Origin of the sequence: Eudoraea sp. (assembly GCF_049665975.1) — a bacterium.
Taxonomy (GTDB): domain Bacteria; phylum Bacteroidota; class Bacteroidia; order Flavobacteriales; family Flavobacteriaceae; genus Eudoraea.
On the sequence record NZ_JBATGR010000207.1, the window covers coordinates 1 to 54,907 of the forward strand.

42 protein-coding genes, 2 pseudogenes and 1 riboswitch are annotated in these 54,907 nt (G+C 37.0%); of the genes and pseudogenes, 13 read left to right on the plus strand and 31 right to left on the minus strand.

Annotation, left to right across the window (positions count from 1 at the left end; all coding sequences use genetic code 11):
* The 3 genes and pseudogenes from WBN20_RS07585 to WBN20_RS07595 all read right to left on the minus strand — a co-directional run.
* Positions 1–677 (minus strand): annotated as a pseudogene (locus WBN20_RS07585) (hypothetical protein); the annotation flags it as partial.
* Between the two features lie 10 nt (positions 678–687).
* Entirely contained in the window at positions 688–2,022 is a 1,335-nt protein-coding gene (locus WBN20_RS07590) for a M28 family peptidase (RefSeq protein WP_424281256.1), read from the minus strand.
* A 260-nt stretch (positions 2,023–2,282) separates the two neighbouring features.
* Entirely contained in the window at positions 2,283–4,487 is a 2,205-nt protein-coding gene (locus tag WBN20_RS07595) for a bifunctional alpha,alpha-trehalose-phosphate synthase (UDP-forming)/trehalose-phosphatase (RefSeq protein WP_424281257.1), read from the minus strand.
* A gap of 102 nt (positions 4,488–4,589) precedes the next feature.
* On the opposite strand from WBN20_RS07595, the gene WBN20_RS07600 reads away from it, so the two are divergent.
* Entirely contained in the window at positions 4,590–6,389 is a 1,800-nt protein-coding gene (locus tag WBN20_RS07600; RefSeq protein WP_424281258.1) for a glycoside hydrolase family 15 protein, read from the plus strand.
* A gap of 46 nt (positions 6,390–6,435) precedes the next feature.
* Here WBN20_RS07600 and WBN20_RS07605 read toward each other — a convergent pair whose 3' ends face one another.
* Positions 6,436–7,872: a pyridoxal phosphate-dependent decarboxylase family protein gene (locus tag WBN20_RS07605; RefSeq protein ID WP_424281259.1), complete on the minus strand. Its 1,437-nt coding sequence runs from the start codon at positions 7,870–7,872 to the stop codon at positions 6,436–6,438.
* A gap of 159 nt (positions 7,873–8,031) precedes the next feature.
* On the opposite strand from WBN20_RS07605, the gene WBN20_RS07610 reads away from it, so the two are divergent.
* Positions 8,032–10,062, plus strand: coding sequence for a dipeptidyl-peptidase 3 family protein (locus WBN20_RS07610; protein ID WP_424281260.1), 2,031 nt, complete (start codon positions 8,032–8,034; stop codon positions 10,060–10,062).
* Positions 10,063–10,144: 82 nt separating this feature from the next.
* Here WBN20_RS07610 and WBN20_RS07615 read toward each other — a convergent pair whose 3' ends face one another.
* The 8 genes from WBN20_RS07615 to WBN20_RS07650 all read right to left on the minus strand — a co-directional run bounded on the left by WBN20_RS07615 (position 10,145) and on the right by WBN20_RS07650 (position 23,538).
* Positions 10,145–11,956, minus strand: coding sequence for an acyl-CoA dehydrogenase family protein (locus tag WBN20_RS07615; protein ID WP_424281261.1), 1,812 nt, complete (start codon positions 11,954–11,956; stop codon positions 10,145–10,147).
* A gap of 21 nt (positions 11,957–11,977) precedes the next feature.
* A complete protein-coding gene (locus tag WBN20_RS07620) occupies positions 11,978–13,168 on the minus strand; it encodes an acetyl-CoA C-acyltransferase (RefSeq protein WP_424281262.1) in 1,191 nt (396 codons plus the stop codon).
* Between the two features lie 4 nt (positions 13,169–13,172).
* Positions 13,173–15,578, minus strand: coding sequence for a 3-hydroxyacyl-CoA dehydrogenase/enoyl-CoA hydratase family protein (locus WBN20_RS07625; protein WP_424281263.1), 2,406 nt, complete (start codon positions 15,576–15,578; stop codon positions 13,173–13,175).
* On the minus strand, positions 15,575–16,039 hold the full coding sequence (locus tag WBN20_RS07630; protein WP_424274165.1) for a MarR family winged helix-turn-helix transcriptional regulator: 465 nt from the start codon (positions 16,037–16,039) through the stop codon (positions 15,575–15,577). The genes WBN20_RS07625 and WBN20_RS07630 overlap by 4 nt, the downstream gene beginning before the upstream one ends.
* A gap of 139 nt (positions 16,040–16,178) precedes the next feature.
* Positions 16,179–17,951, minus strand: a complete 1,773-nt coding sequence (locus WBN20_RS07635) for an AMP-dependent synthetase/ligase (RefSeq protein WP_424281264.1) — start codon at positions 17,949–17,951, stop codon at positions 16,179–16,181.
* 146 nt (positions 17,952–18,097) lie between these two features.
* Positions 18,098–18,580, minus strand: coding sequence for an N-acetyltransferase family protein (locus WBN20_RS07640; protein ID WP_424281265.1), 483 nt, complete (start codon positions 18,578–18,580; stop codon positions 18,098–18,100).
* Positions 18,550–22,227, minus strand: a complete 3,678-nt coding sequence (gene purL, locus WBN20_RS07645; RefSeq protein ID WP_424281266.1) for a phosphoribosylformylglycinamidine synthase — start codon at positions 22,225–22,227, stop codon at positions 18,550–18,552. The genes WBN20_RS07640 and purL overlap by 31 nt, the downstream gene beginning before the upstream one ends.
* A 99-nt stretch (positions 22,228–22,326) precedes the next feature.
* Positions 22,327–23,538 carry an RsmB/NOP family class I SAM-dependent RNA methyltransferase gene (locus WBN20_RS07650; RefSeq protein WP_424272438.1) on the minus strand — a complete coding sequence of 404 codons (1,212 nt, stop codon included), beginning with the start codon at positions 23,536–23,538 and terminating at the stop codon, positions 22,327–22,329.
* A gap of 192 nt (positions 23,539–23,730) precedes the next feature.
* On the opposite strand from WBN20_RS07650, the gene WBN20_RS07655 reads away from it, so the two are divergent.
* A complete protein-coding gene (locus WBN20_RS07655) occupies positions 23,731–24,759 on the plus strand; it encodes a WD40/YVTN/BNR-like repeat-containing protein (RefSeq protein ID WP_424281267.1) in 1,029 nt (342 codons plus the stop codon).
* Positions 24,760–24,840: 81 nt separating this feature from the next.
* Here the strand turns inward: WBN20_RS07655 and WBN20_RS07660 are convergent, their stop codons facing one another.
* From WBN20_RS07660 to WBN20_RS07695, 8 genes are all read right to left on the minus strand, one after another.
* Complete coding sequence (locus tag WBN20_RS07660; protein ID WP_424272435.1) at positions 24,841–25,188, minus strand: DUF6515 family protein; 348 nt, start codon at positions 25,186–25,188, stop codon at positions 24,841–24,843.
* A 176-nt stretch (positions 25,189–25,364) separates the two neighbouring features.
* A complete protein-coding gene (locus tag WBN20_RS07665) occupies positions 25,365–25,817 on the minus strand; it encodes a hypothetical protein (RefSeq protein ID WP_424275167.1) in 453 nt (150 codons plus the stop codon).
* Positions 25,810–26,322, minus strand: a complete 513-nt coding sequence (locus tag WBN20_RS07670) for a hypothetical protein (RefSeq protein ID WP_424281268.1) — start codon at positions 26,320–26,322, stop codon at positions 25,810–25,812. Before WBN20_RS07670 ends, WBN20_RS07665 begins: the two co-directional genes overlap by 8 nt.
* 117 nt (positions 26,323–26,439) lie before the next feature.
* Positions 26,440–26,982 carry an RNA polymerase sigma factor gene (locus WBN20_RS07675; RefSeq protein ID WP_424272432.1) on the minus strand — a complete coding sequence of 181 codons (543 nt, stop codon included), beginning with the start codon at positions 26,980–26,982 and terminating at the stop codon, positions 26,440–26,442.
* A 60-nt stretch (positions 26,983–27,042) separates the two neighbouring features.
* Positions 27,043–28,872 carry an ABC transporter ATP-binding protein gene (locus WBN20_RS07680; RefSeq protein ID WP_424281269.1) on the minus strand — a complete coding sequence of 610 codons (1,830 nt, stop codon included), beginning with the start codon at positions 28,870–28,872 and terminating at the stop codon, positions 27,043–27,045.
* Positions 28,872–30,581, minus strand: coding sequence for a phospho-sugar mutase (locus WBN20_RS07685; protein ID WP_424281270.1), 1,710 nt, complete (start codon positions 30,579–30,581; stop codon positions 28,872–28,874). The genes WBN20_RS07680 and WBN20_RS07685 overlap by 1 nt, the downstream gene beginning before the upstream one ends.
* A gap of 49 nt (positions 30,582–30,630) precedes the next feature.
* Entirely contained in the window at positions 30,631–31,587 is a 957-nt protein-coding gene (locus WBN20_RS07690; RefSeq protein WP_424275163.1) for a glycosyltransferase family 2 protein, read from the minus strand.
* Positions 31,588–31,631: 44 nt separating this feature from the next.
* Positions 31,632–32,150, minus strand: coding sequence for a DUF4199 domain-containing protein (locus WBN20_RS07695; protein WP_424281271.1), 519 nt, complete (start codon positions 32,148–32,150; stop codon positions 31,632–31,634).
* A 168-nt stretch (positions 32,151–32,318) separates the two neighbouring features.
* Here WBN20_RS07695 and WBN20_RS07700 point away from each other — a divergent pair, with 168 nt between their 5' ends.
* The 3 genes from WBN20_RS07700 (at position 32,319) to mtaB (ending at position 35,352) form a co-directional block, all read left to right on the plus strand.
* Entirely contained in the window at positions 32,319–32,627 is a 309-nt protein-coding gene (locus tag WBN20_RS07700; RefSeq protein ID WP_424271483.1) for a type B 50S ribosomal protein L31, read from the plus strand.
* Between the two features lie 82 nt (positions 32,628–32,709).
* Positions 32,710–33,885: a GlmU family protein gene (locus WBN20_RS07705; RefSeq protein WP_424281272.1), complete on the plus strand. Its 1,176-nt coding sequence runs from the start codon at positions 32,710–32,712 to the stop codon at positions 33,883–33,885.
* A 138-nt stretch (positions 33,886–34,023) separates the two neighbouring features.
* On the plus strand, positions 34,024–35,352 hold the full coding sequence (gene mtaB / locus WBN20_RS07710; RefSeq protein WP_424281273.1) for a tRNA (N(6)-L-threonylcarbamoyladenosine(37)-C(2))-methylthiotransferase MtaB: 1,329 nt from the start codon (positions 34,024–34,026) through the stop codon (positions 35,350–35,352).
* 30 nt (positions 35,353–35,382) lie between these two features.
* On the opposite strand, the gene WBN20_RS07715 is transcribed toward mtaB, so the two are convergent.
* A complete protein-coding gene (locus WBN20_RS07715; protein ID WP_348138190.1) occupies positions 35,383–35,676 on the minus strand; it encodes a GNAT family N-acetyltransferase in 294 nt (97 codons plus the stop codon).
* A gap of 175 nt (positions 35,677–35,851) precedes the next feature.
* On the opposite strand from WBN20_RS07715, the gene WBN20_RS07720 reads away from it, so the two are divergent.
* Together WBN20_RS07720 and WBN20_RS07725 are read left to right on the plus strand one after the other, a co-directional pair.
* Entirely contained in the window at positions 35,852–36,514 is a 663-nt protein-coding gene (locus tag WBN20_RS07720) for an alpha/beta fold hydrolase (RefSeq protein ID WP_424273496.1), read from the plus strand.
* 45 nt (positions 36,515–36,559) lie between these two features.
* Positions 36,560–37,516: a lytic transglycosylase domain-containing protein gene (locus WBN20_RS07725; protein WP_424281274.1), complete on the plus strand. Its 957-nt coding sequence runs from the start codon at positions 36,560–36,562 to the stop codon at positions 37,514–37,516.
* A gap of 4 nt (positions 37,517–37,520) precedes the next feature.
* Here the strand turns inward: WBN20_RS07725 and WBN20_RS07730 are convergent, their stop codons facing one another.
* Complete coding sequence (locus WBN20_RS07730; protein ID WP_424273498.1) at positions 37,521–38,036, minus strand: DUF2892 domain-containing protein; 516 nt, start codon at positions 38,034–38,036, stop codon at positions 37,521–37,523.
* A gap of 2 nt (positions 38,037–38,038) precedes the next feature.
* Positions 38,039–38,923, minus strand: a complete 885-nt coding sequence (locus WBN20_RS07735; protein WP_424281275.1) for a DUF6263 family protein — start codon at positions 38,921–38,923, stop codon at positions 38,039–38,041.
* 138 nt (positions 38,924–39,061) lie between these two features.
* Between WBN20_RS07735 and rpmH the strand changes: the two genes are divergently transcribed.
* Entirely contained in the window at positions 39,062–39,220 is a 159-nt protein-coding gene (gene rpmH / locus WBN20_RS07740) for a 50S ribosomal protein L34 (RefSeq protein WP_297702715.1), read from the plus strand.
* Between the two features lie 93 nt (positions 39,221–39,313).
* On the plus strand, positions 39,314–42,166 hold the full coding sequence (gene carB, locus WBN20_RS07745) for a carbamoyl-phosphate synthase large subunit (protein WP_424281276.1): 2,853 nt from the start codon (positions 39,314–39,316) through the stop codon (positions 42,164–42,166).
* Positions 42,167–42,207: 41 nt separating this feature from the next.
* Here carB and WBN20_RS07750 read toward each other — a convergent pair whose 3' ends face one another.
* Together WBN20_RS07750 and gndA are read right to left on the minus strand one after the other, a co-directional pair.
* Positions 42,208–43,242, minus strand: coding sequence for a phosphotriesterase (locus WBN20_RS07750; RefSeq protein ID WP_424281277.1), 1,035 nt, complete (start codon positions 43,240–43,242; stop codon positions 42,208–42,210).
* Between the two features lie 177 nt (positions 43,243–43,419).
* Entirely contained in the window at positions 43,420–44,829 is a 1,410-nt protein-coding gene (gndA, locus tag WBN20_RS07755) for an NADP-dependent phosphogluconate dehydrogenase (protein ID WP_424281278.1), read from the minus strand.
* Between the two features lie 180 nt (positions 44,830–45,009).
* Between gndA and zwf the strand changes: the two genes are divergently transcribed.
* Together zwf and pgl are read left to right on the plus strand one after the other, a co-directional pair.
* Entirely contained in the window at positions 45,010–46,542 is a 1,533-nt protein-coding gene (zwf, locus tag WBN20_RS07760; protein WP_424281279.1) for a glucose-6-phosphate dehydrogenase, read from the plus strand.
* A gap of 6 nt (positions 46,543–46,548) precedes the next feature.
* Positions 46,549–47,265: a 6-phosphogluconolactonase gene (pgl, locus tag WBN20_RS07765; protein ID WP_424281280.1), complete on the plus strand. Its 717-nt coding sequence runs from the start codon at positions 46,549–46,551 to the stop codon at positions 47,263–47,265.
* A gap of 50 nt (positions 47,266–47,315) precedes the next feature.
* On the opposite strand, the gene WBN20_RS07770 is transcribed toward pgl, so the two are convergent.
* From WBN20_RS07770 to WBN20_RS07790, 5 genes are all read right to left on the minus strand, one after another.
* Entirely contained in the window at positions 47,316–47,681 is a 366-nt protein-coding gene (locus WBN20_RS07770; protein ID WP_424274597.1) for a 6-phosphogluconate dehydrogenase, read from the minus strand.
* 5 nt (positions 47,682–47,686) lie between these two features.
* Entirely contained in the window at positions 47,687–49,024 is a 1,338-nt protein-coding gene (gene rmuC / locus WBN20_RS07775; RefSeq protein WP_424272368.1) for a DNA recombination protein RmuC, read from the minus strand.
* Positions 49,025–49,086: 62 nt separating this feature from the next.
* The gene (locus WBN20_RS07780) at positions 49,087–49,839 is read right to left on the minus strand and encodes an ABC transporter ATP-binding protein (protein WP_424272367.1); all 753 of its coding nucleotides are present in this window, start codon (positions 49,837–49,839) and stop codon (positions 49,087–49,089) included.
* A gap of 63 nt (positions 49,840–49,902) precedes the next feature.
* Complete coding sequence (locus tag WBN20_RS07785) at positions 49,903–50,934, minus strand: FecCD family ABC transporter permease (protein WP_424272366.1); 1,032 nt, start codon at positions 50,932–50,934, stop codon at positions 49,903–49,905.
* Positions 50,934–52,094, minus strand: a complete 1,161-nt coding sequence (locus WBN20_RS07790; RefSeq protein WP_424281281.1) for an ABC transporter substrate-binding protein — start codon at positions 52,092–52,094, stop codon at positions 50,934–50,936. Before WBN20_RS07790 ends, WBN20_RS07785 begins: the two co-directional genes overlap by 1 nt.
* Positions 52,095–52,295: 201 nt before the next feature.
* Positions 52,296–52,521: riboswitch (cobalamin riboswitch) on the plus strand.
* Between the two features lie 71 nt (positions 52,522–52,592).
* On the opposite strand from WBN20_RS07790, the gene WBN20_RS07795 reads away from it, so the two are divergent.
* Entirely contained in the window at positions 52,593–54,458 is a 1,866-nt protein-coding gene (locus WBN20_RS07795; protein WP_424281282.1) for a TonB-dependent receptor plug domain-containing protein, read from the plus strand.
* Between the two features lie 7 nt (positions 54,459–54,465).
* On the opposite strand, the pseudogene WBN20_RS07800 reads toward WBN20_RS07795, so the two are convergent.
* A pseudogene (locus tag WBN20_RS07800) lies at positions 54,466–54,907 on the minus strand (S41 family peptidase); the annotation flags it as partial.

Sequence of the window (54,907 nt, forward strand, 5' to 3'; positions counted from 1 at the left end):
GTGTTTATGCTATCCGCATTAAACTGATTTTTTAAGTATTGGAAGTAATCGGGTGAGGCATTAATCATTTGCCCATACATATTGTTCAAATTTATGTATCTAACTACATAAAAATCACGTAACTCTCTTGGTCCTTTAAAGATAAATTCTTTAAAAATATCTTTAGCGTTGGCAGTATCCTTCGTAGCTCTTTCAAAATAATTCCAAAAAAGAGTCATTGAACCTACTTCCATGCTGTAGTGAGAAACATCCTGAAGTTGCAGTTGTATGGAGTCTAATCTTATTTGAAGGTCTTGCCATAGAGGTTTGTCCTTATAAATTTTTACACCTCGCAGCTTGGAGATTATTTTTGGGTTGGCCATGCCATTATCTATAGCTTTATGCAATAAAATAGCTACAGAATCTGATTGCCCGGCCTGAGCATATAACGATGCCGCTTCTACGTATAATTCTGAAGACTTCAGATCTCTATTGGCATTTACCAATTTATATGCAAAAGTATTGTACGCCCCAGTGCTATCTAGTTGCTCATAATCTTCATAGAGCAGGTTTAAATCGGGCAAAAAAAGCCTGTTTATAACTTCCTTGTCTGTTTCTTTCCCTGATTCACAGGAATTCAAGAAAGGTGTAAGCAAAATGATGAAGACAAAGACTCGGGGAAGGTTTCTTCTATTCATGATGTTTTTGTTATTCTCTAAAAACTCGATTTGGAAATACAATTATACTTTCATGTCCATTTGCTCCAACAGCGGCAACACCAAAAAAGGAATTATCAATGACTATTCCGTCTAAAGTGAAGGAATTCATATCTCCAACATAGCGACTGTGGTCCCATGTAGGTGATGTGGTATCACGCCAGTAAATTTTGTATCCGGTAGCTCCTTCAGACTTGCTCCATTTTAATTTTACCGAAGCTTGTACTATACCTCCTATTTGCACTTCCTCCGGAGCAGGGGGTGCTGAGGCAATTGATGCTAAACTTATGGCGTTAACGGCCGTAAGTTTTTTCGCATACTCAAAATTTACATGTTCCAATACATCGCCGTAGGCTATTCCATTTTCCATTCTGATATCCTGATGTTGCTGGGTATAATTTTCATGGGCTTCCATTATCCGGATACCTGCAAAACCAGCATCATTAAATGGTCTGTGGTGTCCTCCTCTACCAAAACGATCCAGTCTGTAAATTAGTATAGGATTCATTTCCGGCATATACATTTTAGTTGTTTTATAAACATATCTTGCTAATTGCCGGGAAATTCCATCTACTTCTCCACCATAGAATCTTCTTGCTTTACGCTGTTGCTCTGTTTCTGTGGGAGGTACGGGTTCTGAAAAAATTCTAAAATCACGATTGCTCACTACCCCATCTACACCACTTATATTTCCAATCATATCATTGTTCAATATTCCCAATATTTCCCATCCTTTTTGTTTGGCATAAGCAGCAAGACCTTTTCCTCCGAAAAGTCCTTGCTCTTCACCCGATAATCCTACATAAATAATACTACTTTCAAAGTTGTATTTGCTTAGTACTCTGGCTGCTTCAATGGTACCGGCCATACCGCTGGCATTGTCATTTGCTCCGGGGGAATCTGAGGTGAAATTGGTAGGATCACTAACCCTGGAATCAATATCCCCACTCATAATAACAAACTTATTAGGGTACTTACTTCCGCGTTGGATTGCCACAACATTTACCACCCAAACGTCGTGGACAATACGTTCATTCTCACCTTCTTTTACTAAATCTTTTTGGTAAAACACTTCCAGACAATTATTACAACCATCAGAGATTTTTTCAAACTCACTTTTTATCCAGCGTCTTGCTGCGCCAATCCCCCTCGTCGCTGAGATTGTATCACTTAGGGTATGTCTAGTGCCAAAGTTCGTTAGCGATGTAACATCATTTTTTATACGCTTGGATGAAACATTATTAATAATGTCATATAAACGGGAATCACTTTGAGAATAAGTGATTGTTGACAATAGTATTAGTAATAGAGTAGAATATTTTTTCATAGACTATAAAATTTATGAGGGATTAGTTTCCAATTAATTCAACAAAAATACAACTAGGATTCTGAACTTGGTCTATATTTTTCCTTTGTGAACCTGTAACTGAGATTCACCTATAAAGGATACACTTCACTTTTGTTCTAAAACTACACGAGGCATGGGAGTAGAAATAGAAGTCAGTATTATCATAGTATTATTTTTCTAATATGTTGGGTTTAAATACTACTTGCTAAGTAATTTTAGATATAAAAGTATGATAACTGCTAGAGAAATTTTTTCAGCATACCGCGTACTCCGGAAACACTTTCAATATAATATTTAGCCTGGGTATTTTGCATCCCTACTTTAACTGTCACGGCTTCTTTAGGAAGTTCCTGAAACATAAATTCATCTGTCCAATCATCTCCAATGGCAAAAATGAAGTCATAATCCTTCTGCCCCAGCACTCGCATTGCTGCTCTGCCTTTGTTAACATTACTACTTTTAATTTCCATTACTTTGTTACCATTTAAAACGCTTATATCATCATTACCAATAAGACTTGTAAGCACGGTATTCAATTCATTAGCCCTGTTAACTCCAAAGTCGGGATCTGTATTTCTATAATGCCAGGCCAGGGAATAATTCTTTTCTTCTATAAAGGAACCAGGGGTTCTGTCTACAAATGATTCCAATACCGGATATATTTTTTCCATCCAGTCTTTTTTAACATTTTCCAGCATTCTAAATTCTTCACCTTGTTCTGAAATCCAAACTCCATGTTCTACTATCATGTTATATTTTTTGGGCAAAAACCAACGCGTAAAAGTTTCTTTATCTCGCCCGCTTATCAAATAGATATCGTTGCCTTCCTTTTTGCTTAGTTCGTCTAGCAAATTATATAACTCTTTATCGGGACTTGCTTTTTGTGGATCAATTTTAAAACCGGCTAGCGTACCATCATAGTCAATAAAAAAGAGCTTCTTTTTAGCGTGGTGGTAATCTTGAAGCACACCTTTTAAAATGGTATCAGTAAGACGTTTTGAAACATTGGCCGTATCCCGGTCTTTTTGGGCCTGCAGTGAATTCATAAAATCATTTGCCCATTTTTCCACATTATAGCGCTCAAGCCGCTTTTGAAGTATCGTATTTCTTCTTTGTTGTTCTAATACAGGCATATTTATAGCCATGAATAAGGCAGCGGCAATCTGTTCAAAATTATTTGGATTAATAAGTAAAGCTTCATTCATTTCATTGGCAGAACCTGCCATTTCACTTAAAATAAGAACCCCGCTTTTATCTGTTCTTGTTGCAATATATTCTTTGGCAACCAAATTCATTCCATCCCGGATAGGTGTCAACCAGGCAATATCACTTGAGGTATATAAATCAATCAAGTTTTCAAAAGGAAGTGATCTGTAAAAATACCAGATAGGGGTCCAGCTAACTGTTGATAATTCTCCATTAATACGTCCTACAAGTTCATCAATCTCCTTTTTCAAAAGTTTATATTGAGGTACGTTGGAACGCGAAGGAACGGCTAAAATTATAAGCCTGATTTTTTCTTTGTATTCAGGGTATTTATCAAGAAAGTATTTAAATGCATGCAGACGTTTGGCTATACCTTTGCTGTAATCCAGACGATCAATAGATAAAATTAACTTCGCATCGGGACTTGATTTTTTATGAAGATCGAGCCTTCTTTGTAAATCAGATTGCTGATTTTCACTATTCTGCTGATGTGTTTTAGCAGCCTCACTAAATTTTTCATAGTCGATTCCCATGGGAAAAGAATCGACCTTAACAAGCCGGTTATCCACAAAAATATCATTAAAACTAACTTCAGCACCCAATAACCTTCTCACGGAACTTAAAAAGTGACGTTCATAATCATAAGTGTGGAAACCTATTAAATCTGAACCTAGCAAACCTTCCAGAACCTCTTCACGCCAAGGTAAGGTCCGGAAAATCTCGTATGAAGGAAAGGGGATATGCAGGAAGAATCCAATTGACAAATTGGGGCGCTTTTCTCTAACCATTTTTGGTACCAGCATCAACTGGTAATCATGTATCCATATTGTATCATCTTCACCCGCCTTTTCCAAAATGGCATCGGCAAATTTTTGATTAACCGACTTATAGGTCAACCAGCTATCCAGTTCAAATTCCGCATATTCTAAAAAATAATGAAATAATGGCCAGATCGTTCGATTACTAAATCCAAAATAAAATCCGTTAACCTCTTCCTCATTGAGGCTAACCTTGGAAGAACCATGTTCTGCAAGTGCTTTATCTATTTTATCGGTCAGTTCTTTTGGAATTTCTTCATCGGTAAGGCCACTCCATCCAATCCAAAGGCTATCTCCCCCCGAATGCACAGATTTCATTCCGGTGGCCAAGCCCCCCACACTTGGTATTGCATTAATGCTTCCATTGCCAATTTCCAATTGAACAGGCAGTCTATTTGAGATTATGATAGTTTTGCTCACGTATTATCTAAAATTAAGGAGTATTGATTTTTATTTTTCTAAATTTCGACAAATTGCAGTGCAATAACAATTAATAAGCAACTTTTAGCGGATAATTCAATTATGGATAATTTAAATTATGGTATTATCGGAAATTGCAGGAGTGCAGCATTAATTTCCAAAACTGGTTCCCTGGAATGGTGTTGTTTACCTGAGTTTGATTCCTCATCGGTTTTTGCAAAGATACTTGATGAAAAAATTGGTGGAAGTTTTGAAATTCTTGTGTCTGAGGAGTACGCTGTAAGCCAGAGATATAAGAAAAGTACGGCTATCCTGATTACCAGATTTTCTGATGGTGAAAATACATTTGAATTGCATGATTTTATGCCAAGGTATTACACTGAAAATGGTAACTATCATGCACCACCTGAAATAGCACGCCATGTAAGACATATTAAAGGGAAACCGAGATTTAAAGTGCTTTATGACCCCAAATTGGAGTATGCCATAGGGGAGACCCGGTCTTATGTAAAAAATAATTTTATTGTCAGTCTTACAAATAACGAAAAATTTGACACCATCTTTCTATATACTTCATTTAACAAAAATGCTGTTCTGGAGGGGCGTGAGCTCGAAGTCACAAAAAACGGATACTTTTTATTGGGTTATAACGAAAAGATATTACAACCCAATTCGAGGAAAATTTATTTAGATCTTGAAAACACAAAAGTCTATTGGCTCAATTGGACCAATAGAACGCCAACATACAATCAATATAATAAAGAAATTACAAGAAGCGCCATAACGCTTAAACTATTGAGCTACGATAAAACCGGCGCAGTGCTGGCTGCTGCCACCACATCATTACCTGAAACCATAGGTGAAGTTAGAAATTGGGATTATCGTTTTTGCTGGATAAGGGATGCATCTATGGTTATAAAGGTAATGGCTCAATTAGGGCATAAAAACGTGGCAAGGAGGTATCTTCAGTTTATTATTGATCTTATTCCGGATAAAGATGAGAAGCTCCAGATTATGTACGGTATAAACAAGGAAAAAAACCTTACCGAAGAAACTCTGGATCACTTAAGCGGGTATAAAGGCTCCAAACCGGTGCGGGTTGGTAATGCTGCATATGCACAAAAGCAAAATGATATATATGGCATTCTAATGGATGTCATTCACGCCCAGTTGGTTAGATTTAGCACCAATATAGAGAATGGCGAAGAATTATGGGGAATAACCAAAGGCATTGTCTGGATCGTGTCTAGACATTGGAAAGAGGCAGATAAGGGAATTTGGGAATTGAGGACAGAAGAAAGGCACTTCACTTTTTCTAAAGTCTTATGTTGGGTGGCTTTAGACAGGGCTATAAAAGTTGCCAGGATACTTAAGAAAACCCGGAAACTTGAAAAATGGGTAAAATTGGAAAAGGAAATAAAAGAAGATATTTATTCAAATTCCTGGAACAAAGAGGTTAATGCATTTACCCAGTCTTATGGGTCTACCCACCTTGATGCTTCCGTTTTATTGATGGAGTCTTATGGATTTATTCATGCCAAGGACCCTAAATTTGTAAGTACAGTTTTGGCGATAGAAAAAGAATTAAGCAATGATGGATTATTGTATAGATATAAGAATGAGGATGATTTTGGATTACCTTCATCATCATTCACAATTTGTACATTCTGGTTTATCAATAGTCTTTTTAAGATTGGAGAAGAAGAAAAGGCACAACAGCTTTTCGATAAGTTATTGAGCTACAGTAATCATTTAGGGCTTTTTAGTGAAGATATTGATTTCAAAACAAAAAGACTACTGGGTAATTTCCCACAGGCCTACTCGCATTTGGCTTTAATAGAATGTGCTGTAAATTTTGCCAATAAAGCCAGTGAAGAGAAAGTTTTGGAGTCTATGCGCTAAGAATTAGCTCGTAATTGAAGTGCTAAGTGCCTTTGAGTTCCATGATTTATAAATTTAATAAAGGAAAAGCTTTTCTTTTTATATTATCGAGCAATTTTTTAAAGTGTTCTTCAGTAGTGAATGGATTCATTATTGTAACCCTTAGGTATACAATATCTTTAATTTTTGTTTGTACAATATAAAACTCACCTTCTTCCAGAAGTTTTTGCCGAACTGTTGAATTGATTTTATTAAGGCTTAGGAGATCCTTGTCTTTATTGATTAGTCTGAAACATATAATATTAGACATTGGTTTTACTGCTATTTCAAATAAAGGGTCATTTTCTAATAGCTCACCAAACTCTTGTCCAAGATCATATAGTGTTGTAACGAACTCATCAAATATACTTTTACCATAAATTTTGAGTAAGGTATACCAATGGAGGCTCATCATGTATTTGGTACATTCAAAAGTTCGCTTTGCTAGATTATACCAATCTTCCTCTTTCGAATCCTGTAGTAAATAGTCTGCTTTTTGCCTAAAGGTATTATGTGAGTCCCGACCTTTTTTAAACAACAAAGCCGTTGTAATTGAAGGCATCATCATCATTTTATGTCCATCAATAACAATAGAATCAGCCTTCTTCATACCTTTTAATAATGATTTGTATTTTGAAGAAAATATGGCCCCGCCACCATGAGCTGCATCAATATGGAACCAAATTCCTTTTTCAAAAGCAAAGTCCCCGATGGTTTCCAGATCGTCGTAAATACCGGTAGCGGTTGAAGGGGCACTTCCCACAATAGCAATAACTTCATATCCTTCATGAATAGTCTTCTTGTAGGATTGCTCTAAGAGCTCTGTTTTTAGAGCAAAACCTTCATCAACAGCTATTTTTATAATGCCTTTCTCACCTAACCCCATGATTCGCGCAGCTCTGTCTATGCAGTAATGTGCTTCCTCGGAGACCATTATTGCCAACTTATTGGAAGTGCCATTTTCCCATACGTCATTTCCGGTTCTGTTCTTACGGGCACTTAGAAGGGCTGTGAGATTTGCCAATGTCCCACCTGAGGTTAAAAATCCATCAGACTTTTTGCCATAACCAATTTCCTTGCATAATTGTTCAACTACAACGCGCTCCATTGCAGTTGGGGCCATTCCCATTTCATAGATCCCCATGCCATTGTTGAGAATCGCATTTAATAGGCTGGTTAGGCCCGTAATTGGTGCAACCGGACTTATCTGATGACCCATATAATGTGGATGATGCAGGTGTATGCTCCGCTTTATGATTTCGTTGTTCAGATCGGATGGTTTTCCATTGAAAAGAAAGTTGTTCCAGAATTTGTATTCTTCCGAAGGGTTCTCCCAATTGAGAACTTTTGATGAAGATTTATTCAATGATTTATCAAGATGTTCGGCTAGAAGATCAATTAATTGATGCCCGTTTTGTCTAAAATCCTCCGGGGAATAAGCTGTCTGTAAAAGTTGTTTGTCCATGTTTTAAAATTAGAAAGCTAGCTTGTTTTAAGCAAGACATACTTTTTTATTCACAAGTTAAGAAAATGGATACCAGACATTGAAACTTGTATCTAACAAGTATAACAAATCAGCAATCTTTCGCTAAATTTGTAGGATTAAATTAAAAGGTATAAAATCATGAAATTGAAACATGTTGTAAGTAGCTTTCTTGTAATATTAGTATTGTGGTCTTGTAAGGAAAAAGTAATGCCTGAAGAGACTGTGTTGGTCGCGGAAAAAGATTTTGAATATGTTGTAGATCAGTTTGCAGACCTAAGAGTACTTCGTTATCAGGTTCCGGGTTTTGAGGAACTCACCTTAAAAGAAAAAAAATTAGTTTATTATTTAACTCAAGCTGGTTTAGCTGGTCGGGACATAATATGGGATCAGAATTACCGGCATAACCTTAAAATAAGGGCAGGGCTGGAAAACATATACACCAAATTTACGGGTGATAAAACGACCTATGACTGGAACTCATTTGAAGTATATATAAAACGACTATGGTTCTCCAACGGAATTCATCATCATTATTCAAATGATAAAATAAAACCTGATTTTTCTAAAGAATATTTAAATTATTTACTTGCAGAAACAGATACGGAACTGGAAGGAGAAGCTTTTGAAGTTATTTTTAATGAGGTGGATAGTAAAAAAGTAAACAAGAAAAAAGGCGTGGATAATGTGGCTTCTTCGGCTGTTAATTTTTATTCTCCAGAGATCACTGATGCAGATGTGGATGCTTTTTATAGGACTGCATATAAAGGCCCGGAGGGTCGCCCAATAGAAACTGGTTTAAATTCTACTCTTGTAAAGGAGAATGGTAAAGTGGTGGAGAAGGTTTGGAAATCTGGCGGTTTGTATGGAACTGCTATAGACGAAGTAATAAAATGGCTTGAAAAAGCACAGACAGTAGCCGAAAACGAAAAACAAGCTAATACTTTAGAATTACTAGTAGATTATTACGAAACTGGAAGTCTCGACGCATGGGATGCGTACTCTGTTGAATGGGCGACTTCCACTCAGGGTAATATAGATTGGATAAATGGCTTTATAGAGGTTTATAATGATCCTAAGGGGTATAGAGGATCTTATGAGAGCATTATTGAAATAAACGATTTTGATATGTCAAGAAAAATGGCTGTACTCTCAGAAAATGCGCAATGGTTTGAAGATAATGCCACCTTGATGGAAGAGCATAAGAAGGACAGTGTAGTTGGTGTTTCTTATAAGACCGTGAATGTTGCCGGAGAGGCGGGTGATGCCTCCCCAAGTACGCCTATTGGGGTAAATCTCCCTAATAACAATTGGATCCGCCAGCAACATGGAAGTAAGTCTGTGTCATTGGGAAACATAGTTGATGCGTATAGCAATGCAGGAGGTAGTGGCAGATTAAAAGAGTTTGCCAATGATGAAGAGGAGATCAAGCTTGAAGAAAAATACGGTAAACTGGTAGATAAATTACATACTGCATTGCACGAAGTAATAGGTCATGCTTCAGGACAAATAAATCCGGGTGTTGGGCAACCAAAAGAAACCTTAAAGAATTATAGATCAACCATTGAAGAGGGTAGAGCAGACCTTGTAGGACTGTATTTTGTTATGGATCCGAAGTTAGATGAATTGGGTCTGGTAGATAATTGGGAAGAAACAGCTAAAGCCTCATACGATGGGTATATAAGAAATGGCCTGATTACCCAATTGATAAGAATAGAATTAGGGGATGATGTGGAAGAGGATCATATGGTAAACAGACAATGGGTATCTGCCTGGGTATTTGAAAAGGGTAGCCCTGACAATGTCATAGAAAAACTCACCAGGGACGGTAAAACATATTACAATATCAATGACTATGAGGCATTACGTGAATTATTTGGTGAATTATTACGTGAAACGCAAAGGATAAAATCTGAAGGTGATTTTAAAGCTGCTCAAGAATTGGTAGAAGGTTATGGAGTTAAAGTAGATCAGGCATTACACGCGGAAGTACTGGATAGAAATGCCCAATTTAAGACTGCACCCTATAGTGGATTTGTTAACCCGGTATTGGTCCCAACTACTAATGAAGCAGGTGAGATTATTGAAGTTGAAGTGGTACAACCTGTAAGTTTCGAAGAGCAGATGTTAAACTATTCGGCAAATTATGGATTTCTAAGTTCTAAGAACTAAATAAATAGCTGTTCAGGGGATTCTAAAAACAAAAACCGCTCAATTGAGCGGTTTTTCTATTCCAAAATAAAATTGATTACACTTAATCAAAAGTATACGCATTATCTGAAGCCACCTTTTCCGCTATTTGCATTCTGAGTTCAGCAACATTAGGCTGATTGGTGTACTTTGTAAAACGTTTTAATCCCATAAGCATCATGCGTTGTTCATCACCCTCTGTAAAAGAAACTATTGCTTCTTTGCCTTTTTGAATCACTATATCCACAGCATTGTATAAATACAGTCTGGACATTGCAATTTGTGTAGTTAGGTTCTCTTCCCCAAATCTTAGGGCGTTTTTCTCTGTTCTAAGGATAGTAGATTCGGCCATATATATTTCTATCAATATGTCTGACGCAGCCAATAACACCTGCTGATGTTCTTCCAGATCAGCACCAAACTTTTGTACTGCACTACCGGCAACCATCAGAAATACCTTCTTCAGACGCGCTATCATATCGTTTTCTTCTGAAAAGAGTTTAGAATAATCAGGAGTATCAAAAGATGGTATTCCCATTAGTTCATCGGCCACCTTAGTTGCCGGGCCCAATAAATCTACATGACCTTTCATTGCTTTTTTTACCAGCATACCAACCGCTAACATCCTGTTTATTTCATTGGTTCCTTCATATATGCGTGCAATTCGGGCATCTCTCCATGCTGATTCCATTGGTGTATCTGCGCTAAAACCCATTCCGCCAAAGATCTGGATACCTTCATCTGTGGTTTGTTGAACATCTTCAGATACAGACACCTTAAGTATAGAACATTCTATGGCATACTCCTCAACGCCTTTTAGTTCGGCTTCCTGGTGTGAATTGCCTTCAGCAACACGAATCGCTATCCTGTCCTCAATATTCTTAGCAGCCCTGTAACAGGCAGATTCTCCAGCATAGGCATTCGTTGCCATTTGTGCAATCTTTGCTTTAATAGCACCAAAATTTATAATTGGAGTTTTAAATTGAATCCTTTCGTTGGCGTAATTAACTGCCTCACCAAGCACTCTCCTTTGGGCTTCCAGACAAGCTGCAGCCAACTTAATTCTTCCAATATTCAAAGCGTTCATTGCAATCTTAAATCCATTTCCCCGCTCGGATAACATATTTTCAACAGGAACCTTGGTATCGCTAAAAAATACCTGGCGTGTGGAGGAGGAGTGAATCCCTAATTTTTTTTCTTCATCTCCCATAGTGATACCATTTGAGGGATCATTTTCAACGATGAAACCTGTAATATTTTTATCGTCTTCTATTCTGGCAAAAACAATAAATAATTTACAGAAGCCAGCATTAGAAATCCACATTTTTTGGCCACTAATTTGATAATGCTTTCCGTCTTTGGATAATACAGCCTTGGTTTTTCCGGAATTTGCATCTGATCCTGCACCTGGTTCAGTTAAACAGTAAGCTCCGAACCATTCACCTGATGCCAGTTTGGGCACATATTTCTTTTTTTGCTGTTCCGTACCGTAAAGGGTTATTGGCATTGTACCTATGCCCGTGTGGGCTCCAAAGGCTGTACTAAATGAGCCTGTGGCACCGGAAATATAATCACACACCAACATTGTGGAAACGAATCCCATGCCGAGACCCCCATATGCCTCCGGAACAGCAACACTTAAAAGACCTAATTCACCGGCCTTACGCATGCACTCTTCGGTAAAGGCATAATCCTTTTTTTCAAATCTTTCCCAATGCGCCCACAGTTCACGATCTACAAAATCCTTGGTGCTTTCACGCATCATTTTCTGCTCTTCGGTCAGATCTTCAAGCGTAAAAATATCTTCGCAATTTGTTTCTTTAACCAGGAACTGACCACCTCGTAAGATATCTTTGTTAATTGTATCCGTACTCATTTTATATTTCTTTAATTGATATTAATTTAAAAACTCGTAGATGCCAGCTGCACCCTGGCCTGTTCCCACACACATGGTTACCATTCCATATTTTCCTTTCATGTTGCGTTTACGCATTTCATCAAATAATTGGACAGAAAGTTTGGCTCCGGTACAACCTAAAGGATGACCCAGCGCAATTGCTCCCCCATTTACATTAACCAGATCCTGATTAAGGTTTAGTTCCCTTATAACTGCGAGCGATTGAGAGGCAAATGCCTCATTTAGCTCTATAAGGGAAATGGCATCCTGTTTTAAACCTGCTTGTTTTAATGCCTTAGGGATTGCCTTTACAGGACCAATGCCCATTATTCGGGGTTCTACACCGGCAGCTGCATAATTTACCAGACGGGCAATTGGTTCTAATTTTAACTCCTTGACCATTTCCTCACTCATTACCATTACAAAAGCTGCACCATCACTCATTTGGGAAGAATTACCTGCTGTAACACTGCCATCTGCCGCAAAAACAGGTCTTAATTTAGCAAGAACTTCTTTGGAAGTACCTGCTCTTGGACCTTCATCTTTATCCACTGTGTAGGTATTTGTTTCTTTCTTGCCTTCCGAATTAACATAGGTGTGTTCTACTTCAATTGGCACAATTTGTTCCTGAAACTTATTTTCCTTTTGTGCTTTTAACGCTTTCATGTGAGAGTTATATGAAAAATCATCCTGATCCTCTCTTGAAACCTTAAATTGTTTTGCAACAGCCTCTGCTGTTAATCCCATCCCCCAGTAATAATCTTCATGACCTTCTTTGGCAATTTCATAATCGGGGGTTGGCTTGTATCCTCCCATAGGGATATAACTCATGCTTTCTGCTCCCCCGGCTATGATACAATCAGCCATGCCCGACTGTATTTTCGCTGTGGCGATACCTATGGTTTCCAGTCCAGAGGCACAATATCGGTTTACTGTAACACCGGGAACATCATCTATCTCTAATCCCATTAAGGATATAAGGCGGGCCATATTGAGTCCTTGCTCAGCCTCGGGCATTGCATTACCTACAATTACGTCATCAATTCTTTTCTTATCTAATTGTGGCAACTCCTTCATCATATATGCTATGGTTTCTGCCGCCAATTCATCAGGTCTTTTAAAACGGAATAATCCTCTTGGTGCTTTGCCAACTGCTGTTCTATAAGCCTTAACGATATATGCTGTTTTCATTTTTTTAATTTCTAAGTGGTTTACCTGTTTTTAACATATGCTGAATTCGTTCCAATGTCTTTTTCTCTGTGCAGAGCGATAAAAAGGCCTCTCGTTCCAAATCCAATAAGTATTGCTCACTTACGAGACTTGCTTCAGACAAATCACCTCCTGCCATAACGTAAGCCAGCTTATCTGCAATTTTTTTATCGTGCTCACTGATGTAGTGTCCTGCTTCCATAGAATCTGTACCTACCAGGAACATGCCCAAAGCCTGTTTCCCCAAAACCTTGACATCTTTTCTTTTTATAGGTTGGGTATAACCTCCTTCAGCCAAAAGTTTCGCCTGTGCCTTTGCTGTTGCTATCTGTCTGTCTTTATTTACGACAACGATGTCCTTTCCTTTTTGCAGCACACCTAAGTCATATGCTTCATAAGCCGAAGTTGATACTTTGGCCATTCCAATGGTCAGAAAATATTCCTGCAGCACATTTAGTTCTACATCATTTTTTCTGAATATGTCTGAGGCTCGTAATGCCATTTCTTTAGAACCACCACCTCCCGGGATGACTCCAACTCCAAATTCGACCAATCCCATGTAGGTTTCAGCTGCTGCCACAACTTTATCAGCATGCAGTGATAGCTCACATCCACCGCCCAAACACATTCCATGAGGAGCTGAGACTGTTGGGATAGCAGAATAACGCATTCGCATCATTGTATCCTGAAAATATTTAATAGCCATATTCAATTCATCGTACTCCTGTTCTACAGCCATCATGAATATCATTCCTATATTGGCCCCTACGGAAAAGTTAGCCGCCTGGTTACCTATAACGAGCCCTTGAAAATCCTTCTCAGCAAGGTCTACTGCCTTATTTAAACCAGACAATACATCTCCGCCAATTGTATTCATTTTAGACTGGAATTCTACATTGAGTATTCCATCACCAAGGTCTTCTATAACAACGCCGCTATTTTTAAAAACTTCATTAGATTTTCTTATGTTATCTAAAATAATAAAGGCATCCTGGCCGGGTACCTTAGCCATGGTCTTCTGTGGAATATCATAAAAATAGGTGGCTCCGTCTTTAACATTGTAGAAGGAAGAGGTCCCTGAGTCCTTTAACTCCTTAATCCATTTAGCCGGGCTATGTCCCTCTTCTGCAATCATTTTCAAGCCATTTTCCAAACCAATGGCATCCCATATCTGGAAAGGTCCGTGCTCCCAGCCAAAACCGGCTTTCATCGCATCATCAATTTTATATAATTCATCTGTTATCTCAGGGATACGGTGAGAAACATAGGCAAAAAGTGCAGCAAAGCTTTTGCGGTAAAAGACGCCAGCTTTATCCTTACCATTTACCAAAATTTTAAAACGATCAATAACTTTATCTACGGGTTTGGTAAGTTCCAGTGTAGTGAAATTCGCTCTCTTTTTTGGTCTGTAATCCATAGAATCCAGATCCAGACTAAGAATGTCACTTTTCCCGTCTTTATTCTTTACCTTTTTATAGAAGCCCTGACCCGTTTTACTTCCCAGCCATTTGTTATCAGACATAGTCCGGATAAATTCGGGTAACTGAAACAATTCATGTCGTTCATCATCTCCGCAATTTTCATAGATACCATTGGCTACATGAACTAAAGTATCCAAACCTACCACATCCACCGTTCTGAAAGTTGCAGATTTTGGTCTGCCAATTACCGGTCCGGTAAGTTTATCTACTTCTTCTACTGTGAGTCCTAATTCCTGGACCATGTGAAATAAGCTCTGAATGCTAAAAATCCCAATTCTATTACCTATGAACGCAGGGGTATCCTTGGCAATTACCGATGTTTTCCCAAGAAATTTTTCACCATAACTATTTAAAAAATCCAGTACAGATTGTTTAGTTTTCGGCCCGGGAATGATTTCAAAAAGTTTAAGATAACGAGCGGGATTAAAGAAATGAGTACCGCAAAAATGTTCCTGGAAATCATCGCTTCTTCCTTCACTCATAAACTTAATAGGAATACCTGAAGTATTGGAAGTTATCAACGTTCCGGGACTTCTATGCTTTTCAAGGTTCTCAAAAACCATTTTCTTTATGTCCAGGCGTTCCACTACCACTTCTATAATCCAATCTACCTGACCAACTTTCGCTATATCATCTTCAAGATTTCCAGTGTTGATTCTACCAGCGAAATCTAAATGATAAATGGGAGATGGCTTTGACTTTAAAGCTGCTGCCAAGGAATCATTGACAATTCTATTTCTTACGGCTTTATCTTTAAGTGTAAGTCCTTTTGATTTTTCCTTTTCACTAAGTTCCCCGGGAACAATATCTAGTAATAGAACTTCAACTCCAATATTTGCAAAGTGACAGGCAATTCCGCTACCCATTATACCAGAACCTATAACAGCTACCTTTTTAATGTGCTTATTCATTGATGATGATTATTTAATTTTGTATTCCTACTATATATTTTTTTTTCAGTAATAAGGTGGTTTATAGTTTCCATAACCTCAAAAAAATTGTTCAACTGCCCCTCATTAAGATTTTGCTTAACAACATCATTAAACCGTAAAACAACATCTTTGGAATCTACACGCTTTTCAAGACCAAACGGGGTAAGATGTATTAAAACGCCACGGCCATCATCCGGATTAGGCTTACGAATAATCAGACCTTTTTCCTCCATGCTTTTTAGTATTCTAGACAAGCTAGTGGCTTCCATTCCCATTTTAGGGCCCAGGGCCGTGGAAGGTGTTCCGGTTTTAGGATCTATGCTTAACAGAGTAAAACCAACGGCCATTGTAGTGCCAAAGTTTTTGGCTTCTTCATTATACATTTTGGCAACGGATTGCCAGGTAGCACGCAAGGCATAATCTATCGTTATATCCTTCATAAAATCTTTAATTGTTCTTCAAAGATATAAAAATTTATTATGCATGCATAATAAATTTTTAAGAATAGCCCGTTGATTTTAAAAAGGAATTTTAGTGAAATTAAGTAGTTCTGATTCCATTAATAGGAAGTATCTGTTATTAATGTCCGTATATTTGGTTGTAGAGGTCCATATACTTTTCTTTAATAATCTTTCGGCGAAGTTTCATAGTAGGGGTGAGGTGGCCTCCGTCGACACTCCAGACATCCGGGGTAAGTTTAAACTGTTTAACTTTTTCCCATTTAGCAAATTTTTCATTGGCATGATCAACTTCTTCCTGAAACCTGGCCAATACTTTCGGGTTTATAACACTTTCGGTATTGGTTCCCAGATTAACATTATGTCTCACGGCCCATTCCTTTAAGAACTCAAAATTAGGTTGGATAAGCGCAGAAGGCATTTTCTCGCCTTCTCCAACAACCATAATTTGCTCAATAAATCTGGATTGTTTAAATCGGTTTTCCAATACCTGCGGCGCTACATATTTACCACCGGAAGTTTTGAACATTTCTTTTTTGCGGTCTGTAATTCTAAGAAAACCATCAGCATCAATTTCACCAATATCACCCGTGTGAAAAAAGCCGTTTTTTAATACTTCAGCACTTTTTTTGGCATCTCTGTAATATCCCATCATTACCTGTGGGCCTTTAATGCAAATCTCACCGTCAGCTTCAATCTTTACTTCAGTGCGTCCTATAGGTTTACCCACAGTTCCTATTTTAAAGCCATTATTACGCATGTCATTTACCGAGACAACAGGAGAGGTTTCCGTAAGTCCATAACCTTCCATAAGACCCATTTCAGCAGCATTAAAAATTCTTGCCAATCTGGGTTGTAAGGCCGCGCTTCCCGAAGCAATAAGATCAAGATTTCCCCCAAGTCCGGCTTTCCATTTACTAAAAATTAACGAACGGGCCAGTTTGAGTTGTTGCTCATACCACCATCCGTTTTGGCCATAAGGTTCATATCTAAGCCCTACTTTTACCGCCCAGAAAAACAAGAATTTCTTAATACCTTTTAAATCAGCACCCTTTGCAATTATCTTATCGTAGACCTTTTCTATAAGTCTGGGAACAGCAGTCATGACATGGGGTTCAACCTCTTTTAAATTTTCACTAATTGTTTCCAGTGATTCAGCGAAATAGATAGAAACACTTCTATACTGATACAAATACATTAGCATCCGTTCATAAATATGACAAACAGGTAAGAAACTAAGTGCTTTAACCGCACCATCTGCGATTGGTAATCTGAACGAACTTTCCAGGGTATTACTCACTATGTTATCATGGGAGAGCATAACACCTTTTGGCCTTCCCGTTGTGCCAGATGTATAAATTAAGGTGGCCAGGTCCTCGGGTTTTACTGAATCTTTAAGCTTTTCTACTTCAATCTGGTTTGACTCGTCTTTTCCTAGTTGTAATATTTCTTTCCAATTCTTACAGTCCCCCAATTCATCAAAAGAGTATATTTCCTTCAAGGAAGGAACTTTATCTTTTACCGTCTTGACTTTCTCATAAACCTCTCGGCAGGAGACAAAACAATAAACACATTCTGCATGGTTAAGTACATATGTATAGTCTTCTTTAGAAACAGTGGGGTAAATTGGTACATTTTGGGCTCCCAGTTGCAAAATACCGATATCCATAATATTCCATTCCGTTCGGTTGGTCATTGATATCAGTGCAATCTTGTCATTGGGTTTTACACCTAACTTTAGTAAAGCCCTACTTACCGTATTTGCCTTATCTATATACTCCCTGGTAGAAGTCGCGATCCATTCCCCATTATATTTTGTTACCAGGGAATTCTTAAGATCAAATTTTTCTAATTGGTAATAAGGAAAATCAAAAAGACGGGTTATATCTTGCATATTCTATTTCTGAATGGTAATTGCAAAATAAGAAAAGGGAACGGTATTATAAAGCAGGATTACTAAAAAATGACCTTAATTTTTTATAATTTGATAATAAAATACGATCCTCTAATAAATATGTACTTAAAAAGTCAATTAATTCTTTAGTGCAAATGAAGTTTCATTCCTTCATGGGATGAAATAAATCCTAGTTTTTCGTAAAATTTCAAAGCCGCATCTCTTTTTTTATCCGTGGTAAGCTGCACTACATGGGCTCCTCTTTTTTTAGCACGATCTATGGCCCACTGTATAAGCTCCTGACCAATTCCTTTATTCCTGTAATCCTCATGTACCCTTACGGCCTCTATTTGCGCCCTTATGCCTCCCTGATAGGTTAGATACTGAATAAAGCTTAGTTGTAAAGTACCAATTACCTCCCCGGAATCGTTTAACATTACCATTAATTCCTGATTTTGGTCAGAATTAATTTTGTCAAATGCTTTTATATACTCCTCAGGTAAGGGTGTTTTGAAGTTTTCTCTTAGCCTGCCTAATTTATCATTAGCTATGAGTTCTACAATAGCTGGTACGTCCTTTTGTTTGGCCCTGCGAATAATCAAGATACTTGGTTTTGTTTTTCTATCCATTTTCTGGCGTTAGTAAACGCCTCTAGCCATGGAGATATTTGATCGTTTCTATCCTTAGGGTAATATGCCCAGTTCCATGGAAAAATAGAACGCTCAATATGTGGCATGGTCACCAAGTGCCTCCCTGTTTTATCACACATCATTGCCGTGTTAAAATCACTTCCATTGGGATTAGATGGATACTCACTATAACCATATTTAGCAACAATGTCGTAATTTGCTTCGGTCAAAGGAAGACTAAATTTCCCTTCACCATGTGATATCCACACCCCAAGAGTTGTTCCTGCAAGAGAAGATAGCATTACCGAATTATTGTCTTCAATCTTTACAGAGGTGAAACTGCTCTCATGTTTATGCGAATTGTTAAAAGTCATTTTGCCATGAACTTCATGTTCAGGATTCACTAATTCTAATTCCATAAAAAGCTGACATCCGTTACATATTCCAACTGATAAAGTATCCGTCCTGCCAAAAAAGTTTAGCAGTGATTGCCTTGCCTTTTCATTATATTTAAACGCGCCTGCCCATCCTTTTGCACTTCCCAAAACATCAGAATTTGAGAATCCACCTACTGCACCTATAAATTGAATATCTTCCAGGGTTTCTCTCCCCGTAATGAGGTCGGTCATATGAACGTCCTTGACATCAAATCCGGCAAGGTACATAGCATTGGCCATTTCACGTTCAGAATTACTGCCCTTTTCTCTTAAAATTGCTGCCTTCGGACGTTTTATATTTTCTGCACTTCTTTCGGGACGATGATTTTGAAAATATGCCGGGAAGTTAAAATTAAGGGGTTGTTTTTTGTAATTTTCATATCTCGATTTAGCAAGATTATTAGAGGTTTGTCTCTCGTCTAGGAGATAAGATGTTTTATACCAGGTATCCCGTAAACTATTAATATTCAAACATATTTCAACTTCTTGATTTTTTAAGTTCAATTCCGGTTGTTGGATAACTTCCCCTATTTTATTAAAATTTATTCCAGCTTTCTGCATTTTTACTTCTACTGAATCATCTTTGGCTTGAAAAACCAATCCGGAATTTTCGGCGAAAAGTAATTTGATAGTATCTTTTTCTCCCAGACTTGAAAGATCCAAAGAAGCACCCATTTTAACATCGGCAAAACACATTTCCAGAAGTGTGGTTATCAATCCGCCTGAAGAGACATCATGGCCAGCTACAATTTGTCCGTCTTTTATCAATTCCTGAAGTGTGTTAAATACATTTATGACATATACCGATTCTTTTATTGTAGGGGCTTTATCACCAATTCTATTAAGTATTTGTGCAAAAGAAGATCCACCCAACTCATATTCATCCTGAGAGATGTTGACATAATAAATACTTCCAGCACTTCTTAGAAATACAGGCTCTACTACCTTGGTAATATCTGTACAATTTGCTGCCGCTGAAATTATTACAGTGCCCGGAGCAATAACTTCTTCATCCTTGTATTTTTGTTTCATGGATAATGAATCCTTACCCGTGGGGACATTGATCCCAAGTTCAATGGCAAAGTCAGATATAGCTTTTACAGCGGTATACAATCTGGCATCTTCTCCTTCATTTCTGCATGGCCACATCCAATTAGCTGAGAGAGCAACCGATTTTAAACCGTCTTTTAGAGGTGCCCAGACAATATTTGAAAGGGCCTCGGCAATACTGTTCCTGCTACCTGCGACCGGATCAATTAATCCGCTTATTGGGGAATGACCAATGGAAGTCGCAATACCTTCCTGGCCCTTAAAATCCAAGGCCATGACGCCACAATTATTCAGGGGCAATTGCAAAGGACCGGCACACTGCTGTTTAGCAACTTTGCCACCAACACATCGGTCTACCTTATTTGTTAACCAATCCTTACAGGCGACAGCTTCGAGCTGAAGGACTTGATTAAGGTAGTCATGAAAAAATTCTATTTTATAGGCTGTTTCCTGATATTTCCTGTCGACTGTAATATCATTCATAATCGTTTTCGGAGAGCTGCCAAACATGTCGGAAAGCTCAAGATCCATTGGCTTAATTCCTTTTGTTTCGGATTCAAAAGTGAATCTATTGTCTCCGGTAACATCCCCTACATCATAAATAGGAGAACGCTCCCTATCGGCGATTCGATGTAATAATCCCATATTTTCGGTTCCCATTACCAGCCCCATGCGCTCCTGAGATTCATTTCCTATAATTTCCTTGGCTGAGAGTGTAGGGTCCCCAATAGGGAGTTTATCCAGATCAATTTTGCCTCCTGTCTCTTCCACTAATTCTGATAAACAATTTAAATGACCGCCGGCACCGTGATCATGAATAGAAACTATGGGATTCTCCTTGCTTTCCACAAGGCCCCGTATTGCATTAGCAGCGCGTTTTTGCATTTCCGGGTTCGAACGTTGTACAGCATTTAACTCAATAGACGAACTAAATTCGCCAGTATCAGCGCTTGAAACGGCAGCACCACCCATTCCTATACGGTAGTTATCACCGCCAAGAATAACTATTTTATCTCCTTTTTTTGGAGTTCCTTTAAGAGCCTGGTCTGCTTTGCCATAACCAATACCTCCGGCGAGCATAATAACCTTATCATATCCTAATTTTCTGGAATGTTCTTCGTGCTCAAAAGTCAATAAAGATCCGGATATTAAAGGTTGACCAAATTTGTTGCCAAAATCAGAAGCACCATTGGAAGCTTTTATAAGAATATCCATTGGGGTTTGGTATAACCATGGTCTTTCCTCCATTCCTTTCTCCCATGACCTGTTTTTTTCCAGCCGAGAATATGAGGTCATGTATACGGCGGTTCCTGCGATGGGTAATGAGCCTTTACCTCCTGCCAAACGATCCCTTATCTCACCTCCGGAACCAGTAGCTGCGCCATTAAAAGGTTCTACGGTAGTTGGAAAGTTGTGGGTCTCGGCTTTAAGTGAAATAACAGATTCAAACTCGCTTTCCTGATAGTAGTCTGGTTTATCAGAAGTTTTTGGGGCGAATTGAACCACCTTAGGACCTTTTACAAAAGCCACATTGTCTTTATATGCTGATACAATTTCATTTGGATTTTCCTTAGCTGTTTTTTTTATCAGCTTAAAAAGTGAAGAAGGCATTTCTTTACCATCAATTACAAAAGTCCCGTTAAAAATTTTGTGCCTGCAATGTTCAGAATTTACCTGACTGAATCCAAAGACTTCAGAATCTGTTAATTTCCGACCTATTTTTTTTGATAGTCCTTCCAGATATTCTACTTCATCCGGGCTCAGGGCTAATCCTTCTTCCTTATTATATTTGGAAATATTATCAATTTCAAGAATGGGATGAGGTGCAACCTCAATACTATAGATCTCCTGATTTAGCGCAAGGTACTTTTGCGAGAGCATTGGATCAAAATCTTTAAAATTTTCATCCACACGGGTAAATTCTTCTATTCTAAGAATTCCTGAAACACCCATATTCTGAGTTATTTCCGTGGCATTTGTACTCCAGGGGGTAATCATTGCAGCCCTTGGTCCAACAAAAAAGGCGTCTATAGACGCCAAATTTATTCTGGGTTGGTTTCCGAATAACCAATTAAGTTTCTCAATGTCTTTTTCGGAAAGTTCTTGTTTAGTTTGTACTGCAAAAACTTTAGTGCTGAGATCTCCAAAGAATTGAATCATGGAACTTATTACAAATTAAGATTACGAAAGCACAAATTTACATTATTAAAATGGGTTTTTTTAATAGAAAAGTTAACAGTTTTCAAATGTAATTGTTCATTACTTCCTTGTCATTCGAGCCATATAGAAACCATCAAATCCACTTTCTGATGCATAAATGTTCACCTCTTCCTCCAAAGAAAATACTTTCCCTTCATCAGAATCTAAAAAGTGTTTCACTTGTTCTGTATTCTCCAGTGGTAAAATAGAACAAGTAGCATATATTAGTTTGCCGCCTTCTTTTACCATCTTGCTGTAATTTTTCAGTATTTCTTGTTGTACTTTGACAATCTTATCCAGAAATTCCGGCTGTAATTTCCACTTGGAATCCGGATTGCGTCTCAGTACACCTAGTCCTGAACATGGAGCATCTATTAGCACTCTGTCTGCACTGCCATATAATTTTTTATAAACCTTGCTATTGCCTATTACTCTTGTTTCTACATTATGCGCACCATCTCTTTTAGCCCTTCTCTTAAGTTCTTTTAATTTATTTTCATAGATATCAAGGGCAATAAGCTGCCCTTTGTTTTTCATTAGAGCGGCTAAATGCAAAGTTTTACCTCCGGCGCCGGCGCAGGCATCAATTACCCGTAAGCCCTGTTCAACCTGTGTAAAAGTCCCGACTTTTTGTGATGATGCATCCTGAACTTCAAAAAAGCCATCAGTAAATGCCTTTGTTCTAAAAACATTCGTACGCTCTTTTAATTTCAAGGCATCAGGATAACCTTCAATAGACTCGGTCTCAATGCCCTCTTCTAAAAGAACATTTTTTAAGTCGTTTTTGGATGTTTTAAGCGTGTTCGTTCTGAGAATTACCTGGGCCTGTTGATTTAGTGCTGCAATTTCTCTTGTCCATAACTCCTCTCCCAATGAATTTAAACCTAATTCCTCTATCCAGTCCGGAATAGATTCTCTGTATTTCCTGATTTTAGAAAGCTCATCGAATTTCCCTTTAATTCGCCTGGTCGGAGTATTTTCAATTTGTTTCCAATCTGGCAATTGAATTCCTCTAAGCACTGCCCAAACTGCAAATAGCCTAAATAAGTTAGGTCTGGAATAGGGAGCACTTACCTCTGCAATTTCAGAATAAAGTCTTTTCCAACGGACTATGTCATAGGTGGTTTCAGCAATAAAACCTCTATCTCTAGACCCCCAACGTTTATCGTGCTTCAAAGTCTTTTCCACTACCTTATCGGCATATTCTCCCTCGTTAAATATAAGGTTGAGTGCGTCTACTACAGCAAACACCAAATTTCTATGTAACCGCATCTGCAAAATTTAGTAGGCAAAGGTATTGCTTTTAATTTTTAACTAATTAATTACCCTATAGTTACTAAACAAAGTAATTTGATATTTTTAATCGCTGAATGGAGTCGCAATTTTTGAAATGGTACAATTGAACAATGGAATAATCGTTTTATTCTATCGGTAATAAACCCGGTTTTATCCCTAAATTTACACATGCGCTACAGTATCTTATTCTTCACTTTATTTCTAATTCATTCCTGCCAGAAACCTGTTAATAGGCCTGTTTTTTCCGAGGTCATAGTTGAAGTACTTTATGAGGATTCCTTAAGTATAAGAGCAATTGAATTGATGGGTGGGAGTTTAGGTTTTGCGGCCAACAAAGGTGTTTTTGGGACAATTGACCTGCAGACCAAAACAGTCAGGACCAATAGTCAAAAATATGATAGTATTTTCCCTGAATTCAGGGCTATTGCACATACATCTACAGATTTTTTTATGCTCTCTGTTGCAAATCCTGCTTTGTTGTATAAAACAGGAGATATGGGAAAAATGGAATTAGTTTACGCAGAGGATGGGGAGAACGTTTTTTATGATGCCATGGCTTTTTGGAATGATAAAGAAGGTATAGCTATCGGTGATACCGTTGGAGGTTGTCTTTCTATAATTATTACCAGAGACGGTGGATATAGCTGGGCTAAACTTCCATGTGACCAATTACCCCAGGGACTTGAAGGAGAGGGGGCTTTTGCTGCCAGTAATACGAATATAGCCCTTCAGGGAAATAAAGCGTGGATAGGAACAACTAAAGGGCGTGTGCTTTTTACTGATAACGCAGGAAAATCATGGAGTGTAGTACAAACCCCCATCCTTAGTGATAAACCTACTCAGGGTATTTATTCGATGGACTTTTACGATAGCTCATTGGGAATTGTGATTGGTGGAGATTATACAGATCCAGACAAAAGCTTTGCCAATAAAGCGATCAGCCGTGATGGAGGTAAAAGCTGGGAGCTACTTGCTAATAATCAAGAACCTGGCTACAAGAGTTGTATCCGATTTGTACCTAATTCTGAAGGCAAAGAGATTGTGGCTATAGGATTTACAGGAATTTCATATTCAAACGATATGGGAATAAACTGGAAGGCTCTTTCAAACGAAGGGTTCTACACCATACGATTCCAGAATGATTCAGTAGCATATGCTGCAGGAAGAAATCGTATTGCCAAACTTACGTTCAAATAAAAAGGGAAGCTTGAGAACTTCCCTTTTTAATCACCAATAAACTAACCACTTATTGTGGTAACCAAATCAAAACCAAGCTAACTATACATTCACTACTATATAGTTACGCCCCTTTTTCTTATAAAAAACTCCATTATAGGTATAATACTTCCTACCCCTATGAACAACTACTTTATTTCCTAATGGAAGTTTTCTCACTTTAATTCCAACAGGTGCTGCACAGACCACATATTTTCTTCCTCTCGCTTTATACCAGATACCATTGGAAAAGTGAAAATTCACTCCTTTATGTACGACAAGTCTTGGTTGATATAATGTTGTAACTACGCTACCATGTCTGGGATATACTTTAACGGTGCGCTGAGCAGTTACAGCTGAAGTTGCACCAACTAATAAAATAATGATTACTAATAGTTTTAAACTTTTCATAACTTCTTTTTTTATTGATTATAAAGCTAAGACTATCAATTAAAGTAAAGGTTTAATTAAGATTTATGTTTTTTATTGAATATGGATTAGTGGAATACAAGTGTTCTATTATTGATTTTACAAACAAATAAAGGAAACCAAAAGGTTTCCTCTATAATTCGAAAGGATCTGATAATTTATCTCCCTCCTTGTCGCCTTTGCTGAATTTGTTTCAACAATCGTTTCTTAAAATCTTCTTCGGCTTTAATTAAAAGAAAGGTTTTCTTTGGTGAAATAACTTCACGAATATTTGACAGGAATAAAATATTAAGCTCTTGTTTCTCCTTCTCCAGCTCAATAAGTTGATCTAAGAGTTTATTTGCTTCTGCTTCGCTTAAATTCTCAAAATCGACCATTTTACTCCTAATTTCTACGCGTTCCTTTCTGCGAATTTGAGCCATTGCTTTCTCATGCTCATTGTAAACGGGCCAAAACATTGCGGCCTCCTTACTACTAAGATCTACCCTTTCTGTTATAAAGGCAACCTTCAGGGATTTAATTTTATCCATTCCGGGCCTGCCTTGTCCCGACACACTAACAACTGTTAAAAACAGCATTATAAACACCAATATTTTACCGAAATTATTCATCGATCTCCAAATTTAATTCATCAAAATCGTCAATGTTATCCTCAAGGTAATCGATGATATTTTCATCATCCAGTTCACCATTAAGAATATCATTTACCTCAAATTCTTCTGTAAGCAGCACTTCCGCCAGTTCGTAACTACTAAATCCCAGTTCGTTTTCTTCAATGTAATTTTCAATGTCCGTTCTGGCCAGATCATCAAAAGTAAAACTACTTTTACCCTTCTGTTGAATACTTAAAACTAATATCAGAATTGCGGCTACAGAGGCTGCTACATATAAATATTTCTTATAGGAATTGAGTCTTATTACTTTTGATTCCTTCTCAGTTATCTTCTCTAAGACCTTTTTATTCAGATTATCAAAATAGCCTTCCGGAACTTTAAATCCATCCTTGTTAGGAAGACTTGAAGTCTCTTTTGACATTTTATTCAAAAGATCATCCGTAAAACCTTCAAAGTAACCCTCTGGGGTTTTAAATCCACTATTTTTTATTTTTTTACCCATCCTTATAGTTTGACTCTTAATGTCATAAAAGGTTTAATATTGCCCGGTCGTAATCATTTTACTTTTAAATTCTTTATATACTTTAAACCTAAATATATTAAATAAGCATTACTTCTTTTATTCTTCTTTTAAACTGGCTTCAATTTTTTTCACCGCTAAATGATAGGAAGCTTTTAAGCCACCTACAGAGGTTTCTAATATCTCCGATATTTCCCCGTATTTTAGTTCTTCAAAATATTTCATATTAAAAACCAATTTTTGTTTTTCCGGCAATAGTGCGATTGCCTTTTGCAACTTCAATTGTATTTCATCACCTTCAAAGTATACATCTGCCTGTAAATTATCCGCCAATCTTTCCTGTAGTTCATCATTGCTAACACCTAATTTTTTAGACTTTACCTTGATAAAGGTAAGGGCTTCATTAGTAGCAATTCTGTACATCCAGGAATATAACTTGCTATCTCCTTTAAAGTTATCAATATTTCTAAAGACCTTTATAAATGTGTTTTGCAATACATCATCTGTGTCGTCATGATCGAGTACAATTCGCCTGATATGCCAGTAAAGTCGTTCTTTGTAAGTGTTTATAAGCACCTCAAAGGCACTAGCCTGGGTATCTTTCTGTTTTAATTGTTCTATTAAGGTTTCTTCGGCGATCAAAGCAAATACTTATTTAATTAAGACTGCGTTGAATTTAAAAGGTTTAATTACATTTTAAATTTAGATTACACCCAGTGTCTGCATATCTACCAAATTTTTATATACACCACTTGATTTTAGCAGTTCATTATGGGACCCTTGTTCTACAATTTTACCTTTCTGTAACACAATAATGGTATCCGCATTTTGTATAGTGGACAATCTGTGAGCAATAACAATAGATGTGCGGTTGCGCATCATTTTTTCGAGTGCATCTTGCACCAGCCTTTCGCTTTCAGTGTCCAGTGCAGAAGTTGCTTCATCCATAATCATAATCGGAGGGTTCTTTAAAACTGCTCTTGCGATAGAGAGACGTTGTTTTTGTCCGCCACTAAGTTTATTACCGCTATCTCCGATATTTGTGTCATAGCCCTGTGGTAATTCCATTATAAAGTCGTGAGCGTTGGCAATTTTGGCAGCAGCCTTAATTTCTTCAATACTGGCATTCTCCTTTCCCAGTCCTATATTATTCTTTACCGTATCATTGAAAAGAATAGAGTCTTGTGTCACCAGCCCTATAGGATCTCTCAGTGATTTTTTAGTGAGGTCCTTAATATTGGTATTATCAATTTTTATTTCACCTTCATTGATATCATAAAACCTGGTAACCAGATTTGCAATTGTACTTTTACCGCTACCTGACTGGCCTACTAAAGCAACTGTACTTCCTTTTGTAACATAAAGATTGAAATTATTAAGAACATATTCATTGTCATATTTAAAAGCAATGTTTTCTATTGTTATCCCGGTATTAAAATCAGTTTTTACAATAGCATCTTTCTTTTCAGCAATTGGGTTTTTTGTTTCTAAAATTTCTAAAATTCTTTCGGCAGCGGAATTGCCTTTTTTGATCCCATATAAGGCTTTGCTGATTTGCTTGGCCGGAGTAAGTATGTTATAGGCCAATCCCATATAGGCTATAAACTCTGAAGCGCCCAGAGTTTTATCTATAAGTACCATTTTTCCTCCAAACCAAAGCAGAACACCAATAACAAGTATGCCTAAAAATTCTCCGGTAGGGGATGCGAGATTTTGTCGGTTAAGTAATGTATTAGAGAATTTAAAAAAACGTTCTGTAGAATTTTTGAATGTACCATAAAATTTAGATTCTGCGTTAAATGCTTTAATAACCCTAAGTCCGCCTAAAGTTTCTTCAATTATAGACAGGAATTCACCCTGTTCTTTTTGTACCTTATCTGAATTCTTTTTAAGAGATTTTCCAATTCTTGAAATTATCATTCCTGCAATTGGAATAAAAATAAAGACAAAGAGTGTAAGTTTAACGCTTATTAAAAACATGATGCTTATTGTGAAAAGTATGGTAAGCGGTTCTCTAACGATTAACTCAAGGATAGATAGAAATGAATATTGAATTTCAAGAACATCAGATGAAATTCGCGCTATTACATCGCCTTTTCTTTTCTCAGAATAATAGGATAGGGGAAGGTCTACAATTTTTTGATACATCCTGTTTCTTACATCTTTAAGAACTCCATTCCTTAAAAATGTAATAAAATACATGGCCATATAATTAAATAAATTCTTTAGGAGAAAGAGTATCAGTACCAAACCAATGACCAAAACCAAGCCCTTCATTTCATCTTCACCCGAATAATCAGTTACCTTATAATTTATATACTCTTGAAGATAGTCTTTTAAATTTCCAAAACCACTATATACAGGTGCCTGATACACTTTTTTGGTTTTATTGAAAAGCACATCCAGCATAGGAATCAGTGCGGCAAAAGAAAGCGCACTAAAAAGCGCATAAAGAATATTAAAAAAAATATTTAAGAATCCGTACCTGCGATACGGGAGGGCAAAACGCAGGATTTTTTTAAAATATTCCATTAATGAAGCTTCAGTTCTGTGAGGATCCTTTCGATACGTGTATCCAATTCCGTATCAACTTTTTTAAAGTTTTCCGCGGAATCCAAATTGGTATTAATGCTAAAATAAAATTTAATTTTTGGTTCTGTACCACTGGGCCTGGCTGCCATTCTGGTACCATCTTCGGTAGTATAGATTAAGACGTTAGATTTTGGGATGTCAATTTGTTTTACTTCACCGGTAGCGAGGTTCTTAGAAGTAGAAGTATTATAGTCATCAACGATAACCACATTTGCACCTCCAATTGATTTTACCGGATTCTCTTTAAAGTCAATCATCATTTGGTTTATCTCTTCCGCACCGCTCATGCCTTTTTTGGTTATTGAAATCAACTTTTCTTTATAGAAACCATAATTAACATAACAATCAATTAGCTGTTTATAAAACGAGCTGCCATTTGCTTTTGCATCCGCAGCTATTTCGCAGGCCAGTAAGGTAGCTGTAACCGCGTCCTTATCTCTAACAAAATCGCCAACCATGTAACCAAAGCTTTCTTCACCACCACCTATAAAATATTGTTCGGGAAAATCTTTGATCATCTTCGCAATCCATTTAAATCCTGTTAAAGATGTTTTGCACTCCACCCCATAGCTTTTGGCCATTTCATCCATCATAGGGGTAGATACTATGGTTGTAGCGATAAACTCATTTCCGGTAAATCCTTGCTTTGCTCTCTGATCCAATAGAAATTTGGTCATTAAAAGCATGGTTTGATTTCCATTCAGCAATTCCATTTTCCCTTCAAGATTTCGGACCGCTATTCCTAGTCTATCGCTATCCGGATCTGTTCCTACAACCATATCGGCTCCAATTTCTTCTGCCTTTTTCATTGCCAGGGTGAGTGCTTCAGGTTCCTCTGGATTGGGCGATTTAACCGTAGGAAAATTGCCGTCTGGTACCGCCTGTTCTTCTATTATTGTCACATTGTTGTAGCCAGCTCGTTTCAGCACTTCGGGAATAACTGTAATTGAAGTGCCATGCAGAGATGTAAAGACAATTTTAAAATTGTCCTTTTCTTTTGCACCAAAGCTTCCATTTTTCACAGATGCTTGTATAAAAGCCTCATCAACTTCGCTGTCTATTAATTCAATCAGGCTAGAATTGGCATTAAAATTAATTTCTTCGTACTTCAGCCTATTTATTTCTTCAATGATTTCATTATCCTGCGGAGGCACAATTTGTCCGCCATCTGTCCAATAAACCTTATATCCGTTGTATTCGGGCGGATTATGTGATGCCGTCAAAACTATTCCGGCATTGCAGCCCAAATATCTGACAGCAAAGGAAAGTTCCGGAGTTGTACGCAATTGGGAGAAAAGAAATACTTTTATTCCGTTCGCCGAAAAAACATCGGCCACTGTCCTTGCCAGGGTATCACTGTTATGTCTGCAGTCATAAGCAATTACTACTTTTAAATCTTCACCGGCATAAACGCTTTTCAGATAATTGCTAAGTCCCTGAGTACTTTTGCCTAAAGTATATTTGTTTATTCTATTGGTGCCAACTCCCATGATACCCCTCATACCTCCGGTACCAAATTCCATATTTTTATAAAATCTGTCCTTTAGATCTTCGGGATCATTGGCTATAAGATTCTGAATTTCTTTTCTGACCGAGGGATCAAAAAAATCGGTTTGCCATGCTTTGGCATTGGAAAGAATGTCGTCCATTTGTATGGAATTTTCGATTGAAAATTTAAAATTACAAAGAATATCTGTTTTAAGGCCTTGAAAGATTTAATTCTTCAGAAATGGTATAGCGTTGAACATTTACTCTCGACCTAACCATTATTTCTCCGAGAAACCCGGCAAGAAAAAATTGTGTTCCAATAATCATTGAAGTAAGTGAAACGTAAAATTGTGGTCTTTCAGACAGTAATCGCCCAAAGGGATTAATAAAAAGTTTGTCAATTCCAAGATAAAGGGCAAAACCAAAACCAATAATAAACATCAGAACACCTAGCGCCCCAAATAAGTGCATTGGACGTTTACCAAACTTGGAAACGAACCAGATAGTAATTAAATCTAATAATCCGTTAATAAAACGCTCTGCTCCAAACTTTGTTTTACCATATTTACGGGCCTGATGTTTTACAACTTTTTCACCTATATGGGAATAGCCTGCATTTTTAGCCAGAACAGGTATATATCGATGCATTTCTCCCGAGACTTCAATATTTTTAACAACATCATTTCTGAAAGCCTTCAGCCCACAATTAAAATCATGTAATTGGACATTGGAGGTAATTCTTGCAGCCCAATTAAAAAGTTTTGAAGGAATATTCTTCGAGAGCAGGGAATCATATCTTTTTTTCTTCCAGCCTGAAACCAGATCAAATCCTTCCTTTGTAATTAGGTTATAAAGTCCTGGTATTTCCTCTGGATTATCCTGTAAATCTGCATCCATTGTAATAATTACATCACCTTGTGCCACTTTAAACCCCGAATGAAGTGCCTGTGATTTTCCAAAATTCTTATGAAAGCGTATGCCTCTTACGTTTTCATTCTTTTCCACTAACCGTTCAATTACTTTCCATGATTGGTCTGAACTGCCATCGTCAATAAAGAGAATTTCGTATAAAAAATGATTGGATTGCATAACACCGGCAATCCAATCATGGAGTTCTTCTAAAGACTCTTCTTCGTTAAGTAAAGGAATAACTATGGATAGATTCATTGAGTTCTAAGGGAAATTCCTGCCAAAAGTACAATTTTTAATAATTAATAATCCGGTTTTGCTTTTTTCAGGATCAAACCTCCTATAAGTCCGATAATTAAACCAGCTATGATATAAAAGATTAAAATGAAAGGATAAGTAATCCAGAAATAATTAATTGTACCATCATACTGTTGTTGTATTTGTGCATCGGACAACTGACCACCCGCTTCACTTGCTGCTTTTGTGGTTTCTGCAATTTTTACTGCAAAATCCGGATCGAGTACATTAGATAAAAACAAGGTATAAATAACTGTTATAATTGCAGCAACTAAGCCTATTCCGGCTCCTAGTTTTAAGGCCTCACTTAAGGTTAAAAATCCTTGATTGGCTTTTCTAAAGTTGAAAATACCCCAAATAATGACGCCAACCATAATTAATATGGTTATTACTGTATTACTGGGGTCTTGTGAATAATGAGCATCCATGCTATATAACATAATGCTAAATACTAATAAGATTACTCCCAGGATTAATCCGTAATTCAATGAAAACTTTCCGGTTTTAGGTTGATTTTCTTCCATTTTTAAAAGATTTTGTTGTTTTAGTTAGTTAGTTGTTTTTGTTTGATTTTTGTTACATTTAAATATACAATATTTTGAGTTTTCTTTTTTGGGAAATTAAAATTGTTGTTTCTGAGAAAATTAATTAAATTTGCAGGCTGAAAATTCAGAAGTTTAAAAGAATATAAAATGAGAAAAGGTATACATCCGGATAATTACAGATTGGTAGCATTTAAGGACATGTCTAATGATGATGTGTTTATTACCAAATCTACAGCAGATACAAAAGAGACTTTAGAAGTTGAGGGTGTAGAATACCCCTTGGTTAAATTAGAAATCTCAAGAACCTCACACCCTTTCTATACAGGTAAGGCTAAGTTGGTAGATACGGCAGGTAGAATTGATAAATTTAAGAGCAAATATAAAAAGTTTAAAAAGGAGGCAAAGCCCGCTGCTACGGAAGCTAAGGAAACTAAGCCTGATGTTGAAGAAAAGTAGACTTTTAAAATTTCAGATAAAGATGCGCCTCCGATCACTATCGGGGGCGTTATTTTTTTACTTTTATTTAAAATTTAAATAGATGAATTATATTCTCTTTGATGGCGAGGTCAGGAATTCCTTATTACCTTTTACTTTTACCAGACCTGTTGCAGATATTAGAATCGGTATTCTTACAATTAGGGAAAAATGGGAGAAATACCTCAATACAACTACAAGCACAAAGACAGAAGAATATCTTGCTAAAAAGTATCCGTTAATTAATGGCCCTGCTAATATTTTAATTAACGCCTCTTTTTGTCCAACCGAAGAACTCGTCTCTGTTATATTTAATTTAAAAAAAAATGAAGCGGTTTTTAAAGAAGATCTTGTAATTGCTTATTTCACAGAGGATGCCGAACAAGAAGTTGATTTTTCCGATTTTAATAGAATAAATTTTGAGGGGGACTTACTTAGAGTTATAAATACCTGGGATATTTTTTCTAAAAATGGGAATGCCTTACAGCAGGACTTTAATATGATTACAAAGGGAAGGAAAAGTGCTCCAGTATCTTCTACCAATCATTTAATTAATGCTGAGCATATTTTTCTTGAGGAAGGTGCCAAAGTGGAATACAGTATTTTGAATGCCAGTAATGGCCCTATTTACATGGGAAAGGATTCCGAAATTATGGAAGGAAACCTAATTCGCGGAGGATTTGCACTGTGTGAAAAGGCAGTTGTGAAAATGGGGGCTAAGATTTATGGACCAACGACAATTGGTCCCTATGGCAAAGTATGTGGAGAAATAAATAATTCGGTAATTTTTGGATATTCGAGCAAAGGACATGATGGTTATTTAGGAAACTCCGTGTTAGGAGAGTGGTGTAACATTGGTGCGGATTCCAATAATTCAAATTTGAAAAATAATTATGCCAAAGTGCGTTTGTGGAATTACGACACTGAGCGATTTGAACATACGGGGCTTCAATTTTGTGGCCTTATGATGGGTGATCACAGCAAGACCGCTATTAATACAATGTTTAATACAGGAACCGTGATTGGGGTAAACGCAAATATCTACGTGCCGGGATTTCCAAGAAATTTTATACCCAGCTTTAGTTGGGGTGGGGCTTCGGGGTTTACAACATATCTTCCGAACAAAGCATTTGAAGCTGCGGAAGTTATGATGGCAAGAAGAGGGGTTGTTTTTGATGAACAAGAGGCCGCTATCCTTAATGAAGTTTTTGAATTGACAAAGAAATACCGGAATTACTAACTGATAAAACCTTATGTATTCAAAGAGACCAATATGCGCAATAAAAGGCTTCAGGTGTTTTCCAAACGGCTATAGTTTAAATGTTTTGCGCTAAATTTTGATATCTTTGCCATCTCTAATTTTGTATCATAATATTTAATGAAGAAGAGAGTAGCATTTTATACCCTAGGCTGTAAGCTAAACTTTTCTGAAACTTCGACCATTGCCAGGAGTTTTGAGAATAAAGGATACGATCGTGTAGATTTCTCGGATCGTGCAGATATGTACGTTATAAATACCTGTTCGGTAACCGAGAATGCGGATAAACGTTTTAAAACGATTGTAAGACAGGCACAAAAGACAAATCCCGAAGCTTTTGTTGCAGCCATTGGTTGTTATGCCCAATTAAAACCGCAAGACCTGGCAGATATTCATGGTGTGGATCTGGTTTTGGGTGCTTCAGAAAAGTTTAAAATATTAGACTATATCAATGATCTTTCTAAGAATGATTTTGGTGTAGTTCATTCCTGTGAAATTGAAGAGGTAGATTTCTATGTAGACAGCTATGCCATTGGCGATAGAACCCGTGCTTTTTTAAAAGTCCAGGATGGTTGCGATTATAAATGTACCTATTGTACTATCCCTATGGCCAGGGGTATTTCTAGAAGCGATACCCTTTCAAACGTATTGAAAAATGCAAGGGAGATATCAGAACAAGGCATAAAGGAGATCGTACTTACCGGGGTTAATATTGGGGATTATGGCAAAGGAGAATTTGGAAATAAAAAGCACGAGCATACTTTTTTTGATCTTGTAAAAGCTTTGGATAAGGTTGAAGGTGTTCACAGATTACGAATATCTTCTATAGAACCTAACCTACTGAAAAATGAAACCATCGATTTTGTTGCTCGCAGTAATACTTTCGTCCCTCATTTTCACATCCCTTTGCAGAGTGGGAGTGATGAACTTCTTAAATTAATGAAAAGGCGTTATCTCACAGATCTTTATGTGGATAGGGTAAAAAGGATCAGGAATGTGATGCCTCATTCGTGCATTGGTGTAGACGTTATTGTGGGATTTCCCGGTGAAACGGATAAACACTTTTTGGAAACATATAATTTTTTAAACGAGTTAGAAATCTCCTATTTGCATGTTTTTACATATTCAGAACGAGATGGTACTGTGGCTGCAACTATGTCTGAAGTAGTACCAAAAAATGTCAGGAGTAAGCGAAGTAAAATGTTACGGGGCCTGTCTGTTAAAAAAAGAAGGTCATTTTATGAGAGCCAACTTGGCCATAAAAGAACTGTATTGTTTGAAAGTGAGAATAAGGAAGGTTATATCCATGGGTTTACCGATAATTATATAAAAGTAAAAACACCCTGGAATCCGGAATTAGTAAATACTTTACACGAAGTAACCCTTGCTGATATCTATGAAGACGGATTGGTTCAAATAAATTTTGCGCTAAATGAAGCATGGGCATAAAAAAACCTCCTAAAAGGAGGTTTGTAATTTTCAAATCCGGATACCTACCGGGAGCATTTCCTTATATTGTCTGTTTTTTCGTAAAAAACCTGCAATTTGAGGACTTGTTGGAACCACTCTGAGGTTTTGTTCCTGTATATGATTCAAAACAGATTTAATAAATTCTTCTTTAAACCCTTCTTGAGATATTTCCTCAGGAATAACCAATTTAGTAAGAAAAACTTTTCTTTCCTGCGAAGAGTATTCAATCTTGGCAAGATGACCATCAACCTTAGTTTCAAATTGACGTAAGAAACTATTATCCTTAATTGCTACTTCATTCATATAGTATGATTTAAAATGGTTTCAGATAAAAAAATTACGATCTTGCATTAATCGTAATTATCTATATTGTCGGCTAATGTTTAATACCCCAACTGGCAGTGGTAATTTATTAATCAGCGCACAAAATTAAGAAAAATATTGCTAATTTCCTAGTAAAATCAATAGTTTAGATTAAATGAACAATACTAAAATTCCAGTTTATTTCATGCCGGGAATGGCCGCAAGTTCTGCTATTTTTAAAAACATTGATTTGCCAAAGGACAGATTTGAAGTACACTTATTGGAGTGGTTTGTTCCCGAATACGGAATTACTTTTGAAGCCTATGCAGCTGCAATGTGTAGTCAAATAGGGCATGAAAGACCGGTACTTATAGGCGTATCATTGGGAGGAATGCTTGTACAGGAAATGTCAAAGCTTATAGAAGTAGAAAAAGTAATTATCATTTCGAGCATCAAACAAAAATCAGAATTACCTAAACGGCTACTATTTGCTAAGTACACCAAAATACACAAATTACTTCCAACCGGTTTAATAAATAATGTTGAGCTTTTAGTTAAATACGCCTTTGGGGAGATGGTTACAAAACGGCTGGAATTATATGAAGAATACCTGGCAGTGCGTGATAAATACTATATTGATTGGTGTATAGACAAGATAGTTCATTGGGATCAAAGCAGTTACGATCCGAATTTAATTCATATTCATGGCGATAATGATGCGGTTTTTCCTATTCAATATATAAAGAATTGCCATGTGGTTCATAATGGAACCCATACCATGATTATTCATAGATATAAATGGTTTAATGAACGATTGCCCACAATTATTTTGGAATAACGGAGTTGTATTTTATACCTTTGATAGGTAGCTAAATTATTTATTATGAGATTAATTAAGAATATACTTATGATTTTAGGGGTTGCTTTTGTAATTAGCACCTTAATCTTTGCTGTTCAGCAAGGAGATAATTTTGGTGATGAATATCAGGGGAATGATATAGAAATAATGGACAAAAATGTTTCTAATGAATATCGAATTTCAGCTATTGAAATTCCATCCGATTTAAATTTTGCTAAAGAAACAGTCCCCCAGGAAGACCCTGAAATAATGGAACGTGTAGACAGGGAATTTTTGGTAAACACCTACTGGCAGTCAAATGCTTTACTGTTAATGAAACGCGCCCACAAATATTTTCCTGTAATTGAACCTATACTTTCTAAAAATGGCATACCAGATGATTTCAAATATTTGGCAGTAGCCGAAAGTGGTTTGCAAAATGTGGTATCCCATGCCGGAGCTACAGGATTTTGGCAAATAATGAAAGCCACTGGCCGTGAATATGGTCTGGAAATAAATGCTAATGTTGATGAGCGTTACCACCTTGAAAAGTCTACTGAGGTGGCATGTAGATACTTGCAGAAATACAAAGAAAAATATGGTAGCTGGACCCTTGCTGCAGCTGCTTATAATGCCGGTCCGGGCTCTATAAATAAATATATGGGCATACAAAAGGCGAATGATTATTATGATTTACTATTAGGAGAGGAAACAGGCCGCTATGTTTTTCGGATACTGGCCATTAAGGAAATACTAAGCAATCCCGAAAAATACGGTTTTGATATTGAAAGTGATGACCTTTATAATGCAGTACCAACATTTAATGTTGTTGTAGAAGAACCGGTGCAAAATTTTGCAGATTTTGCTCAGGAGTATGAAATCAACTACAAAATCCTTAAACGGCATAACCCATGGTTAAGGGAACCTCATCTAAACAATGCTTCAGGTAAAACATACACTTTAGAAATTCCTAATAAGGGGTATTACAAAGTATCAAAGTAAGTCTTTATATCTTCTTCATTTGCTGCTGCATCATTTTTATCTGATCCGTTAGCATGTTGTTCTTATCAAGTTTTTTGGCTTCCTGAAGGAGTGTTGTGGCTTCTCTTTTTCGCCTTTTTTGCATGGCTATACCAGCCAGACTAAGTTTAGCCATGGCAACATCATAGTCCATATTTAAACCCAATTTTAGTGCCTTCCTAAAATATTTTTCCGCCTGGGTAAGATTCTTTTGGGAAAAGATAATACCGTACAAGTAATTGTAATAACCTTGCTGTTTTTTGGTAAGAGAAGATTCAGGGTTTTTTATTTTCTGCAACCATTTTTCTGTTCCTTCCATATCTTGTTTACGCATCCTAAGGAAAGCCAGAAGTATAAATTCATTTCTGAAATAAAGAAATACAAAAATTGAAGAAAGTAAAATCAAAAAAATACCGTTTCCAATATTGCCTTCTATGAATTGGTAGACAGCATATATGATGATAAGACCGGCAATAACCAGTTTAATATTCTTGTTGAACATATTTAATTTTCTATTAATTCGTAAATAATTGTGGATTTTATAATTGTTGGAATTTCCTGATCACCCATCTGGGCCATAGTTGTATACCCTTCAGCTAATCCATGAACCGTCATTTTTTTAACAAAACCAGTTGTGATATCGGTAATTACAGATGAGTTCTGTATACCTTCTAGTTTCATTGTTGAAGAAGCCTCAACAACATCCATTACCACCAGGGCTTTTCCCTCTATTTTAGCACAAGCTTCGGTAATTTCATTTAGGGTCCATGTGTTATGAGCCTTGAGTTTACCTGTATATTCATTTTTCCAGCTATCACCTACCTCAATTGGAGTTTCAGGGTATAGGTATGTCAGTTGTTTGTAACTATTGGAAAGCGCTTCTGAGCCAAATTCCTTTTCCAGAGATTTTGTCATCATGTTTAATGAAAATTCATCTTCCAAACCAGATGCATCAGCCATTTTTGCTACAAGGCTATCACCTCCGCTTACATCTAAAATATCGCCCGATCGAGCTAAAATGATTTGTATAGGAACATCTAAAAGACTATTAAAGATTTTAGATTGCGCATCATCTTGTTCAAAATCTTTAGCGTGTACGTTCATCAATTCTCCTTGAATACTTGATATCATTTTTAAGTTCAGATCTTTAAACATGACATCTATAGCATAGGTATTATTGGTATTTCCCTTAACTCTAAATTCCAATATTCCCATGAGTGTATTGGTGATTTCATGGCTAGCTCCGTCTATTTCCTGGGTTATTATTTGATTTGCGTCCTGCTTAATCGTAAAAACATCACCCAGTGATAGGTCGTACTGTATTGTTGATTGCCCAAGTAACGTTGTATTAATGAGTAGATAAACCAGGATATATGATAACTTTTTCAACTTTTAATGCAAGAATTTTGAAGTTCCCGCAAAAGTACTAAAACTATCCGAAATATTTTTTTAATTCCATTTGCCAAAGCAAAAACTCTTCGTATATTTGCGCCCAGATTTTGGGAAGCCAAAGTAAAAAAAGCAGTAATGAAAAGAACATATCAGCCATCCAAGCGCAAGAGAAGAAATAAACATGGATTTAGGGAGCGCATGGCTTCAGTAAGCGGACGTAAAGTTCTCTCGAGAAGAAGAGCTAAAGGAAGAAAAAAACTTAGTGTATCTTCAGAGCCGAGACATAAAAAATAATGATTGAATTCTTTAAAATAATTAGGTGTTACTTTTTAAAAGTAGCACCTTTTTTTTATCCAATAATTAATAAAAAAGCTAAATAATAAAGAAATGCCAAAACGTAAAGATTTAAAATCAATACTAATAATAGGTTCCGGACCTATAATAATAGGACAGGCATGTGAATTTGATTATGCTGGTTCACAAGCTTTGCGATCCTTAAGAGAAGATGGTATAGAGACCGTCCTGATAAATAGTAATCCCGCTACTATTATGACAGATCCTTCTATGGCAGATCATATTTACCTTCTACCACTAACCACCAAGTCTATTCTTCACATATTAAAACAGCATCCGACTATTGATGCGGTCTTGCCAACTATGGGTGGACAAACTGCCTTAAATTTGTGTATTGAGGCTGGAGACAAAGGTATTTGGGATGACTTTGGAATTGAAATTATTGGTGTTGATATAGATGCTATTAATATCACTGAGGATCGCGAGAAATTCCGTGAACTAATGCTTAAAATAGGTATTGGAATGGCACCGCAATCTACTGCTACATCTTTTCTTGAGGGAAAGGAGATTGCGCAGGAATTTGGATTTCCCCTGGTTATTAGAGCCTCATATACATTAGGAGGAGCCGGTGCATCAATTGTATATAAAGCAGAAGATTTTGATGAACTTTTGAGCCGCGGACTTGAAATATCGCCTATACATGAGGTAATGATAGACAAGGCACTTATGGGATGGAAGGAGTATGAACTTGAATTGCTCCGCGATAAAAATGATAATGTAGTCATTATTTGTGCCATTGAAAATATGGACCCAATGGGTATCCATACAGGAGACTCTATTACGGTGGCGCCCGCCATGACTTTATCCGACAGCACTTATCAAAGAATGCGCGATATGGCAATACACATGATGAGAAGTATTGGCGATTTTGCCGGAGGATGCAATGTACAGTTTGCGGTGAGTCCGGATGAAAAAGAAGATATTATTGCCATTGAAATCAACCCAAGGGTATCCAGATCATCTGCCCTTGCTTCAAAGGCTACAGGGTATCCTATTGCCAAGGTTGCCGCGAAATTAGCTATTGGTTACTCTTTGGACGAATTGGAAAATCAGATAACCAAATCTACCTCGGCATTGTTTGAGCCAACACTTGATTATGTGATTGTTAAAATACCTCGGTGGAATTTTGATAAGTTCGAAGGGTCAGACAGAACTCTGGGTCTTCAGATGAAGTCGGTTGGAGAAGTCATGGGAATAGGACGTTCTTTTCAGGAAGCCTTGCACAAAGCTACTCAATCTCTTGAAATTAAGCGTAATGGCTTGGGAGCGGACGGGAAAGGATATAAAAATTATGACCAGATTATAAGTAAGCTTACTGTTCCCAGCTGGGACAGGGTTTTTGTAATTTATGATGCAATACAACTGGGGATTCCTCTTAGCAGAATACATGAAATCACAAAAATTGATATGTGGTTTTTGAAACAATATGAAGAATTGCATCTGCTGGAAAAGGAAATATCCAAATATACTATTGAAAGTCTGCCTAGGGAATTGCTGCTCGAAGGTAAACAGAAAGGATTTGCCGATAGACAAATAGCCCATATGCTCGATTGCTATGAGAGTGAAGTGCATACGAAAAGAGTAGCACTAAAGATTAACCGGGTTTACAAATTGGTAGATACTTGTGCTGCTGAATTTAAGGCTATGACCCCCTATTATTACTCTACTTTTGAAGAGGAAATTGAAACCCCTGAGGGAGAGCGGTTTGTGGCTAATGACAGTATTGTTACCGATCGAAAGAAGATTGTTGTACTTGGTTCAGGACCCAACAGAATAGGGCAGGGGATTGAATTTGATTATTGCTGTGTGCATGGTGTACTTGCAGCCGCTGAATGCGGTTATGAAACTATCATGATTAATTGTAACCCGGAAACTGTATCTACAGACTTCGATACGGCAGATAAATTATATTTTGAACCAGTATTCTGGGAACATATCTATGATATTATAAGACATGAAGATCCCGAAGGTGTAATTGTTCAATTAGGAGGCCAAACCGCTCTTAAATTAGCAGAAAAATTAGATAAATACGGGATTAAAATTATAGGAACCAGTTTCGAGTCTTTAGACCTTGCCGAAGACAGAGGAAGCTTTTCAAAATTATTGCAGGCTAATAATATTCCTTATCCAGAATTTGGAGTTGCAGAAAGCGCGGAAGAGGCACTGGAATTGGCAGATGTACTTGATTTCCCTCTACTGGTAAGACCTTCCTATGTCCTGGGTGGACAGGGAATGAAAATAGTAATCAATAAGGAAGAACTGGAAGAACATGTTGTAGATCTTCTGCGAAAAATACCCAATAATAAACTTTTACTGGATCATTATTTGGATGGAGCTATAGAAGCTGAAGCCGATGCTATATGTGATGGCAAGGAGGTATATATAATTGGAATAATGGAGCATATTGAACCCTGTGGCATACATTCAGGAGACTCTAATGCCACCCTGCCACCGTTTAACCTCGGGGAATTTGTGATGCAACAAATTAAGGATCATACCAAAAAAATCGCTCTTGCCTTGAATACAGTTGGATTAATCAATATTCAGTTCGCAATAAAGGATGATTTGGTATATATCATAGAGGCTAATCCCAGAGCATCCCGGACTGTTCCATTTATTTCCAAGGCATACGGAGAGCCCTATGTTAATTATGCGACCAAGGTTATGCTTGGCGAAAAGAAGATAAGCGATTTTACTTTTAATCCCAAATTGGAAGGTTTTGCAATAAAACAACCTGTTTTTTCATTTAACAAATTTCCCAATGTGAATAAAAACCTCGGGCCTGAAATGAAAAGCACCGGTGAAAGTATCTTGTTTATAGATAATTTGAAAGATGATCAGTTCTATGAATTGTATTCTAAACGAAAGATGTATTTGAGCAAATAAGTGTTATGAACTGTATTCCGAAATGTCAATAAATTAGATATTTATGGATTTTCCCGTTTTGCACCTATGCTTCTTTTATGAATGGCATAAGCCTTAGAAGGATTAACTGAAATTAGAAGATTGATTTCATCCTCGGTAAACCCTTTGGACCTTAGGAGTGGGAGCAGTGTTTTGAAGATTGTTGTATAGGGTTGAATGTTTTGCGATTTTTTCTGCGGGTCATACCATCCGGCATCGTGTGATATCAAAATTTGATCTAAAAAACCATTTCTTTTCGCATATAGTAGTTTTTCAATATGCTTGTCCATCTCCCAGGCTAAACCATCCAGGCTTATCCAACAACCTGTTTTTGCTGCTTTTTGAAGGTTTGTTTCTTCTTCTTCAGCTTGTGCATGGACCCAAATAAAAGCTTTTGGTGATACCCCCTGTTCAGATAAAATCTCCAATTGTGGCCAAAGCGCAAGAGCCTTTCCTGTATGTGAGGCAATTGTTAAACCGCTTTTTAAGTGACATAGGGCAGCGGCTGTAACTAACTTTTCATGCATGGGACTTAGGGAATCGGTATTGTCTACGCTTATTTTTATAAATCCAGGTTTTACGGTGGTGCCATCAATTCCTTCTTCAAATTCCTCCAACCATTGCTGCGCTAATTCTTCAGCTGTATTTCTCCTGGCAATGTCCGGGATAAATTTGTTATTCTGAGCCCCATAAAGCCCCGTATTAGTAATTATTCTCATACCGGTCTTGTCTGCAAGTTCCTGTAAGAGGTGAACATCCCTGCCCAGGTATTTTGGGGTGGCATCAACAAAGTATTTCACATTAAAGTCCTGAAGTTCTAACAGAAAAGGGAGCAGCTGTTTTGAAACATCATCCTTATTCCAGGAACTGGAAATAATTTTATCTGCCCCAATAAAATCTACCAATATATGTTCATGTGATAACCAAATTTCCCCTGGTTTTACGGCATGCTTTCCCTTAATATCCTGAATGTATCCAGGCTTGTTTTGGGCTATTCCACCCCAGACTACCAGAAAGAATATATATGCGGTAAGGATTTTTATTAGTTTAAGTTTCATGTAAGAGATAAAAGTGACTAAGTTATCATAAGATATTAAGACTGCTATTATTATATTTTTTCAATTAAATAGCTAAGGTTGTGCTGTTTAATGGTATTGATTTCCTTAAATTATAGAATGGGTTTTTCTCTTAATATCAATTCCCTGTTTCTATTATAGAGGTGCTGAGTATAAAAATTAGCTCCAATCGGTATGGAAAATACCTTCTCTGTCAGTTCGTTCATAAGTGTGCGACCCGAAATAATCTCGCTGAGCCTGAATAAGATTTAAAGGTAATCGTTCAGAGGTATAGGCATCAAAATAACTTAGGGAATTAAAAAGCCCAGGCATTGGAATACCATTCTCTGCTGCATAAGTCACTAGTTCTCTTGCTGCTCCTACAGAATCCTTTATTTTTTCTACAAATAAAGGCGCTAAAAGTAGATTTGCCAAATCTTTGTCTTTCTCAAATACTTGGGCAATATCTTCGAGCAGAGCCGCTCTGATAATACATCCCGCCCTCCAAATTCTGGCTATACTTGCCAGTCTAAGTTCATACCCATATTCACTGGAAGCTGCCCTTAATTGATGCATACCTTGCGCATACGTGATTATAAACGCAAAAAACATCGCTTTTTCCGCTTTTTTAATAAGTATTTGCTTTTTTTCCAGTTCGATTGTCCCTCGATCATACTTTTTTGACGCTAATACTCTTTCTTGTTTTAAGGCAGAGATCTCACGCATGCTAACTGCAATATCTATTGTGGGAATCGGAATTCCAATATCCATTGCATTTTGAGACGTCCATTTACCCGTTCCTTTTTGCTTCGCTTTATCTAAAATTTTATCTACTAATTGACCTTGACCTAAATCATCTTTCTTCTCAAATATTTTTGCACTTATCTCCACCAAAAAAGACTGCAAGTATCCTTTATTCCATTCGGTATAGACTTTATGTAATTCATTATTGTTTAGCTGTCCTCCTTTTTGTAAAAGATCGTAAAATTCTGAGGTTAATTGCATTAATCCATATTCTATTCCATTGTGCACCATTTTCACATAATTCCCCGCAGATTTCGGACCCATATAAGCCACACAGGGCTCATTATTGAATTTAGCCGCTACTGCTTCAAAAATAGGCTGTACTTCCTTGTATGCTTCCCTGGAGCCGCCTGGCATAATGCTAGGCCCCTTTCTTGCCCCTTCAGCACCACCGGAAACACCTGCACCAACAAAATGAATTCCTTTGGACTGTAAATATGCTTCTCTTCTGTCTGTATCTGTAAAAAAAGAATTCCCGCCGTCAATTATAATATCATCTGGTGATAAATAGGGAAGCAAACTTTCAATCACAGAATCGACAATCTTTCCTGCAGGCACCAGTAACATAATTTTGCGAGGTAACGAGAGGGCATTAACAAAAACACTAATATCACCAGACGCATTTACCCTGGCTTTATCTCCTCCTTCTTCTATTAATGCACTCACCTTTTCAGGATCAAGGTCATAACCAAATGCTTTATAGTCATGGTCCGCGACATTTAAAATAAAATTGCGACCCATAACCCCAAGGCCCACCAATCCAAAATCATATGCAGTATTTTCCATAAGTATGGTTTTAAATGTTTATTCGACTTAGGATGGACACCTTAATTTTCTTCTTATGGAGAAGTAAATAAATTTTATCTTAGCCAAAGGCGAGATTCAAAAATAATTTAAAATATCGAATTTAAGGTCTATATGTATTTTCTCTCAAAGTATAAAACTAAATAATTAACTAAACTGTCTATGAGTAAAGTAGAAAATCAAATGCTGATAATTTTTGGTGCTTCAGGCGATCTAACTTCCAGAAAGCTTATCCCGGCATTGTTTGACCTATATAAAGGAAACCATCTGGCCGAAAACTTTGTCGTTTTGGGAACCAGCAGAAGTGTTTTAAGTGATCAGGAATTCAGAGAGAAAGTTGTTACCAAAAGCAAGTATTTAAAGGAAATGCTTAATGGACATGACGAAGCCTATATAAAGGCCTTTGCCGATAAAATATTTTATACGACTATTGGAGAGAATTACAATTCAGACTACAACGGATTAAAAGAAAGAATCTCCTCACTTAACGAAAAACATGGTACGGAGAACAATTTTATGTTCTATCTCTCGACTCCTCCAAATATTTATGAGACCATTGCTATGAATCTTGCAGAACAGGAATTGGCGGATGAGACACAGGGCTGGAAAAGGATTATCGTAGAAAAACCCTTTGGTTACAGTTACGAAACCGCTAAGAATTTAAATACAGGACTGCAAAAATATTTTAGTGAACCCCAGATTTACAGGATTGATCATTACCTGGGAAAAGAAACAGTACAAAACCTTTTGATAACTAGATTTGCAAACAGCATATTTGAACCTTTGTGGAACAGAAATTACATTCATCATGTGGAGATAACTAATGCGGAAACGGTGGGAGTAGAAAAGAGAGGTGGTTACTATGATAAATCGGGTGCATTACGGGATATGTTCCAGAATCACCTTTTGCAAATTATCTCATTGGTAGTGATGGAGCCGCCTATTGCTGATAAAGCCGAAGAAATAAGGAATGAGAAAGTAAAAGCCCTGAAGTCTCTGAGGATTATGAGAGATGAGGAAACACTCTTTAAAAACACTATTAAAGGCCAATATTTGGCTTCGGATATAATGGGTGAAAAGGTGCCTGGCTATCGAGAAGAAGAAGGAGTGGATCCTGAATCTACCACAGAAACCTATGCGGCATTAAAATTTTTCATCGATAACTGGCGATGGAAAGACGTGCCTTTTTATGTAAGAACTGCAAAAAGAATGCCTACAAAAGTTACCGAAGTAGTGATACATTTTAAATCGCCTCATCATCATATTTTTAGTGAATCAGGTATTATTGACAAAGACAATAAGTTGATTATACGCATACAGCCGGATGAAGGTATTTTGATAAAATTCGGAGTAAAAGTTCCGGGGCAGGGTTTTAAGGTAGAGCGAGCGAATCTTGAATTTTACTATTCCGGCCTGGCGGAGACAAACGTAATGAGTGCTTATGAAAGACTCTTGTTAGATGCAATGCAGGGAGATCCGACTTTATATGCACGGGCAGATGAAGTAGAAGCTGCTTGGGAGTTTGTGGATCCAATTTTAGAATACTGGAAGAACGGAACTGATGTTAAAACCTATGGTTATTCCTCGGGAGTCTGGGGTCCTCAAAATGCCGACGAACTTTTTGAAGGTCTTTACAGCTGGCGAAATCCGGGGGAAAACCTTGCAGATGACCCTGGCTTCTGTGTAATATGTTAAGCTCAAATGATGGAATTCAATATAACGGAATCAAAAAAGCAAACAGCGAGATTATTTTCAGAATACCTTAGTAATCTTATCGCCAAAAATAATATTTCACATATTGCCTTGTCAGGCGGGAGTACTCCAAAGGAAGTTTTTAAAGAACTGGCAAAACATTTCAAAAACGAGATAGATTGGTCCAAAGTTCAGTTCTATTGGGGTGATGAACGCTGCGTTCCGCCTGATGATAAGGAAAGCAACTACAAGATGACCAATGAGTATTTATTTTCAAAAATAGAACTTCCTCCAGGCAACATATATCGAATTAAGGGGGAGAATGAACCAGTGGTAGAAGCCAAAAGATATGCAGATCTTTTAGAAAAAAACCTTCCTAAGGTTGGAATGCAGCCACAATTTGATCTTGTTGTTCTTGGCCTTGGAGATGATGGACATACCGCCTCTATTTTTCCTAACCAGATGCACTTATGGAATTCTAAAGCGTACTGTGAGGTAGCAGAACATCCTTTAACGGGACAGAAACGAGTTACGTTAACCGGCAGTATTATAAATAGTGCTAAAGAGGTAGCGTTTTTAGTAACAGGTGCTAATAAGGCGGAAAAAGTATTAGAGATTATTAAGAGGAAGGGAAACTATAATACCTATCCTGCTTCTCTTGTTAAACCCAACTCAGGTAAGTTAAACTGGTTTTTAGATGCAGCCGCAGCAAAATTAATTGCATGAAGTTTATTTTTAAATTCTGCTGAGGCCAAAAACAGGTCTTTTTTAAGAAATCAGTTATTAAAATGTGGTGATTTTTCAAGTTGGACCTCGGTAATGAAGTATTTGGTATCACCCCACCATGAGAATGTAGTATAACGTTCCTCGTAATTCAATTTAACGTAGGCGCCCTGATATTCTTTCAGCTTATCAATTACATCTTTCTTTTTACCGGACACCGAAAACTTAAATATTTGTGCACCTGAAATACCCTGGCTTAATTCGCCTTCCCATGTTTTCATAACAACGCCTTTATGACTAATTTTTATTAGCTCTCCAGATCGGACACCTTCACTGTAGGGCACATAATAAACAAAAGCAAAGAAAGAGGCAAAAGCCAAAATTATAATGGTAACCACAATGAATAAAGTTTTTTTCATGTATTCTAATTTAGTTTTTCATCAAAATCATCTTGCTGGGCTCGTTCAAGATATTTATCCGGCAGAGATTTTTTCGCTTTAGCTCCCATTTTTTTAAGCTTTTCTATACTTGTTATAATATTCCCACGACCTTCTACCAATTTATTCATAGCCCCCTTATACTCAATCTTTGCCTCATCCATTTTTTTACCCACTTTGGTTAAATCTGATATAAATCCTTCAAATTTATCATATAATGCACCGGCTTGTCTGGCTATCTCAATAGCATTTCTTTGCTGCTTCTCATTATTCCACATGCTATCAATTGTGCGAAGTGTTGCCAATAAGGTTGAAGGTGTGACAATAACAATATTTTGCTCAAATGCTTTATTATAAATGGAGTTGTCATTGTTTATTGCGATTGCAAAAGCAGGTTCTATAGGAACAAACATTAAAACAAAATCCGGGCTTTCCATTTCATAAAGATCCTCATATTTTTTAGATGATAACTGATCCACATGGTTCTTCAAAGAACTAATATGTTCTTTTAAAAATTTTTCTTGAAATTCCTCTTCGGCATTTATATAACGCTCATAGGCCGTAAGCGATACCTTGGAATCTACAACCATTTTTTTGCCATCGGGGAGATTAATTATCACGTCGGGCAATACCCTGCTGCCATCTTCTCTGGTAAAACTTTGCTGAACTGAATATTCCCTGTCTTTTTCAAGACCTGATTTTTCAAGTACTCTTTCCAGCACTAATTCCCCCCAATTTCCTTGCATTTTGCTGTCCCCTTTTAGTGCTTTTGTCAAATTTTCCGCTTCCTGTGTAATTTTTAGATTTTGACTTTGCAGGTTTAATAATTGCTCTTTAAGTGAGGAGTGGATGCTAATATTTTCCTTTTGACTTTTCTCAACTTTGTCTTCAAAGGTTTTAATTTTTTCCTTTAAGGGATTAAGAATATTTTCAATATTTTCTTTATTCTGTTTGGTAAATTTTTCTGATTTTACATCTAATATTCTATTGGCTAAATTTTCGAATTCTTTAGTAAATTTTTCCTGAAGTTTTTCTACTTCTCCCTTCTGCTCTGTATTTTTTTGCTGAAGGTTAGCCATTTCGGTTTCATAACGACTGATCTGGATCCCCAAAAGTTCCTTTTGAGACCGCAATTCACGAGTCTCTTCAATACCTAGTTCCAGCCTTTTCTCCATTTCTGAAAGGTTGTTCCTGAGCTGTTGCTCACGTTCTAGGAGGGTGCTGTTACTTGATTTAGTTTTAAGATTTTGGATGTAGTTACCTAAAAAATAACCGGCCACTAAAAAAACCAAAGCAAGAATACTATAAACCAAATAGGTTTCCATAAATTTTTGATTCTGGTAAGTAAAGATAATCGATTAACATTAATTTTCTGTGGTAGATAAACTTACTTATTTATCTTAAATGAACCAGATTCCGGGTTAAAGGTGATGGTGTCTTTGGGGAATAAGTCCTCAAAGCTTTTGCTCTCGATGAGTTCACAGGGTGCACCAAAAGTATTTTTAGCCCTATTCATAATAAATATTTTATCACATAGCTGGATAGCCAGATCTATTTCATGGGTAGTGTAAAGAACCACCTTATTAGTGTCATGAGCAATTCTTTGTAATAATTTTAAAATGTGTACTTTATGATAAAGATCTAGATGCGTAGTGGGCTCATCTAAAAGTATTATCTCGGTGTCCTGGGCCAAAGCTCTGGCAATCATAACCTTTTGTAATTGGCCATCACTAAGTTCATAACACTTATTATTTTTTAAACTTTCCAATTCTAAAACTCCAATAGCGTTTTGGATTTTAGATAGATCCTCAGCAGTTAAAGTCCCTATCCAGTTGGTATAAGGATGTCTTCCTAAACTAATAAGTTGTGATACCGTTAGATTTTTTGATGCGATTGGCTCTGTAAGTACTACACTCACAAAGGTTGCAAGTTCATCTGACTTTAAGGATTCAATGGGCTTTTTGTTTATCATTACAGAACCGGATAATTTGGGCTGTACTCGTCCTAAAGTTCGCAAAAGAGTTGACTTGCCAATACCGTTTATACCAACAATTGCCCCAAGCTCACCTTTGGTAAGTCCAAAACTAATATGGTCAGCTACATCCGTTTGTTTTTTACCTGAGGTGTACCCAATGGCCAACTTCTTGGCTTCTAAGATGATATGTTTTTTTATTATGGAGATGATTGAGGTTTTTATAAGTGATTAAAATATCATTTTCTTCTTTCGCACCAATAACCAAATAACTACAGGGGCACCTACAACTGAAGTAATTGCGTTTAATGGCAATACATAGGAGGATGTGGGCAACTGAGCTATCAAATCACAAAGTAACAGAAGTATTGCCCCGTACACAAGTACTGCAGGCACCAATATTCTATGATCTGTTGTATTAAAAACCTGACGAGTTAAGTGAGGGACAGCAAGTCCTATAAAAGCAATAGGCCCTGCAAAAGCCGTTACCGCACCTGCCAGTAAACCTGTGGCAATAATAATTATGAAGCGAGTTTTCTTTATGTGTACACCCAGACTACGCGCATAATTCTCTCCCAGCAACAAGGCATTGAGCGATTTAACAGAAATGATACTCAATATTATACCAGCAAGAATAAATACGCTTAACACAGCCAGTTGTACCGCAGATAAATTCCCCACGCTGCCAAATGCCCAAAAGATATATTGTTGCAATCTTTCAGCATCGGTGAAATAAGAAAGGACGCTTACCAGAGCAGCAGTTATACTGCCGAACATTAATCCAATTATGAGCAATGCCATGGTATCTTTTACTCTTGAAGCTACAGTAATTACAGCCAAAAGAACTAAAAAACTTCCAATACTTGAAGCAATGGCGAGCGAAACATCATTGATGACTTCAAAAATAAACCAATGAGAAAAAAGTGTAGATCCCATGATTAAAAGCGCCGCACCCAGGCTTGCGCCAGAGCTTATTCCCAAAACAAAAGGACCTGCTAAAGGGTTTCTAAATAGAGTCTGCATTAATAAACCACTTAGCGACAGTCCGCTACCGACTAAAATAGCGGTAAAGGCCTTTGGAATCCTGTAATTCCATATGATATAATGCCATGATTCATTTACAACTACTCCTCCAAAAATACTCTTAATAGTCTCTTTAAACGGAATGGCTACAGATCCAAGGCTTAGATTAAGCACAAAACAAAAAAGTAAAACCAGAAATAGGATTAGGAAAGGAAACAGGTATGTTTTTGATCTTTGCACTACTGTAGGGGTTTAAAAAAGAAAAGCTGGTGTTCCGGAAGTAATTCGGGATGAAAGATATAGATAAGGTCTTTTAAGATCAAATCTGGCCTTGCAGGTCCCAACTCATAAAACAACAAACCTCCGCTATCACCTTTCGTATTGGCAAAAGTGTATATTTTTTTTTCTTTATAGGCCTTAAACTGGCTATAATGCCTACTTGCCTCATCAAGTTCATTGTAAGATATAAATTGAGAAGGAGACACCCAAAATGAAGCGTTACTGGCTTTTGCAAGCACACTTTCTACACTTAGTGAAAGACTTCCGGTTGTGTTAGTATCGTTCCATAAGTAATCTGCATTGGCGTCATTAATAAAGCTTGCTGCCCAACTTTTCCCACCCGGGAGATACCATACATCTTTATAAAGGGCTCCGCTAAGTACTGTTGGTTTGTTTTTTGCCTTCTTCGCTAAAACCTTAGCGGCCAAATAATTTGATTCAGTAGTCTTAAAAATGTCTTCAGCCTTCTCCTCCAAACTAAAGAAAGGTGCAAAGAATTTAATCCACTCTGCCTTACCCAAAGGGGTTTGTTCTGTCCAATCTCCATTGTAAACAACCGGAATATTTGAACGCTGAAGAGTTTTATAGGCCTTATTTTGATTATTTATACTGAAACCTATTAGTAGATCTGGATTAAGGTTTATGACCATTTCAGTATTAATGGATTCGTTATTACCCAAATCTGCTATTTTTCCCTCATCTATTTTTTTTCTGGTAACTTTTGAAGAAATATATCTGGTATCAGGAAAGCCTATGAGCTTGTCAATAACTCCCAGATTCTCCAAAGCCGGTATATGCGTTGTTGAGGTGGTGATAATTCGTTCCACGGGAACGGTTATAATTGCATCAAAATCTTTTTTGTTTAGTTTAGATACTATTTTAAGTTCTTTGGGCACTAAAGCGTAGGTAAAAGCCTTCTCTGCATCTGGCCAGGGAGAAAATACCTTAATTATGGTAATTCCGGAAGCAGACTTTTCTATTGAAAATCCTTTTGCATGATTTATGGCAACTAAATCCCTATTTAAAGTTTCAGACAAAGAAATCTCACTTTTCTCTTTACATGAAACGAGGGTTAGAATCAGACTGAGTAAGGCTATATATTTAAATGAGAATTTATTCATAAACACTTTCGCAAGGTAACAAAAGTCACATTTCTAAAATTGTATACTTTCTAAATTTGTTAAAAATTCTCATATGGGAAGAGATTCTAATATCATAGTTTACATCATTGGAGGAATTGTATTACTTCATTTCATTGTTGGAATCCTCTGGCTTATTATAAAACTGGGAGGGAAAAGAGACTCGGACTAGAGAAATTGTACTACATTAGTCTCGAATTTTGGTTTTCACTTCTTTATTTAGATATGAAATTAAAAGGGAATCCGGTTTAATTCCGGAACTGTTCCCGCAACTGTAAGCTTAGTTCCTTTAATAAGGAACGCTTGTTACTACTTCAGAACCACTGTTTGTGCTCAATAAATTGAACATCCACGGGAAGGTAGGTGGCAAGACGCAAGTCAGGAGACCTGCCCAATTCAACAAACAATGTTAAACTTTCGGGATAAAAGTTTGCGTATAGGAACATCTGTACATTTTTCCCGCAAAATAATTTGAATTTAATGATAAAAAGATGCTCTCTTTTTTGCATTCTTTATGTATTGGCATCAATGGTTTCTGCCCAGAATCAAAAGGATACCATGGAGTTACAGGAATTGGATGAGGTTGTGGTCAGTGATTCCAGATTTCCTATAAAAAGAGAGAATTCGGGTAAAACAGTTATAAAGATAACTTCTAAAGAATTGGAAAGGAATCAGGGAAAAACTGTAGCAGAAATAATTAACACCAAAAGTGGAATTGAAATAAACGGGAGTCGTGGAAGGCAAGGAGAGGTATTGGGGGTTTTTGCCCGTGGTGGAAGAGGCAGGCAGGTTTTAATCTTGGTAGACGGTATTAGAGTTTCAGATCCTTCTTCTTTTTCTCAGGAATATGATCTTAGGTTACTTGCCACATCAAATATAGAATCAATTGAAATTATAAAAGGAGCTTCCAGTACGCTCTATGGTATGAGTGCAGCTACTGCCGTAATTAATATAACAAGCAAAAAGGTCTCGGACAAAAAAATTAGTGGTGAATTTCTATCCAGTATTGGGACGAACCAATCTTCATTTGAAAAGAACTATAATATTGCAGATTTTAGCAACACCGCCTTGGTTGCCGGAACCCTTGAGAGTTTTACCTATTCTCTGGGTTTTTCCAATGTGTATACCAATGGTTTATCATCAATTATTACCGAAACTAATGAGGAAGACCCTTTTTCAAGATATAATATTGATCTAAAATTAGGATATTCATTTAATCATAAAGTAAATCTTACTATTTACGCTAATCATACGAATCTGAACAGTGCTTATGATGAATCTTTTGGCTTAATTGATGCTCCCTACACTTTTCTTACTGAACAAAAACGTTTGGGGTTATCTTCCAAATGGATCTATGAAAAAGGCGATTTAAACTTAAACGGTTCGTTCACTAATTATAAGTCGGATAACAGGAGTGCTTTTCCTTCTATGTTTGAAGGGAATAATTATATAGTTGATTTGTTTAACAGATATACTTTCGATGAAAGTATATATGCGATTTTGGGCCTGAATTATAATCTGGACAGGGCTGAAGTTGATGGAGTTCAGGAATTCTCACTGATAGATCCTTATGCAAATTTGGTTTATGTTTCATCTTTTGGATTGAATATAAATGCAGGGCTGCGACTAAACCTGCACTCGGAGTATGGTTCACATTTGGTATATAATATTAATCCATCTTATTCAATGGCATTAGATGAGGGTTATTTAAAATTTATGGGTTCTTATGCCACTTCTTATATCACACCTTCTTTAAGTCAGTTATTTGGGATGTTTGGTGCAAACCCATTTTTAGAACCTGAAACTAACAGGACTGCTGAAGGGGGTTTGGAGGTTAAAGCAAATGAGAAATTAAGGTTTAGCGCTCTGTATTTTAATAGAAAAGAAGACAATTTTGTATTTTTTGATAATACACTTTTTCAATATTTTAATGCCTCAAATACAATTAATGTGCAAGGTTTGGAAGCCCAATTAAACTGGGCGCCTCTTTTGAAAATGAATTTGAGCGCAAACTACACTTTTACCGAAAGGAAAGGAGATAACGCAATAAGAATACCTAAGCATAGTGTCAACGCGGCTTTTAGCTATAGTTTTTCAACCAGAACCTATACATCACTTACGTATTCTTATACAGGGAAACGCCTGGATACTGATTTTAACACATTTGATGATCAGGTTCTCGAACCTTTTTCAACCTTTGGATTTTATATATCGCAGGAAGTAATAGTAAACAAACTCAAATTCTTTTTAAATATAGAAAATGTGTTTAACACCAATTTTACTGAGGTAATTGGATTTACCACAAGAGGTAGGAACCTTAGATTAGGATTGAATTTAAAACTATAAGTTATTATTATTTCAAATCAAGATTTAGATGAAGAGGCTTATCCAACACCATATTGTCCTTCATTGGCGTAAACATTTTAGAACTGGTAAATAGCTCAACAGGCGTCTTTACGGTAAAATCCCTTTTCCCCGAAATACCTGCAATTTCTTCAATGGCCCTGGCTAGGTATGGTTCATTTTCATCACCCAAAACTCCCAGGTTTTCTAAATCTTCTTTTAATTCAATATCCGGGTCAAAACCTGCGGTATAATCCGAGAAGCCTACAGAATTTTCGTTTCTTCCAACTAATGGCTGTATGGCCCAGTTATTAGCGGGATTAATCTGGTTTTCTCTGGAAGGGGTGTAAATAAAAGGAGCCCCATCCCGGTTAGGATCATCTACCATTGTAAGTGAAAATTCATTCTTACCACGGGTTGTAGTACCTATTTTAATAACTTCAATATAAGGG

What these genes read in the sequence shown, in the direction of transcription:
- WBN20_RS07590 (WP_424281256.1), bottom strand. Translation starts at nt 2,022, where the DNA reads ATGAAAAAATATTCTACTCTATTACTAATACTATTGTCAACAATCACT.
- WBN20_RS07600 (WP_424281258.1), top strand. Translation starts at nt 4,590, where the DNA reads ATGGATAATTTAAATTATGGTATTATCGGAAATTGCAGGAGTGCAGCA.
- WBN20_RS07605 (WP_424281259.1), bottom strand. Translation starts at nt 7,872, where the DNA reads ATGGACAAACAACTTTTACAGACAGCTTATTCCCCGGAGGATTTTAGA.
- WBN20_RS07610 (WP_424281260.1), top strand. Translation starts at nt 8,032, where the DNA reads ATGAAATTGAAACATGTTGTAAGTAGCTTTCTTGTAATATTAGTATTG.
- WBN20_RS07615 (WP_424281261.1), bottom strand. Translation starts at nt 11,956, where the DNA reads ATGAGTACGGATACAATTAACAAAGATATCTTACGAGGTGGTCAGTTC.
- WBN20_RS07620 (WP_424281262.1), bottom strand. Translation starts at nt 13,168, where the DNA reads ATGAAAACAGCATATATCGTTAAGGCTTATAGAACAGCAGTTGGCAAA.
- WBN20_RS07625 (WP_424281263.1), bottom strand. Translation starts at nt 15,578, where the DNA reads ATGAATAAGCACATTAAAAAGGTAGCTGTTATAGGTTCTGGTATAATG.
- WBN20_RS07630 (WP_424274165.1), bottom strand. Translation starts at nt 16,039, where the DNA reads ATGAAGGATATAACGATAGATTATGCCTTGCGTGCTACCTGGCAATCC.
- WBN20_RS07635 (WP_424281264.1), bottom strand. Translation starts at nt 17,951, where the DNA reads ATGCAAGATATAACCCGTCTTTTTGATTTTCCTTATTACCAATTAGAA.
- WBN20_RS07640 (WP_424281265.1), bottom strand. Translation starts at nt 18,580, where the DNA reads ATGGATAGAAAAACAAAACCAAGTATCTTGATTATTCGCAGGGCCAAA.
- purL (WP_424281266.1), bottom strand. Translation starts at nt 22,227, where the DNA reads ATGATTCAATTCTTTGGAGATCTCAGCACTAAAGTTTTTGCAGTACAA.
- WBN20_RS07650 (WP_424272438.1), bottom strand. Translation starts at nt 23,538, where the DNA reads ATGCGGTTACATAGAAATTTGGTGTTTGCTGTAGTAGACGCACTCAAC.
- WBN20_RS07655 (WP_424281267.1), top strand. Translation starts at nt 23,731, where the DNA reads ATGCGCTACAGTATCTTATTCTTCACTTTATTTCTAATTCATTCCTGC.
- WBN20_RS07660 (WP_424272435.1), bottom strand. Translation starts at nt 25,188, where the DNA reads ATGAAAAGTTTAAAACTATTAGTAATCATTATTTTATTAGTTGGTGCA.
- WBN20_RS07665 (WP_424275167.1), bottom strand. Translation starts at nt 25,817, where the DNA reads ATGAATAATTTCGGTAAAATATTGGTGTTTATAATGCTGTTTTTAACA.
- WBN20_RS07670 (WP_424281268.1), bottom strand. Translation starts at nt 26,322, where the DNA reads ATGGGTAAAAAAATAAAAAATAGTGGATTTAAAACCCCAGAGGGTTAC.
- WBN20_RS07680 (WP_424281269.1), bottom strand. Translation starts at nt 28,872, where the DNA reads ATGGAATATTTTAAAAAAATCCTGCGTTTTGCCCTCCCGTATCGCAGG.
- WBN20_RS07685 (WP_424281270.1), bottom strand. Translation starts at nt 30,581, where the DNA reads ATGGACGACATTCTTTCCAATGCCAAAGCATGGCAAACCGATTTTTTT.
- WBN20_RS07690 (WP_424275163.1), bottom strand. Translation starts at nt 31,587, where the DNA reads ATGAATCTATCCATAGTTATTCCTTTACTTAACGAAGAAGAGTCTTTA.
- WBN20_RS07695 (WP_424281271.1), bottom strand. Translation starts at nt 32,150, where the DNA reads ATGGAAGAAAATCAACCTAAAACCGGAAAGTTTTCATTGAATTACGGA.
- WBN20_RS07700 (WP_424271483.1), top strand. Translation starts at nt 32,319, where the DNA reads ATGAGAAAAGGTATACATCCGGATAATTACAGATTGGTAGCATTTAAG.
- WBN20_RS07705 (WP_424281272.1), top strand. Translation starts at nt 32,710, where the DNA reads ATGAATTATATTCTCTTTGATGGCGAGGTCAGGAATTCCTTATTACCT.
- mtaB (WP_424281273.1), top strand. Translation starts at nt 34,024, where the DNA reads ATGAAGAAGAGAGTAGCATTTTATACCCTAGGCTGTAAGCTAAACTTT.
- WBN20_RS07715 (WP_348138190.1), bottom strand. Translation starts at nt 35,676, where the DNA reads ATGAATGAAGTAGCAATTAAGGATAATAGTTTCTTACGTCAATTTGAA.
- WBN20_RS07720 (WP_424273496.1), top strand. Translation starts at nt 35,852, where the DNA reads ATGAACAATACTAAAATTCCAGTTTATTTCATGCCGGGAATGGCCGCA.
- WBN20_RS07725 (WP_424281274.1), top strand. Translation starts at nt 36,560, where the DNA reads ATGAGATTAATTAAGAATATACTTATGATTTTAGGGGTTGCTTTTGTA.
- WBN20_RS07730 (WP_424273498.1), bottom strand. Translation starts at nt 38,036, where the DNA reads ATGTTCAACAAGAATATTAAACTGGTTATTGCCGGTCTTATCATCATA.
- rpmH (WP_297702715.1), top strand. Translation starts at nt 39,062, where the DNA reads ATGAAAAGAACATATCAGCCATCCAAGCGCAAGAGAAGAAATAAACAT.
- carB (WP_424281276.1), top strand. Translation starts at nt 39,314, where the DNA reads ATGCCAAAACGTAAAGATTTAAAATCAATACTAATAATAGGTTCCGGA.
- WBN20_RS07750 (WP_424281277.1), bottom strand. Translation starts at nt 43,242, where the DNA reads ATGAAACTTAAACTAATAAAAATCCTTACCGCATATATATTCTTTCTG.
- gndA (WP_424281278.1), bottom strand. Translation starts at nt 44,829, where the DNA reads ATGGAAAATACTGCATATGATTTTGGATTGGTGGGCCTTGGGGTTATG.
- zwf (WP_424281279.1), top strand. Translation starts at nt 45,010, where the DNA reads ATGAGTAAAGTAGAAAATCAAATGCTGATAATTTTTGGTGCTTCAGGC.
- pgl (WP_424281280.1), top strand. Translation starts at nt 46,549, where the DNA reads ATGATGGAATTCAATATAACGGAATCAAAAAAGCAAACAGCGAGATTA.
- WBN20_RS07770 (WP_424274597.1), bottom strand. Translation starts at nt 47,681, where the DNA reads ATGAAAAAAACTTTATTCATTGTGGTTACCATTATAATTTTGGCTTTT.
- rmuC (WP_424272368.1), bottom strand. Translation starts at nt 49,024, where the DNA reads ATGGAAACCTATTTGGTTTATAGTATTCTTGCTTTGGTTTTTTTAGTG.
- WBN20_RS07790 (WP_424281281.1), bottom strand. Translation starts at nt 52,094, where the DNA reads ATGAATAAATTCTCATTTAAATATATAGCCTTACTCAGTCTGATTCTA.
- WBN20_RS07795 (WP_424281282.1), top strand. Translation starts at nt 52,593, where the DNA reads ATGATAAAAAGATGCTCTCTTTTTTGCATTCTTTATGTATTGGCATCA.